Origin of the sequence: Marinifilum caeruleilacunae, assembly GCF_013141825.1 — a bacterium.
Taxonomy (GTDB): Bacteria; Bacteroidota; Bacteroidia; order Bacteroidales; family Marinifilaceae; genus Marinifilum; species Marinifilum caeruleilacunae.
The window spans coordinates 1-57,671 of sequence record NZ_RZNH01000019.1 but is presented as its reverse complement, the minus strand read 5'-3'; the positions used below and the strand labels follow the sequence as shown (position 1 = coordinate 57,671).

Below are 57,671 nucleotides of genomic sequence, written 5' to 3'. Positions count from 1 at the left end.
TTTGCTTCCTTTTAAGGTTGTATATCTTATAAATACCAAAATCCAAATCATTCTCGTTGAATTGGAACATTTCTTTCAGAAAAAATCTTAGTTTATTTATTGAATTGCTCATTTAATTCTCTATTTAAATCCTAATATATCCGAAGTTATTATCACCAGTGAGGTAAGCTTCCTCATAATTATATTACTTCTTTATTAAATCAATTCTTATATGTAAATAAGTCACCAACAAAAATAATTAAGGGATTCAAATATTATCACTTTTCACAGCATTAAATTTTAAGTATTACTCGAAGCTCATTGAGAAGTATCACACGGATAGGATTTTGAAAAACAATTCTATCTTATAACTCTCGTTACATTTATAGATATTCCGATACTATTTACGTCTAACTAACTTTAGTAATTCTTCAAAATTCTCCTCCCCCATATTCTTCGGACTAAAAGTTGGATTCCTAGGGTTTCTTAGCATCATTGCGTTTGGGTAACCTTTTAATTCAGGCACCAATTGTTCCCATTTGCTTTTGCTTCGCATAAATACAATGGGTGCATTTCTATCCATGAAACTTTTTACAATTTCTCTTGTATATTCCTGAGTTGGCAGCATTTGTTTTGCCTGTTTAAACTGTACCGAGTGGTAAGGCACGTATTGCAAACAGCAAATGCTTTGTGCCAAGATTTTATCATCCATTTCTTCTGAAAACCAGCGTAATTTGCCACGCCACCATTTCGAGCCTGGGCAATTTAAGTCTGGGCTTAGGTAATAAAAAGGATAATCGCATTTTACCTGTGCCAGGTTTTGTTTGTAAAGGAAACGAAATTGTTCATCGGCATGTGTTTGATAATCCTCAGCACTTAAGCCTGGGTTTAAGGCCAAGAGTAGAACCTTGGCTTTTAAACTGCCAATATATGGGTCGGGCAAAAGAGTATTGCAAAATTGGTATTCCTCTTTTGCTTGAGCATTAAATTCGTCAACCGCTTGCATGTCCAATGGGTGTATGCTGGTTACATCAGTATTTAGGTTTCTCCAAGGATTTCGCATGTGTTATTCAATTGTTTTGTTTCACTTAAACTTCTTGCAATTCACAAGAGTAAATCACTTCTGTTTCATCTCCATTTTTATAATAAATCTCAACATTCTCATGCTGTTGAGGATGAAAACGTCTTAAATTTTTTCTACTTTCATCAGTATAATAGAAAATATTCTTTCTTTCATCGTCGAACTTTTTTACTCCATAATGAGCCCTATTTCTATCATTCACAGTCGCTAAAGTAATGTGAGCATTTCGGGTTCCATTGTTCAACTCTAATCCTGAAACTTCCAATACATATGCCGAGAATTTGTTTTTAATGCTAGCTACAGGATAATCTTTATCATACTCAAGAGTATCAACAAAATCATTCAAAAGATCGATTACTGGCTTTCCATAGCTTTTCTTTTCCTGAATCTCTTTACGTTCCTCTACATAACTCTTAAAGTTAGTTTTAATAAAAGACAAAAAGGACTTAATCAGGTATGATGACTGGTTGTTTATTGGATCAACCAAACCATTTTCTTCATCCTTAAATATTTTTATCAGTTTATTAAAAATAGAATGCTCATGTTTATCCCAATACAAGTGACATTTCTTTGTGTATTCCAATTTATCAAACGAATAGCTTGAAATCTCAGATGGATAAGGGGTAAGGTAAACCACGTAGATTTCGGGATTCAAATCACTCTCCTGATAGTAATTTTGCAATCCACTTAACTCATCTTCTAACTGGGAATCTTTCTTGCTTATGGAAGCATCTGTAATCTTATTCTCAAGACAAATGGCATATAGTATCTCCTTAGTTCTATCCTCAATTATCTCGATCAGAATATCGATATCTCGACGCTTCTTTTTACCTTCTCCATTTAAATTTACCGTCATTTCCGGAACAATATTAACTGAGTATCCAGAGTACTTGGAAAGGTCCGTTATCCTATTGTCGAACTTTATTTTTTGCAGAAAATCATTATCTACAAATAAAAATTCGTTTAATAGCTCTTGCAACAATAATCCTGAAATACCATGATCCTCATTTGGATTTAAAAGATATGCCAAGAATGAACTTACATTGGGTTCGTTAATGGATCCATCGTTGGATGATAAAATTCTAAAAATATTCATGCTCTGATTTTTAAATTTTCATGTGGATTGATTCTATAATAAATTGCACTTCATTAAAGTAATATGTGGCGCAGACCTAACAACTACGCCACATAACATCTTCCCATTTAATTGGAAATAAAATCTTCTAGTTTATTAAAAATAGAGACAAATTGGTCTTCATGTAATTTCTCAATTATAAATTGGCTTAAGTTGGCAATTTGCTCTTCCTTGGGTTTGTATTCTTTTAATGCAAAATGTGCCCACCTTGCACTGGTGTTGGTAAAGAAATCAGCTTTTAATACATTGGCTTTCTTTTCATCTTCAGAAAAATCAATTGCATTAAATCTTTCCTTATTCTCTAATTCTTTGTGTTTTAATTCTATTATCAGGTAAAGCTTCTTCTCTTCTTCTTGCAACAACAACTTATCCAGAACAATTGTAAACATTAAATCGCTATTCTTTGAAGATTGAAAGTATCTTAAGCGATCGGTTCTTTTTCCTGATAAATTCAAATTAATATCCAGGCGCTCACAAGCAAGTTCAACTTCGCTAAGCACATGATTATGCACACTATTCTTTAATGTGGCTGCTTCGTTAATTTTCTTTTGGTGTTCGAAATAAAATTCGAGTGCGTTCTTATCCATATTGCTTGTGCTAAGGTTGATAATATTTTGGTATAAATCTTTTAAATAGACTAGATACTTCTCGTTGACTCCAAGTAAATAATCTCCTACTTTACTCATTACCTTTTTTAATAATTCGATATGAGTAATATTTATAAAGTGTGGATGTCCCGTTGGATTAATGGGGTGTAGAGAAAGTACAATACCTATTTTATTTTTTACAGGAACTTTTATTGTATTCCAATAGTTTTCTAAAATATTGTTCAAACAATGAAATACTTTATTTTCAATGATAATGGCATGCTCATCGTTCCTAATCAAAAGATCGATTCGTCCTCCATTTACACTAGGATACTCTGTTTTGATATCGGGCTCATCATATATCGTTAAGCTTTTTTCTTTTCCTATTTTAGTTTTCTGAATCAAATCCAGCAATGACGAAAGGAATAAATCGCCCATTTTATGTTCTTCGTCCACATCGAAATAAAATGCATACAAGTTCGACAATACATTTTCGTAATGCGGTTGTTTTGCAATTCCTAAAAAGGTTTTGGGTTTTGTTTTTACTTTCGGGATCTCTTTATTGGAAAGAAAAACTTCTAGTTCTTTATGGTTCATGGGTAAGTTTTATGCGGTTTTAGCTATAAATTGATTTTCGATTTTTTGTAAGCCTGTTATTAAGAAATAAATAGGCACCAATTGAAGAATGGTATAAAGTATACTCATAGAGCTTTCTTCTTCGAAAAATGCAATTAATAAAATAGAAACAGGAAAGAAGATCAACTGCAAGCTTGCAAACATTTTCAATTGATCGTGTCCAACACCATCGACTTTTGCCAGCTTAATTCTGAATCTAATAAACTGGTAAATATGAATGATTGCCGAAAACATTACAATTACAAACAGAAGAACTCCTAATTCATCGTTGAATCGATCTTCAAAACCTTTTCTGGTTGCTAAAACTTCAAATAAATAGATTGGTATAAGTGTAGCAATTAGCCAAGTTACAATTGCAGTCAGCTTATCATTGTGCAATATTTTTGAGAAATACGATCTTATACCTAAAAAAACCCTTACCAGCGATGTGCCGCTTAAGAAAATAGCCATTGCATAATATTTCGAATCTTCATTCCCTGTTAATTCTATAATACAAGCTATAATGGCAAGTACAGCAAAGGTATAGGCATATAAAACACTATTGGAAATTCTATTACCGGTAGCCTGATTTGCCTCCTTACTTCCGGGAATTGGAGGAGGGATCACTTCAAAAAAACTTTTAAACTCAGAAATTTCATCAGCTCTTTTCCAATCTTTCATCCCTTCGCACCAAAGCAAAGTATCTTTTTGAATTTTACCTTTTAACTCATTTGCCGGATAAGGACCTTTACGGTCACCATTTTCGACATAGTACCATTGTTTATTCATTCGATTATTCAATTTTCTAACAATTTTATAAATTGACAACGCCAAAATGTGGCGTAGCATTATTTATTCGAAATATATTTCTCTGAAACTAATCGCTTGGTTTCATTTTCGAAATGATAACCGATGAAATTACACCATATTAAACAAAATAAGAACTGCCAAATGTGTCAAGTTTATTGAAATGCACCTAACCCATTGAGTAATTATTGTATAGTGGATAAAAATAGCCGTTGTTATTTAAACCAAATTAACACACTTTGATGTTCATACAGATATAATCAGTATTATGTATTTACAGTTCAGTAATTATTTTTAGAAAGGTGCCAATAAAACTTACTTTGGAAAGAATGAAAATTTAGTTTGCCTTTATTGGCAATATCGATTAATATACATTACAGCAAGTATAAATTGATTGTTTTATTAAAAATCTTTTGAATATACTGCTCAAAATCAAGCTCAACAATCTGCTTAGAGTTATTTTGAAGTATTATAGTTTCTTATACATTTCCAGGTTATGCTCCAATGCATATTTTGTACTCTCATCAATCAACGAAAAATCAAATTCAGTTGAAAAGATTGCCACAGTATCCATTAAGAATTCTTTTGCCCACTTCATTATTTCCTTCTTATCTTCTTCGTAAAGAAGCCTGGCCATTTCTCGGCCAATTTTATGGTTGTATTGTTCCATGGTATCAGTTTCCTCTTCTTCGACCAGTTCGAGCAGTTGATTGTAGTATTTCTCATCACTAATCAAACGAAAACAAATAGCTGTTTTGTCCGAATCACTTAGATTATTCAGATAAGAAACTGTTAATTGAGTTAATTCTTGGAAATAGTGATTCTGTGATTGTCCTTCCTGGAAGTTTAACCTTTCAAATTCTTCCCTTACAGTATAATACTTTTCCCCTACATTATTTTCCTTTTCTTCAAGATTTATAGCTTGCCTAAGAAGATTAACAACAAGAATATTTCCATAGTCAACCAAGGCTCTATAAACATCCTTGGTAATTAGCATTTCGTTAGATAGTTCAATCATTATATTTTAAGGTCTTTATTTTTATCCTTACGAGCTGTACCGAGTAACAAATTTTCAAACAGATGTGCAGAAAATTTCAAGTGGTTGTGCAAGGATTTTCCGTAGCTAAAACATGGCTTGCTCTTAACCAAATGTCATAAGTAATTCTCTTCTCATGAAAATATATCAATCCAAATAGTTATCAGATTAAAACGGACATATTACATTCCAATATTACATTATCATATTATCAATCGAATCAAAGAAAATTCCATTTAGGGGAAAAAATGATTTTTAAATTGATACTACTTTCGTTCTAACAACACTTCTAAAAATTAAGAAACCTTAGTTAACTGTATCTACAAAATCGAAGGTTGATATAGCAAATCTACACACTTCGTTTTCTTTTTTTCTTCTTCTTTTTAGGTTTATCATCATCTAAAGGTTGCCCTTCCAAACGACCAGCAGAACCACCAAAAAGCATATTAAGCCCGTTAATAATCCCACTAGTATTGCCACCAGAAACACCTTCACTTTCATTGCCAGTAACTTCTGTTCCATTTTCGTTACTGTATAAGTCATTCGATGTAGCTGCTTGTCCCCCTGTTCCAGAATATCTGTCTGTTGATTTTGCAGTTGATTCAATATGACTGTCTCTTTCTTGACCTCGATTATCAACCCCTTCAGAGCCTTTAGAACTGGAATTAATTTGATCTTCAGTTCCTTGATATCCTGTAGGTTGATTTCTTGTATTTTTCTGACTTGCTCCTCGAGTATATGAGCCCTTTCGTCCACTTTCTTCTGAGCCAATTCTTTGATTTTGTTCATCGTATAATTGTTCCTTAATCTTGTTCCATGAATATCCTCTTCCTAATTGTGAAGCTTTGAACTTGACTCCTTCCATCTGGAAACTAACTCCATAAATTTTGTCGTTGCTATTCCTATGAAACTTTACTGTTGCTCCACCTCTAATTATTCTATTTTCGAATTCCTTAACCGATCTTGACTCTTTAATTGCCTTTTTAACTATAACCTGAAGTTGTACTTTAATTGGTATGGCACCTGTCTTTCTGAAATTCTCATATTGTCCTTTTGAATAAGCTTTCTCTTCCACTTTCTCTGAAGAAACTACTTCCTTTAATGCATACTCTTTCTCTAGTTCTCGAATAATCTTTTCTGATCTTTTGTAATTCCCACTATCACTAACCACCTTACCATCCAGATCAATTCGATTAGCAATTAAATGTATATGCGGATGCTCAGTATCAGTATGACGATAAATCAGAAATTGACTATTATCAAAACCCATTCGTTCAAGATATTTTTCACCCAGTTCTCGAAATTTTTCATTAGACAAATCCTCATCTGGAGAAATACTTATTGATGTGTGATAAACAGCTTTGGAAACATTAGGTTTTAACGCTCTAATCATTCCAAACTCCTTAGCCAAGGATCTGGAATCAACACCAAACATATTACCACCTATTTTTTCACCTTTGCCTTGTTGAAGTTTTTCTTCATTATAGTTTAGAACAGACCGAAAAGAAGTTCCTATAATCTGTTTTCCTATCATTCTTGAAATATCTCATTAATCTTTATCAATAAACTCTTTACATCTAACAATTGCTGATAGATTTTCGGATACTGGTTCTGATTAATTTTTCTAGCTAATTGATTTACATTGCTGCCAATCCCTACTAATTGACGGTAGTAAGTTCGGTGCATTGGTGACACTTTTACTTGTAGTGTTTTTTTTGAGAATGCCGCTGTTCGAAGCCAATTTGCGACAGATAAACCAGCCATTTCGGCTTGTTCATCCGCCTTCAATTTCTCAGTTTCAGTTAATCGGATATTGACTTGATAAATACGCAGATCTTCTTGTAATTTTCTTGGTCTGGCCATATTAAATTACTTAGATAATACATCATCAATTTCCTTGTCTATTTCATCATTCGTTTTGCGAAGGTATTTCTTCACAAACTCATCCAAATCTTCCGGAAAGAAGCGCCAGGATTTACCAATCTTTGCACCCTTTATCTCATTCCGAGCCAAATATTCTCGAAAAGTTGGTACAGGCATTTGAATATATTCTGCTGCTTCTTTCAGCACTAATATTCTCTTACTTACATCATGAGACGTTGGAATATTAGCAAGCATATCACTAGCAAAACTCTCTAGACTCTTCTCTAAATCCTTTCTGGAAATAACAATAAATGGTAGTTGTGGAAAATTTTCAGTTTGTAAATTAAACTTATTTCTTTCAATTGGTATTTTTTCATTACTCATATTATCATTTTTTTTATTACATAACAATGATAAGTAACAGCCATAACCAATCATAGGAAACTTGTGTTGGGAACCAGTTCAGAACCGGTTCTTTTTATTTAACCTGAATTGATCCAGGTCATCTAAAGCTCTTTTTTTACCTTCTTGCGATAGATATTCATACATTTCTTTAAATCGCTTTTCAAAATCCCTAAATGCATATCTTTCTGTTTGGCTCTTGGAATAAAGATCATATTTTGCTATTAATTTATTTGCTGCCTGATGTCCATACCGGTCCAAAATTTTATCTACATTAAATTTATCTATAGGATCTTCATTATAAAAATGCAACAAAGCAATACTTGACATATTTATTTTTTTACTATTCAATCCATCTTTCTTTTTCTGCTTATTTTTAGAGTAGTTATAATAAATCAACACATCTTCATCATCAATATTCTCATCCATTAAGAATATATTTATTTCTTCAACAGCGGACAAATAATTTAATTCACTTTCAAGTTCTCTGAATTTTTCTTCTATATCATATAAGTAATGCTTCCATAGTTCATAAATTCCTTCTTTTCCTTCTTCTAAGGAGTCAGTAAAGGCAATACTATTACATTTGTCTATATCAGCATAAATAGCATCTTTTAACAATCTTAATGAATCTGTTTTTTTCTCTTTTATTAACGTGTAGGAATTTTCTTTAATGAATCGAATTGCATAACTTATTTTTTGCCCGATCTTCTCTTTAGTGATGGTAAAATTTAACTCTAAATCTTTTATAAAATATCCAGGCCCTGCAATCTCTTCAATCCATTTCTCAACTCGAATATTATTATATATTTCTTCTTTTGGCCTTAATTCAGATAGCTCTTCAGACATCCAGTACATTTTATTAAAATTTTAAAAGTTTATTAGCATTCTTCACTTTCTCTTCATTGGAAATACTCGCGATATATTTATCAATCACTTTCATACTGGAGTGACCAACACTTTCAGCTATTGTATGGATATCAACACCTGAACGCACAAGTACAGTAACAAAAGAATGTCTCGCATAATAAGTCGTTACTGAAACATTTAAGTCCAATTTTTCAGAAATCCGTTTCATATATTTGTTCACCTGCTTAACAAACTGCTGCACTTTTTTCTTTATTTCCTCCTCATTTGGATTTCCCTCGAGAACTGGAAAAATAAAATCATCCTTCTTCTCTGCCTGATTACCCCAACGCTCTATTATTTCCTTGTTCTTATCAATTAGTGCAATGGAGATTGTTTTAGCCGAACGATTTGTATTCTTTACCTTTTCACGAGCATATACAATGGTATCGGCATATATGTCTTTAAATTTCAACAAACACACATCCTTCATGTTGATACCATTTCCTAAATAAGAAAACACCCACATATCTCTGTAGTAATTTTCTGGTGACCCAGGCTCCGGAGAATAGTTAATAATCTTCCCTATTTCTTCCAGAGTTAAAGCTTTCTTAGGGTTTTCAGGTTCCGGTGATTTGTAACGACCTCTTTTAACATCTCCAAATGGACTTTTCTTACTATCAAGAATACCATCTTCAATAGCATCGTTAATTATTTTTTTTAGAGGTCTACAATAAATTCCAACTGTAGTTCTACTGTGACCATTCGCTATCATCCAATTTTCATATTTTCTTAAAAAAGTTGGAGTAATTGTTTCAAATGCAATAGATTTCTTACCATGAAATTCTTTTAGTTTTTTCATGGAGTACTCGTAATTCTGAGCAGTTCCTAACCTATCTTCAGATTTCAATTGAGCTATGTATCTTTCGAAATACGTGTAGACACTTTTTGCATCAATACGTTTCTTTTTGAAATGTTCTTTAAACTCAGAAAAAGAGAATTCATCCATCATATTAATGATGGAATATGCTCTCATCAAATATGTATGAATAATAACCTTTTTCTCTTTTAGATCAGAACTTATTCTTCTTTCAAATAGCTTCAGGTAATCCTTCTCAGTTAAAGAAATTTTGGTTGAAAAATAAGCTGGATAACGTTGATGAATTATTTTTAACTTTACCGAAGACGTTCCGTCTTTTCGTTTTCGAACTGTATCTAGAAATGCCACTAATGAAACACCCTTTTCACTTCTTAAAGCTTCTTCATTAATTTCTGGATGAACAATTACAGGTAGTTTTTCCGACATTTTTATATTCAAATAGATTTTGCACTAACAAAATAACTAACAAAACGTATCTACAACTAGTTATTTTGAAATATCAACTATAACAAATCTAACTAAAAGCCCTATAAATTCCAACATCCATAGGCAACTATAAAAAACAATGTAACAAAGGGATTTGACTGGCAGTCAAAAGGTCATCGGTTCGATTCCGATACTCTCCACCCTCAAATCAAGGCGGTTATGGCATTTATGTCGTGGCCGCTTTTTGATTTTTGTCATTCGCAGCCTTTCCTTACTATTTACCTTTACTATATTAGATTTAGTCAGGATTGATATCTTAAGCTTTAAGCTTGGTTAAATTAAACACCATCATAAACCAGACTTACAACAAATTTAACTCAAGGATATCGACAATTTAATCCCAAACATATGTAAAGCAAAAATCACTAAAACATTAATTAACTTAGCATTTAACCTTCTTTAACACTTTTTCTTATGGGAGGCACCAAACAATACATACATTTGTAATGTCCTTTCCGAGAGGATTAGGTTTTCATAGATTAAAATGGGTTAGAGTAAAGTCCGGGGTGGTTCCCGGACTTTTTTATTTTAATCAATCGTCTTCATGCTGTTAGAATTGATAAACAGGATGTTTCCCAAAGCATCGTAGCCTTTAAACAAGCCCGATTTTTCATGTTTTAGGGTCTCTCCCCTAAATCCAAGAATGGTTAATCCTGCATCGGCCGATTTCTCGTTAATGATATCGCGCGAAGCCACATTTTCCTGTTCGTGTATAATTTCGATATTCGAATTGGTTATTGGCAGTCTGCCACTCACTACCAATTCATCGAGTTGTTTCCGGGTTTCGTTGGCCTGGTCTTCTTTACAAATGTTAAAGATTTTAATGTCGGCCTTGTTCCAGTCGGGATGACCACCGATAATAAAACTTAGCAGAATCATTAGGTTTGCATTATCGGTGTCCGAAGATTTAATCCAGACATGGATATTGTTATTGTAATTGAACTTTCGCCTTGAACTTCCCAGGATACAGAAATCAAAATTCCCGGCACGAGCCAGCGAGTAGTTTTCAATAATCAAATCGAGGCGATCGGGCGCTTCCTTGTCGAACTCGAAAATCACCATATTGTTTTCCATTCCAGCAATTCCGGGCAGCTGAATGGCCTGGGCAATTGCCGAAGTGTAGGATGGCGATATAATGGTATCGACATACACATGGTTTTCTATCTTATCGAAACTACGAATTAGCTTATCGAGCTCTTCCTGCGATTGCTGATAGGTGGCTTTGGAGTAATATCCCTCAATTCTGTGTAGGTAGGTTCCAAAACCATATTTGTAGGATATCCAGTTCAATAATTTAAAAGCGGTATCGCGTTCAAACGAATCCTTCGAAATACAAATGGCACTTGGTCGCCACTCCCTGGTTTTTCTTTTGCCGGCTTTTTGTAAAAATACCTGCATGTTTCGGTTTAGCTGGTACAAAGAGTTCAGGAATATCGATTCCAGGCCATTTCGGTGTTTGTGATACCTGTTGATAAACAAATAGATCAAACTCATTAAAACCACTGCACTAAAAGCATAGAGGGTGTTGATTTTAAACATCACCCATATGGAGATAAAAAATCCGATAAGCGAGAGCAACCATTTCGATTTGAAGGATGGTCGGTAGCTTGGCGATGAGCCAAAATGATTCAGAAATGAGATCAGGCACAAAGCACCATAGGTAAGCATAAAGAACATCGAAATAATTTCTGCAACTGCATTTACATCGCCCAATGCAACAAAAACCAATGCGATAATACAAGTAATCAGCGATGCATTAATGGGTTCACTATCGGAGCTTCTGCCTTTAGCCAACCAGCTATTTAAGCCTTTCGAAGGAAATGATTTATCGATTGATAAAGCTTGCAAAGTTCTTGGTGCAACCATTACCGACCCAATGGCCGATGAAATTGTAGAAGCCGCCAAACCCAGCGGAATTACAATGGCTCCTCCCAAAGCAATTTTCGACATAATTAGCTGATTGCCCACCAAATCTTCGCTACTTGCCGATCCTGCCAATTTGTAGACGATGAAAAAATAGATGATCATCCCAATTAAGGTAGCTGCCGTGGTTCCCAAAGGAATGGATTTGGAAGGATTCTTTAGGTCTCCCGAAAGTCCAACTCCTGCTGTCATTCCAGTAAAGGCAGGGAAAATAATGGCAAATACGATAAAAAAGTTATCGGTATTTTTAAAATCGGCGTTCCATAGATTAAAATCGCTGGTAGCAGCATATTCGGTTGATCCCATGAAAAAAAGCGCCAACGAAATAAACAGAATTGCAACTACAAAGTAAAGCGCTTTTACGCCAAGGTTGGCTCCTTTTTTTAAAATCAGGGCCGATAGTAGCAACATGGCCGGAATGCTCACAACCTGTCGTGGTAGTTGATATCCGTACGTATCCCTCACCCAGTTAAAAACTGGTTCGAAAGCTTCGGTAAAAGCAATAATATAAAAGGCAACACTAATGGCTTGCGACATAAACAGGGCGATTCCAATGGTTGCTCCAATATTCAATCCGAAAGATCGCGATATGATAAAGTATTCGCCTCCACCCTCAACTCTTTTATTGGTTGCAATTTCGGATATGGCAAATGCGGTTGGAATGGTAACGGCGTGCCCCAGCAAGATGATGAATACAACTCCCCAAAATCCAACGCTCCCAACTGCATAACCAAATCGTAAAAACAATATCGCACCTAAAATGGTAGAAATTGCTGTAAAAAATACGGGTGCAGTCCCAAACTTTTGAGTTGATTGCTCTTTAGACATATTGTGTGTATGAAGTTAGATTATTAAAAATAGAAAAAAGGACCGAATATTTAACTTGTATCGGATTTATTAGTCCACAATTCTTCTTATGATTATCGAACTTGCGCCTATTTATACATTTTTAACAAATACTTCATCAGTTCATTATGAATAAAGCTTTTAATTTGCGTAAATTTATTTCCCCATTGAAATTAGCATGACAGAAGCACAACAAAATTCATCGAAGAAATTGCTTGATGGTGTACGACCAAGCAGGATCATCTATCCGATTTTAATCGGATTGGCTGTTGTCGTGTACATGCTGGTGAAAGAGGTCGATGTAGATACCTTTTCTCTTATCGAGTTTACCTGGTACTCGGTATTTTGGCTGAGCATTGCTCTTGTAATGATGGTGATTCGAGATCTTGGCTATATGGCACGTCTGAGAATTCTTACCGACCAAAAATTTTCATGGGGAAAGGCCTTCCGCATTATCATGTTGTGGGAATTTACTTCAGCCATAACGCCTTCGGCCATTGGAGGTACGTCGGTTGCCATATTGTATCTCAACAAAGAAGGACTTAAAGTGGGACGAAGTTCAGCGGTAGTCATGTCTACCTCTTTTCTCGACGAGCTCTATTTTATCATCATGTTTCCATTACTGATTTTACTACTGAACGTAAAACAGCTGTTCATGATTGCATCGCCGGAACATTCCATTTGGCTCGATTCACTCCTTTACTTTGCACTTGGTGGCTATATGGTAAAATTGGTTTACCTTATTGTACTTACTTACGGTCTGTTTTGGAACCCACGTGGATTAAAATGGTTGCTCTTATGGATCTTTAAATTGCCTGTTTTACGCAAATGGAAACATGGTGCAAACAAAGCTGGAAGCGATATCATCGAAAGTTCGAAGGAACTCAGAAGAAAGCCATTCCTGTTTTGGTTCAAAGCTTTTATGGCAACTTTTTGGTCGTGGACTGCCCGTTATTGGGTAGTAAATGCCATGTTACTGGCCTTTATGCTCGAAGGTTATTCCTTTGCCGATCATATCATGATTTTTGCAAGACAATTGGTCATGTGGATCATGATGCTGGTGAGTCCGACTCCTGGAGGTAGCGGATTTTCTGAATGGGTTTTTACCCAATATTTAGGCGACTTTTTACCTACAGCAGGTCTTGCTGCGAGCATGGCTCTAATTTGGCGATTAATATCATATTATCCTTACTTGTTTATCGGCGTTTATCTGCTTCCAAGATGGATAAAAAAGCACTTCAAAAACAACAAATCTTAAGTTGGTGTCAAACAGGTTATTGTGTTTTTTGACAAAAGAAAATTAAACTTTTATCAAAACTTTATCTCATTTTACCATAATCAATATGTGAGTTCCAATTAAAGAACGTAACTTGCTTATTATTAAACTGAGTCACACATTAAAACCTATATAATTATGAAAAAGAATTTACTCTTTTTTATCTTCCTGTTCGCCATCGTTTCATCATGTTCTGATGATAACTTTAAAGAGCCGGAAAAACCACAGGAAAACGATCATGCCATACAGTCGGTAAGCATCACAAATAATCCTTCTGATTTAAGTTCGCGTGTTACTTACAGCAACGAATTGGTTGTTGTGAAAGATATTGATACAGGAAACACCAAGTCTGTGAAATCGGATTTTGATGTTGATCCTACCAAGAACTACGCTTTTAAATTAAGAGCACAAGTTGATGCACCAAGGGTACAGGGTGAATATGTACAGGCAACTCACGTTAAAATTGTTGATGACATGGCTTTTGTGACCTACAATACAAAAGGACCGGAATACAATGGTGGAGTTGAATTGTTTAATATTGCCGACAAAAACACGCCTATTCTCCAGGCTCAGGCAATGTTTCATGATGTTGATGTAAGTGCGGTAGATTATTACAATGGTAAATTGTATTTGGCAGGTGCACATGATATGGATGCTCCTGGTTTCCTTTATGAAAGCCCGGCAATCTTAATCGAGCTGGAGATAAGCCCTTCTGGACAGATATTGCTTGTTTCAAACACGTACGACATTGCTTCCTATGTGGCAACAGATGTTAAAGTTGACGAAGATTATATTTACGTTACAAGCGGATCGGACGGAAAACTAACCGTTCTAAACCACAACTTCACTTTGGCAGGATATAAAGATATTAACGAAGCAAGATCGGTAGCCATTAACAGCGAGCATGTGTATGTGCTGGAAGGATCGGCTGCAAGTCCACAACTGCAAAAGTTCGGGATTACCGATTTATCGGGACCAGAATTCATTGGCCTAAACGGACCGGTAACTGCCGAATCGAAAACAGAAATTGATGTGACCGATAATCTTTTATTGGCGGCTTTAAACGAGGGCGGACTGGATATCAGGGAACTGAATGGTGATTTGAAAGAACACATTGAACGCCCGGCTACGCCTGAAGGTGAGTTAGACGAAGATTTTGTAACCAATTCGGTTGCGCTAAACGATGAATTACTATTGATAGGAAATGGTGGAGCAGGATTATATGTAGGAGCCATTATTCCTGAAATTGATGATGAAGTGTTACTGATGGGAAGCATGGACTTCGATGCATCGGTAAACTTCGTAGAATCGAAAGAAAACTGCATTTTTGTGGCTGCCGGAACTGGTGGACTTAAAATTTTAAGCATCGAAATCGACGAAGGAATTCCAGATGACATTATCCCAACCAAACCATGTCCAACATTGGTTGATAATATTATTGCGATGTTCCCAGCAGGGAAAGACAATCGTGATGCCAATTCTGATTTATTTGCCGATGGCAATAACCTGATTCTAAAACTGCAAAAAGAATCGCCTGTTTACCTTACTTTTATTGATGAAGGAGCAGGATGGAGAAATTCTTTGGCTTATTACACTTACGATGCTGATAATCCACCAACAGGTGAAGATGAAATTGAACTTCACATGCTTTTCCCTAACGTATCGAAAGAAGGTGAAGGTGGCGGATTAACTCCTGGCGACAGGGTTCAGTTGGGCGATGAGGCCTTCCCGGAAAATACGGTAATTGGATTCTGCCTAATTGCCAAAGGATGGAAAAATGGTGCTACCACTGATGGCATTTACAGACATTATACGAATGTAGAATTTAATGAAGATGACAATCAGCAGCATGTTTTATTCATAGAACAAAACTGTAAAGACATTGTACTTTGCTTTGAAGATATTCAATTACCTAATGGCGATAAGGATTACAATGATATTATATTCGCGATTACCGATAATGAAGAAGATAATTTAGTGGCAACTGCTTTTGACACTGAGAACATTATTGAAAAATAATCACAACCACTTTGTTATGGAGATGCCGACTCATAAGAGTTGGCATTTCTTTTATCCTACAAAGTGAATTAAGATGCTTGCTCCTACAAATATTGCAAACAGTACTTCCCCAATCCAGGAATATCTGCTTAGAACAAAATAATGGCTAATAATAAAGGTTACCGGAATCAATAGAAGAAAATAAAGCTCGGTACCAGTACCCGAAAAAACAAAGAAGCTGCCAATGGTGGTTATAAAAAAGACAAACAGGATCATGAAATACTTTCGTGAACTGATTTTTTTCTCCTCTACAACATTGGCCATAAAAGCTGATGCCAATAGCACAAAAGCTGCTAAAATCCCCCAATACACCTTCTGGAAAAGTGAGTATTCTGCTTTAAACTCAAAATCGATTAGGGCATTTATACTTTGTAAAAATACTCCCAAATCATCATTCAGGTAAAACCAGCTTGCAGTAATAAATATTGGCAATAAAAACCCTACCAATCCTGCCAGAATTTCACGAGCACGGAAATAACCAAGAAAGGCCAGGCCAATCCAAAACCATAGGATAAACACTGCTGAAAAAAGGTAAGAAATGCTGGCCAAACCAATAAATAATCCTACTTCGAAAGATTTGGCTAAAGTTCTTGATCCATGATAAATGGCAAATATACTATCGATGGCAAAAAATAGCAGAAAACTTGCCAGGAGTGCCGGATGCATGCCATACAAGCTAACTGTACCAGTAGCAATTAAGGCAAAAATAAAAGCTGGTAAATCGGTTCGTTGCCTGATAAAAATGTACTTCTCGTTTAAACGCACTACCAGTAACGAAAGTAGAATGAGAAGAATACCTCCAACAATATTGAGGGCAATAATACTGCCTTGAGTAAGACTCTGGAGCATGCTGTAAAGTGGCATTTGGTTTTGCTCACCAGTAAGTGAAACAGGCGAAATAAAGGCCTCTATCCATAACAATAGAAGAAAAACAGGGACCAAAAACAATAGCAAATAATGCCTTCCTTTAAGTGTTTTAAGCAGCATGTAAAAGTAGTTAATTACAGTTCCCGGAATTGAACCGGGAACCGCATAAAATTTTCTGATTATAAATCGAAACCAATATCTCGACGGTAATATTTTCCATCGAAATCGATTAATTCTGCATTTTTAAATGAAGAGGTCAAAGCTTCTTCCATATTGTTGCCATAAGAACTTACCGAGATCACTCTACCACCATTTGTTACCACCTCATCATTGGCATGAGTTGTTCCAGCATGGAAAATGATACTTCCTTCTACCTGATCCAAATTCTTAATGGTTTTTCCTTTCGCATAAGCTTCAGGGTAACCACCAGAGACCAACATTACCGTCGAAACAGTTCTCTCGTCCATTTCGAAATCAGCCTGATCCAACTCTTGTTTCGAAACCGCTTCCATTAGGTCTAAAAGATCCGACTTTACACGTGGCATAATTACCTCCGTTTCCGGATCACCCATTCGAACGTTGTACTCAATTACGTATGGATCCCCAGCAACATTCATCAAACCAATAAATACAAATCCTTTGTAAGGGATATTGTCTTTTTGCAAACCTTCAATGGTAGGAACAATCACACGTTCTTCCACTTTTTGCATAAAATCGCCTTTGGCAAATGGAACAGGAGAAATTGCACCCATACCACCTGTATTTAAACCGGTATCACCTTCACCAATTCTTTTGTAATCTTTTGCTTCGGCAAGAGTACGGTACGATTTCCCATCGGTTAAAACAAAAACAGACAATTCGATACCTGACAAGAATTCTTCGATAACAACACGGTTTCCGGCGTCACCAAACATTCCGCCCAACATCTCTTTCAAGGAATTTTTTGCCTCTTCAAGATCTTCAATAATCAAAACACCTTTACCTGCAGCCAAACCATCAGCTTTTAGCACATAAGGCGCTTTCATACTTTCAAGAAAAGTCAGGCCTTCCTCCAGGTTTTCGTTGGTTACACTTTTGTATCCTGCTGTTGGAATGTTATGACGGAACATGAACTCCTTTGCAAAATCTTTACTTCCTTCAAGCTGGGCACCCAATTTTTCAGGACCAATCACTGGAATCTCTTTAATCGCCTCATCCTGCAAAAAGAAATCGTGAATTCCATTTACCAATGGATCTTCAGGACCAACAACCACCATATTGATGCTATTCTCCAAAACAAATTTCTTAATGCCATCGAAATCATTTGGATTTAGATTCACATTTTCTGCAATTTCTGCTGTTCCTGCATTTCCAGGAGCAACAAAAAGTTTTTCCAGTTTATTACTTTGTTTGAATTTCCATGCGAATGCATGCTCACGGCCACCAGACCCCAAAAGAAGTACTTTCATCTGTCAATTAAATTGAAAATCATCATCTAACAAATTATGTAAGGATGATTTTGTTATAAAATGGTATTATAAGTTTGATCGACAGCAAATTTAAGGATTCAATTGCAGTTATCCTGACTGATAGGCAATGAATTTGAATTTTTCTAATGACAAATTCCAAAATCGTAACCTTGCTGCTTCAATTCATCGATTAAACGAGGAACCGTATAGCGCATGTTCTTTTCCGATTTTAGATGGTTATGGAACAAGAGTATTGAACCCGGACGAACCTTTTTCATCACATCACGATAACACCTTTCAGGCGTAATATCCTGCCTGTAATCGCCGCTTAACACATCCCACATAATCACTTTATAGTCGGTTGAGAGATATTTTGCCTGCGAGGTTTTGATTAATCCGTAAGGAGGGCGAAAAAGCTTAGAATCGATATATTCCGAAGCCAGTATTACATTTTCTACATACTTTTGGGTATTGTTATACCAGCCTTTTAAATGATTGTGGGTATGATTACCAACGGCATGGCCTTCTTCTACAATTCTACGGTACAAATCGGGGAATTTTCGCACATTATCGCCCACACAAAAGAAAGTTGCCTTTACCCCTTTCTCTTTGAGCAAATCCAATGTCCACATTGTCGATTCCGGAATAGGTCCATCATCAAAAGTCAGATAAACCTTTTTCTCATCTGAATTGTACCTCCACACAAAGTCCGGAAATAACCTCTTGATTAATCCCGGCGCTCTCAACCACCTTAATCTCATTATCCTTTCCTATAATTCCCCAACAACCTCTTAAACTCCAATTCTATTTTCTTATTCAGATCGTTTTGCTCATATCGAGCAGTAATCTGATATAACTCTTGCATTAAATATAGATTCCTGTTTTGCCAACGTGGAAACTCCGATGTCGACACAGGTTTCAAACTTGCATAATAATCCAACTCTTGCACCAGGCGTTCCGAAACCACCTCGATCAGCTGGTTTGCTTTTTCATACTCTGCAGCACGGTAATACGCTTTCGCGATAAGTACTCCCCAATAATCCAATGGTACCCTATCGTTCGGAACAACTTCCATACACTTATCCAAAGCCATTACTGCCGAATCTCTCTTGCCCTCATCCATTAATGATTCAGCCAATCGCAAGTAATTGTTACGCATGCTCAATGTCATTCTCGAACATGTTTCATCCAGGTAAACATTTGGGTCTTCAATATTTCCCCATTTGAATTTTTCAAGCATGTTTGTGTACATTTTCAATCCGTTCACTCTTCCTACCTGGCCATCATCATTTTTTGTTTCGATTGGCACCAAACGATAGGCAAATCCTTCCAGCTGGAAATATTTTTCCAATCCAAAATACCCATCAGATGGTACGGTAATGGCGAAATACATCGGACGTTCCCAATTGTTTTCAACCAACATGTTATAAAGGGTAAATCCACTTTTTTCGATATAGTTGCCAGTAACTTCCCATTCCAACTGATCAACAATAAGGTCCGACTCTTCTTTGCGTACCGTTCCTGTTTTCAGAATTTGTTCTTTATCGACAGTCATTCTGAATTTGCTGGCAGGGAAATGATCTATTCTTTCATCATATCCATAAATGGTCTTAGTACTCTCCTTGTCACTTAAAACGTAATCTAATGCCTCTTTAATATCCAAGCCATTGTATTTTTCTACATAAGCTTTCAATCGTGGATCATCTACCAGGTAAACAACATCGCGCCTGCCTTCAAGGTATTTTTCTTTTTTCATTGATATTGGCAATGGTGCAGAATCGTAATTCTGTTGTTTCATTTGGTCGATATACCAATCGGTTGACAAGTAACTAAGGTTACAAACGCGAACATCGGTTCGTACACCCTCTACTTCTTGCAAGTACCAAAGTGGAAATGTGTCGTTATCGCCCATGGTAAACAGAATGGCATTCGGCTCACAGGAATTCAGGTAATTGTAGGCCATATCGCGTGCAAGGTATCTGTCCGAACGGTCATGATCATCCCAGTTTTGCTGGGCCATTAAACCCGGCACAGCCACAAAACACAGAACAAATACCGCCGGAACAGCAATTTGATCCGATTTAAGCACCTTTTTACAAGCTTCAAGCACTGCCAAAAAGCCTAAACCAATCCAAATGGCAAATGCGTAGAACGATCCTGCATAAGCATAATCTCTTTCGCGAGGCTGTAAAGGTGGCTGGTTCAGGTACAATACAATGGCCAATCCGGTAAAGACAAACAGCAACATGATGACCCAAAAGTCTTTCTGTCCTGTTATGCTTTTCCTGTATTGATAAATCAGTCCGGCTAATCCCAGTAGTAAAGGAAGAAAGTAATATTTATTGTTTCCCTTATTGTTTTTCATGTGGTCCGGACGCAAGGATTGATCTCCCAAACGCATATTATCAATCAATGGAATGCCTGAAATCCAATTGCCTTCTACCACTCCTCCATAAGATTGACGATCGGATTGGCGACCTGCAAAATTCCACATGAAATATCGTACATACATATAATTCACCTGGTAAGAGAAGAAGAATTTTATATTTTGTGCAAAATTTGGTTTTTCTTTCTGATCGGCTTTAATTCCGGCCCATTTCGCATACTCAATATGATTCTTTCCACTAATGCCTTTGGTGTGCATTCTTGGGAAAACAGACTTGTGCGAATCCTTAAAGTTGGCTTTCTTTTTCTCGTAAGAAACCACATACTTGCCATCCTTTTTGATGTATACATTCTTATCCTTCACATATCTTTCATTCTCATCCAAAGGTGCATTAAAATACTGCCCGTAAAGCAAGGGCGTATCTCCATATTGTTCCCTGTTTAAATAGGAAAGTAAGGTTTGTAGGTCTTCCGGATTATTTTGATCCAAACTCGGGTTTGCATTGGATCGAATCATGATCACTGCATAAGAAGAATATCCGATTAAAACCACGGTAAATGCCATTAAAACTGTATTGGCAAGCACCTTTTGTTTTTGTATGGTATAACGAATTCCCCAAACAATACCGCCAATTATAGCCAAAATAAAAATGACAAGTCCCGAATTAAATGGCAAGCCAATGACATTTACAAAGAACAAATCGAATAAAAAGGCCATTTTTACAACCCCGGGAATAATCACATACATTGCACCTCCGAGAAGCAATACGGCCAAACCAAGAGCCTTAATTATCCCATTTCGGGTAGGTGTGTAGTTTTTAAAATAGTAGACCATTACAATGGCCGGAATTGCCAATAAGTTTAGAAGGTGAACTCCTATGGATAAACCCATTAAATAGGCAATTAAAATAATCCAACGGTTTGCATGAGCTTTACCAGCATCATTTTCCCACTTTAAAATACACCAGAATACAATAGCGGTAAATAAGGATGATGTTGCGTAAACTTCACCTTCGACTGCCGAGAACCAAAAGGTATCTGAAAAAGTGTATGCCATTGCTCCAATAAAGCCGACAGCAATAATTTTCCATACCTGAATTCCAACTGGCTCTTCCTGATTTGAGATCAGTTTTTTTGCCAAATGGGTAATGGTCCAAAATAAAAACAGAATGGTGAATGCACTTACAATGCCAGAAAGCGCATTAATCATGAGTGCTACATTTTCTGTTCCACCTGCAAATACTGCAAAAAACCTTGCTAAAATCATGAAAAAGGGAGCTCCGGGAGGATGACCAATTTGCAATTTGTACGAAGCGGTGATAAACTCACCACAATCCCAAAAACTAACTGTTGGTTCAAGAGTTAAGAGATATACAATGGCTGCTATTGCGAAAGACAACCATCCAACCAGCACATTGATTTTTTGATATTTGCTCATATCGGTGTAAATAAGGTTTTTTTTAATAGGCGATTAGAAATCGAAGATACTACTTTCCCAAGGAAGTATTGATTTTTATTATGTGAAAAAACCTTAAATAAAAGACAAAAAAATGACCGCCACAAGATTGACGGTCATTCGATATAAGTATGTTTCTATTTATTCGGTATACGATTTAAATAGCAATTCAAATTTTTGCTGGGTCTTGTCTCCCAAGTCAGGCTGTTCGCTCATTTCGGCAAGGCTTAACAACATTTGAACCACCCTGATTTCTCTTTCCTGTTCGTTTCTGAAGCTCTTAGCCAAAGCAGGTTGTAAAGAGAAATAGTAATCGAGTTTATCGTAAGATTGTTGTGCCATTTGCTCGAATAAAGCATTTCCTTTTTCCTTGGCACCAGCTCTGTAATATTCCTGAATAAATCCGATTAAGCTGTTATCGTAAGGTATTTTGCTGGTTGGTAATTCTTCCATACACCTGTCAAGTACCTTAATTGCTTTTTCTTTTTTGCCCTCATCGTTTAACTGACTTGCCAAACGGCTGTAGTTCGAACGGAAACTCATGATATTAAGCGTTAGAATATGGAATTGATCCACATACACATCTGCTTCCTTGATGCGACCAAATTCAAACTTATTCATGAAATTATCATAGAGGATATCCGTGTCGATTCTTCCCAGTTCAAGGCTATTGCTCTTGGTTTCGATTGGTACCAAACGATAAGCGGCACCTTCCAGTTGGAAGTATTTCTCTAAACCAAGGAAACTGCTTACGCCCATACCTACCGAGAAATAAATTGGTCGTTCCCAGTTGTTATTGGCAATAATATCATACACCATGATATCATTCTTATACAGGTAACTTCTCTTGATTTTCCAGTCCAGCTTCTTCTTGATTAGATGAGCATCTTCAGGTCGAACCGTACCATTATTAACAACCTTTGCAGAATCAACAGGTAAGTATACATTTCTTCCTGGGAAGTAATCCAATTTTCTTCCGGTTTGCATTTCCACCTTCGAGGCCTTATTATCGCTGGCAACAAAATCGAGCATTTGCTGCAAAGATTCTTCACCTTGAAGGCGCTCAATTATTGGCACCTGGTCGCGTTTGCCCGGCTCTACTTTTTCAGCAGAGAAACTCATCGGAATCGGATCGGAATCATAAGCCTTGTTTCGCATTTGGTTAATGTACCAATCGCCAGCCAAGAGACTCAGGTTCACAATTCTGATATCGCGACGGATTCCTTCTACCTCCTGGGCATACCATAGTGGGAAGGTATCATTATCGCCATAAGTAAACAGAATGGCATTTGGCGCACAAGAGTTCAGATAGTTCTTCGCATAAGCTAAAGTTGCATAACGTCCCGATCGATCGTGATCATCCCAGTTTTGCTGAGCCATTAATCCGGGAACGGCAAGTAAACACAAACCTGTAACCAAACCTGCACTCAACACCTCAGGCATCTTTTTCTTTAAAGTCTGATACAAGCCCATTACTCCAAATCCTATCCATATCGCGAAAGCGTAGAACGAACCCGCATATGCATAATCTCGCTCACGTGGCTGTTGCGGATATTGATTCAAATATACTACAATGGCTAAACCTGTAAAGAAGAAAAGCAACATTACAATGGTAAAATCCTGTTTTCCTTTTTTGCCTGATCTGAACTGATAAATCAAACCAATCAGCCCAAGTATAAATGGCAAGAAATAGTAGGTATTGCGCGATTTTTTATTCTTTAATTCTGGATATAATTTTTCTTCGTTTCCAACTTTTACCCGATCGATAAAAGGGATTCCGGAAACCCAGTTCCCATGAAGAATTCCACCATGACCTTGAATATCGTTCTGACGACCTACAAAGTTCCACATGAAATACCTCCAATACATATGCCCCACCTGGTACTTTAAAAAGAATTGAAGGTTGGAACCAAAACTTGGCTTGTACACAACATCTCCATTACCAAGAGCAATCGGGTTGTCTTTCTTCACATTCCCCCAAAACTCATATTCTCGAACATGATTATCGCGAGAACTGTACATACGTGGGAATATCGTTTCGAAACGAGAGTCGAATTCATATTTTTGCTTGCGCGATGCAATTACATATTTATTGTTTTTCTGAATGTAATTTGGCTTGGTTTCAACCAAATCAACAGCCGGTGCATTGTAATACTCGCCATACATTAATGGTCTGTCGCCATATTGCTCACGATTCAAATAGGAAAGCAAAGCAAATACGTTATCCGGATTATTCTCATCCATTGGCGGGTTTGCCGATGAACGAATTACAATCATTGCAAAAGAAGAATATCCAATTACAATTACCATAAATACGGTAACAATGGTATTCAAAACAACATAGTTCTTTTTAATGGTGTAATTAATGGCCCAAATTACGAATGAAATAAGAATGATTGCATAAACCATTACACCGGTATTGTATGGTAATCCGAAGCCATTTACAAATACCAGCTCGAACCACGATGCCACTTTTACAACACCAGGAATAACACCATACATCACCACACCTAATATTGCAACCGCAATTGCACCTGCAGCAATGATTCCATTTCGTGTTGGTTCATATTTTTTGAAATAATAGACAAAAACAATGGCAGGAATAGCAAGCAGGTTCAACAGGTGAACCCCAATCGATAATCCCATTAGGTAGGCAATTAGAATAATCCATCGGTTTGCATATTTTTCGTGTGCTACATCTTCCCATTTCAGGATGGCCCAGAAAACCACTGCTGTAAACAATGATGAGGATGCATATACCTCTCCTTCAACAGCCGAAAACCAAAAGGTATCTGAAAAAGTATAAGCCAAAGCACCAACTAGTCCGGTTCCCATGATTGCAAACAAATTGCCTTTCGACAATTCTTCACCATTGTCAACCAGTTTTTTGGCAAGGTGAGTAATGGTCCAGAAAAGAAACATGATTGTAAATGCAGAAGCCATAGCCGACATCACATTCACCATTAAGGCAGCCTCGGAAGGACTAGGAGCAAATAAGGCAAAAAAGCGGGCCATGATCATGAAAAGAGGTGCTCCCGGAGGATGCCCAACCTCTAAACCATAAGCCGTGGTAATAAATTCTCCACAATCCCATAAACTGGTAGTTGGTTCAACAGTTAATAAGTAAGTAATTGCTGCAATAACAAACGCTACCCAGCCTAACACATTATTAACCAAATTGTAATTCGACTTCATTTTGTGTGTATTTTCGTTTTTGTACTGATTCGTAGTTAAATAATCTGAACGAAAATAGTCAAATTTCAGTGTTTACATTGAATTCCGAGAGAATATTTTTAGGATTTTGTTTGCACACAAAAAAAAATTATTACATTTGCAGAGTCTTTACGAAAAGACGCATTATGATTGACCCATGGTGTAATGGTAACACATCTGGTTTTGGTCCAGACGTTTAAGGTTCGAGTCCTTATGGGTCAACTGAAAAAAGCTTCGAAATTGATTTTCGAAGCTTTTTTTGTACCTGTATTTATGTTGGATATATTCCCTAGTCAGGAGTTTATGAGCAATCATTTTCCCAATTCTTATCCCAGGATTTATTATCTGTTTTTAAGAATCAACCACCTTGGTAAACCTAAAACTACCTGCAACACCCTGGTCGTCCAGACTCTCCCCTTCTATAATGGTTTCGTTAATCATCATCCCCTCCCAGGAATCCAATTCATACCTGATATCGTAATCGGCATGAATAATGTCGTATTCGGTAGCTTTAATTTTAATTCGATTCTGATTGATCTCTCCTTCTATTTTTTCCTGAATCATAAAAGTCTCATTTGAATCGGCATTCTCAGAAAAAATAATTTTGCCAGATAATTTCTTCCCATTCTGCACCAAAATTAATTCTCCCTGGGCCGTTCCATAGCCATAATCTTCCTCGTAAATCCACTTTCCCGTTAAAGATTCAATTTTTTTTTCTTCCATTTTAAAATCCCTTTCAAATTGACAATGAGAAGCATTCGAGCTCTCAAGATTCCTAACGCAGAAAACTGCGCAATATTTTTGTAATTTTTCGTTTTGACCTAAGAAATTTTCCACTATATTTGCAGCGTCTTAGTCAGAAAATGACTGTATGGTATTGACCCATGGTGTAATGGTAACACATCTGGTTTTGGTCCAGACGTTTAAGGTTCGAGTCCTTATGGGTCAACTTAAAGCTTTCGATTTTATCGGAAGCTTTTTTTATTTTACCTGATTTCGAAACCAGAATAATTCTTCCTTCCTGCATCACAAATCGTAATGCGATCTACCCTTGCCCAGTCGGGACCTTTTTTACACCATTCACAAAACAATTCTACAGCTAGTTCCTCTCCTTCAGCTTCAGCATAAACTGTACCATTTATTTGGTTCTTTACAAAACCATTCACTCCAAAGCGTTGCGCGGCTTTTCGGGTATGATATCGAAAACCAACACCTTGTACTTTTCCAAAAACGGTAATATTTACTGATTTTTCTGCCACAATCTATCCACTTCGATTTCTTTCTTAAGGAATTACGAAAATAAGCATTTTAAGTTGTAATTGCAGATTTGTACACCAGGTCCTCTGTTTAAAAAACCTCCTTATTCCTTTATAGCCAGCGATTGGAACTTGAAACTTCTTTTTCTACTTTTGCAGCATGATCCAATACGACGAACCATTATTTCGCCCTCCAAGTGAGGCTTATTCTTTCATATTACAAGTAACACTAGGTTGTGCATGGAACAAATGTGCCTTTTGCGAAATGTACAGCAGTAAGCAGTTTCGTGCCCGCAAAGAGGAAGATATTTTTGCTGATATAGAATCAATGCAAGCATATGCCAATCATTATCGAAAGGTATTTTTGGCCGATGGAAATGCCATGGTACTGTCTTTCGACAAGCTTTCGCGGATATTGGACAAACTAAACGAAAAGTTTCCACGTTTAACACGTGTTTCGGCCTATGCCTTACCCAAAGACATAGACGCCAAAAGCGATGAAGAACTGCGCGAACTGGCAGCCAAGGGACTAAAACTTTTGTACGTTGGAATCGAATCGGGCGATGATGAATTACTGGGCAGAATCAACAAATCGGAAAACTTCGAGAGTACTGCTCATGCATTAAAAAGAGCTCGTGCAGCGGGCATTAAGCTGTCGGTAATGATTCTGAATGGTTTAGGCGGCAGAAAATACTCACACCAACATGCCATCAACTCGGCCAGGGTGGTAAACGAAATTCAACCTGAATTTTTATCAACTTTAGTTTTAAGTTATCCCTACGGTGAAGAGCATTTTGCCAAAAAATTTGATGGCGAATTCGTTCCACTTAAGACGGTTGAACTGATTGCCGAAATGAGAGTATTTATCGACAAACTCGAGCTTGAATCAACAGTATTCCGTAGCGATCACGCTTCCAATTACCTGGTTCTTCGTGGCAATTTCCCACGCGATAAAGAAGAAATGCTAGGTCGAATCGATGGCGTTTTGGATGATCCGGCCAACGCAAAACTGCGCGAAGAGTGGATGCGGGGATTGTAGCAATCAAGTTTTATTTTTACATATTATAAATTGAGGTTAGATATTTTATCACATTGATAATTTATTGATATTTAGAGACTCTAAATATAACCCATTATGATAAAACCCCTAACTACCATCCTATTTTTATTCCTGTGCCTCACACTTTCAGCCCAGGAATACCGAGGAAAACTTATTCATCAGGATGGAACTAGCAAAGAAGTTTCTTTCCTGGATCCGTACAGCAAAAGCAACTACAAAGAAATTCTTTACCTGCATTATGGTATAGCTCATGAGCTGTATGCCGAAAATTTTAAACGGGCCGAATTTTCAGACGATATTGTTTATGAATCCATCGAAATTAGCACAGGCGAAAAGGCATGGGCCCGGGTGCATTTTGAAAGTGATATTATTGCATTGTACCAAAGATACAGTTCAGTTTATATTAAAGTAGATACTAAAATCATTGACATAAGCAAAAGACAGACACCAAGTTCATTTAATATCCCTAACGATTTACAAAAACAGTGGCAATCGTTCCTCAACAAAAGCAACGGGCTTAGTTTTAAAAAAATCAAAAAGTTATTGATTGATTACCACAAGCAAAAAGATCTCAAATACCGCAGGTTATTTCCAAATTCAGTATCCAAGTTTAATATTGAAGTTGGAGTCGGTTTAGCAATCACAAGTTATAACTTTATAAAATCAACTGATGAGCAGATTGACAATCAATATTTCTTGCCCAGTATAAATGTAGGTTGCAGATACATCTTACCTCGATTTTTAAAAAACTCATTTCTCAATTTTAGCCTATCTCTTCAACACTTAGACATCCAAAAAGATACGTACGAGAATACCACTTTAAAACAAGTTCATTATGAGTATGAAATTAAGTCCATCCAGCTTGCCGCTCAAATATCTTTAAATAAGCAAGTTATTTCGTTTGAGGATTTTAAAATATATGCAAAAGCTGGATTCCTTTTATATAACAATATGGGAAGTGATGGAACTTTAAACACAGAATATGTTGACGGATATATCATCCGAACCCAGGAAAATTCATTACAACTGGCTAAAAAAAGTGGATTTATCCCCTTATTAGCTCTTGTTGTTGATAAAAAAATTGCAAAACATCAATTTAGTCTTTCTTTTCAATATGAACATTTCAATGAAAGTGGAAAACCTTCAGATGAAGTGTCTATAATAGAATTTAGCAAACCAATGGTGAAACTTGGTTTAGCAATGAAATTTTAAATGCAATCAAAATGAAAAAATACATATTATGCACTCTATCCTTTCTGATCGTTATAATTTCTTGCAATAAGGAAGACGAGACAGATCGGTCATATGCTCGTATCAACACATTGGGAGTTAAGAATATTTCTACAACAGGTGTAACTCTTAATGCAGAAATTTACAATGCCGAAAACATTACCATCGAAGATCACGGATTCGTATATAACCTTAAATCAATTCAAATTCCGGATACGATTAGTGAAAATCAGCATTATGAAAATCGTTACGAAAAGGAGTCTTTAGGATCAAAAGCTGGCAACGGTTTGTTTGAAACAACATTAACAAGAAACCTTATTAGTGGAGAAGTATACACTTCAAAGGCTTATGTAATAAGTGATGGCAAAACAGTATATGGCGAACCGGTAGAATTTAAAAGTCTTGGTGGTATGGGTCCGGTAATCTATAAAATAGTCCCAGACACTGCTTATTTTGGGGACACAATAAATATCATAGGACAAAACTTCAGCATGCAGAAAAATTTCAACGAAGTTGCATTTCATACAACAGAATCAGAAATTCTTTACTCTTCGGATACATTGATCAAAACCATCCTACCCGAACACATTTGGATGCCGGAAATTCCAATCTCTGTTACTGTTGCAAAAAACACCATTTCTAGCCCTTTTAATCTAATCATAACACCGCCAAAGATCGATTCAGTTTCAAATACCACAATTCTATCAGGCATGAATATCAAGCTGTACGGTAGTCATCTTAACGATATTTATAATCTAAGAATCGACAACCAAAGCCCAGGTTATTATGGCTACGATCATATTTCTGATTCATTAATTACATTAAAAGTTCCAGGTAGAATTTCCGAGGGGAATGTCCCGTTCAGCTATTCCTATTTAGGTAAAGCTGTTAACATTCCTGATTACTTCTATAGTACTATTCCAGCCATTCATTCAGTAGCACCACTAAATGTTTGGATTGACACGCTCATAAAAGTAAAAGGTCCCAATATTAGATATCTTAATTCTTTATTGAGTGATTTTGGCACTCCTGAAATTGTTTCAGATAGTATGGTACAGGTTAAGATAGAAAAGATTCCAATATCCAATAAGATCTATGGATTTTATAATTACAATAAGATATACGCTGAAGACTCTATAGATTGGATGCCCCCTGTTATCGATAAAATTACCCCAACTGTTGCTTACAATAACGAAAAAATCACAATACATGGAGAACGATTTTTTCCTGAGATGAAAGTAAAAATCGCAAATTACAATTTATACACCAATTTTATTGATGAAAATACCGTTGAGTTCAATGTTCCGAAAATAAATTCCGGCACATATCAAATGGAACTTCATTACGGGATTTGGAAATTTGGCATACAAGAAAATATTTCATTTGAAATCCCTCCTATAAACATTACGGGCGTAAATCCTTCCTCTGCTAAACGTGGAGATATTATCGAAATATCATTAGATAATATGAATTCTAACGAAAGCTATTCCGTTCATGTTGATCAAAATGAAACGAAGCTTATTGAGGTTGGCGACTCATACATAAAAGTGCAGATCGGCCATGACAGTCTTCTTTCAGACTATCCTTCTGTAAAGGTTTATAATGGTGGCAGAACCGACCAGAACAATTCATCATTCCAGGCAATTGAACCTTGGCAGTTTGTATTGGAAGAATCGAAATTTAGACCAAATTATGCAGCAATAGCTTATCCTAATAATACTCCGGTAATTCTTACAAGAGAATATGATAACTATGACCATGTTTTGCTTCAGTTTGATGATTTCACAAACAAATGGGACAAAATTGCAACTCATAATATGTCAGGTAATTTCCCGAAGGTTCTTTCTAAAAATGACATGATGTATTTTATCAGTTATCATGGAAATAACGAATCAGGTAATTCAATCCAGATCGAATCTTACTCAATGGATCGAAACGAATGGAATCAGGAAGGCCAGGTTCAATACAATGGTGAAATGTATCAGTTTTTTGCTTTTATGAAGGAGGATAAAATATATGTAGGGGATAAATTTTTCATGACATTTTTTGATTTAAATGATAAAACCTGGACTGACATTACCACAATGCCTACAGATGAAATTGCCACAGAAGGTGTGTCCTCATTCGTTATTAATGATCGCTGCTATGTTCAGATTCATAACAATAACAAATCAAACGATGATTCAACCTCAGAATTTTGGGAGTATCACACAAATAGCGATATCTGGACGTATATTCCAGGTTGTCCATTTATAAATTATGGTGGCACAACTTATTGCACGGATGAGCAAAATGCATACTATTTTGTTCGCGTTGATAATAATTTAAGAGAAATGTGGACATACAATTCTATGAACAATACGTGGACTAAGCAACATCCTCCTGCAGGTCATACAAGTTATGGATTATCTTTTTATTCCAATGGAAATCTATATTTTGGTCGTAGCAAACAATATGGTGTTGGCTTGTATTTAAGTAAAATCCACTTAAACGATATTATTCAATTGGATGATACCAACTAATTATTAAAAAAATATTGATTTAAGCAAAAGCGAAGTTGAACAATTAGAACTTCGCTTTTTTTTAACATCATTTCACAAAATATATTTCACATTGCATTGAATCATGTCGTATATTTAATAGAATCATTTTAAATAAGATTCTATTATGAAGATAATCAATGCCCTTTTACTGACTCTTATTACAATTTCAAGTGCATTTGCACAGAAGGTTCCTGCAGTATATAGCAATGTAGGCTCCGACGAAAATGGCGTTTTTCTGCTTCTTGAAGACAGGAAAATATATGCTGTAAAGCCAAATGATCAGTTCAAGTTCGAAGATTTATCTTCGGCAGCCATCGGAACAAAAGAAGGAATTACTTTCAATTTTAAATTTCCGGAATTGAATGGCACGCTATACTTTGGCTTTATCAATTACAAGGATGGAAAATATCCGCAACCCGTATTTTTTAGAGAAAGTTCGCCTATTAAAATTGGCATAAGCAATGTTCCAATAAAGAGACTTTTATCGGGCAAATACGATATGATTAACTGGGAAAAAACCGGCCAAGGCATTTTAGGCTACCGCATTGTTAGCAACAAGGGAAACATGTTGTACGATGGTCGTGTTGCCTTTTCGTACAAAGATGGCATGTTTAAAGCTGAACCCACAATAGTTGAAGGTCCATTCATTAACCAGTTATCAGAAAAAGGAGCCGTGATTTCTTTTACCACCTCGGAAGCAATTGAAGCAAGTATTCGTATTAACGGCAAGAGCTACTTGGACAAAAAAGCCGGCAAAACACACGAAATAAAAATTGATGATTTACAGGCTGCAACAGAATACAATTACACCCTATCTGTTGCCGATTTTTCTTTCGATTTTAGTTTTGAAACTGCACCCAAGCCAGGCAGCAGAACAGCTTTTACATTTGCGTACGGTAGCGATTCACGTGCTGGCAAAGGTGGTGGAGAAAGAAATATTTATGGTACTAATGCCTACATCATGAAGAAAATTGCAGCTTTAGGAAGTGCCGAAAACATAAAATTCATGCAATTTACCGGAGACCTGATTGATGGGTACAATGCCAGCAGGGAACGCATGAACTTACAATATGCCAACTGGAAAAGAGCTGTCGAGGCTTGGTGGCACTACATTCCCTTTGTTCCTGGTTTTGGAAATCATGAGGCCTACAACTATGTGTTTAACGATGTTGATGCTGGAACATTTCACGCCATAGATCATTTTCCTTTTAAAGATGATTCCAGCGAATCTCTTTTCCAGGATAATTTCGTATTGCCAGAAAATGGACCTCTTAGCGAAGACAATACGAAATACGATCCCAATCCAAATGAAATTGACTTTCCATCTTACAAAGAAAGTGTATACTGGTACTCCTACGATAATGTAGCAATCGTTGCCTTAAATTCGGATTATTTCTATTCGCCCGGTGGACTTACGCAAACCAGTGGCAATCTTCATGCTTTTATCATGGACAAGCAAATGTGGTGGCTACAAAAAACCTTAAAACAACTAGAGAAAAACAAAGATATTGATCATGTCTTTATTACCATTCACACTCCATTTTTCCCAAATGGTGGTCATGTTAAAGATGACATGTGGTACAATGGTAACAACCAATACAGAGCTTTTGTCAAGGGGCTGCCCTACGAGAAAGGAATTATTCAACGCAGAGATGAACTGCTAAACCTCATCGTAAATAAAAGTAAAAAAACTGTGGCAATATTGAGTGGCGACGAACACAATTATAACCTACTCACCATTACCAATGAGATGGAACGCTATCCTGAAAACTACGAATTTGAAAAACTTGAACTGTCTCGTAAATTTTACCAAATAAACAATGGTGCAGCCGGAGCTCCTTATTATGCACAGGAAGAAACTCCCTGGTCGTCGAATGTCAGAAATTTTTCCACTCAAAATGCACTCGTACTAATCGATGTTAATGGAAGCACGATAAAGGTAAGGGTAAAAAATCCCGACACCTTGGAACTAATCGATCAATATACCCTTAGAGAATAATTTTTTTGATACCAGGAGCTTATGCGTTACTTACTCATTCTATTAATTTTTACATGTACTGTAATTAGTGGAAAGTCCCAGGAGTATCAGTCCACTCCTGCTGACTTAAGCCAGCTATTCAATAGTGAAGCAGTCTTGCATATCAATTTAAAAGGAGATATCAGAACACTTTTTAATGACCGGAAAGAGCCCGAATACCATCCCATTGTATTTTCATACCAGGAAAACGACGAATGGCATAAAGTAAACATCAGGGTAAAAACCCGTGGTCATTTTAGAAGAATGAAGGAAAATTGCCTTACTCCTCCTCTACTCCTAAATTTTGATAGCTTACCGGATATTTCAAGCTCACTTTTCGAAGGACAGAATAAATTGAAACTGGTTACTACTTGTGTGGATGAAAGATTTGTGATCAGGGAATATTTGGCCTATAAAATCTACCAATTAATTACCCCCTACAGCTTTAGGGTAAGGTTGGTAAAAGTAAGCTTCGATGATACGGAAAGAAATCGAACTACACCAGCCAAATATGGAATTCTATTGGAGGACCACAACAAAATGGCTTCTAGAAATAATGCAATTATTCGAAAACAGCTAAAGCTAAGTCCTGAAACAACGGATCGGGAATTCTTTCTCAAAATGGCAGTTTTTCAATACCTGATTGGAAATACCGATTGGTCGATTCAATACCTTCACAACATTAAAATCCTGGTTAGAAATGGCACATCTCTCGTAGCTGTTCCGTACGACTTTGATATGTCGGGGATTGTAAACACACCCTACGCTGCTCCTGCCGAAGCCTTACAGCTAAGTTCTGTCAGATCCAGAAGATATAGAGGATATTGTATCGAAGATATGAGTGAATTTCAATCTACTTTCGATTTATTTAATGAGCTGAAAAATGATATTTATGCCATTTATGAAAACAACCCGCTAATCGATCAAAACTACAGGAAAAATACCATTAAATACCTGGATCGATTTTATGATATCATAAACGATAAGAAACGGAGCAAAAAAGAATTTCAATATCCTTGCAAATCAGGAGGAACAGGCAATGTTGTTATTCAAGGCTTGAAAGACCATAGTATTGAAAACAAAAAAAATTCCGACTAAATGTCGAAATCATTTTCTTTGGAGGCCGCCAATCCCCAGATCAAAACAACCTGCCAAAATCGTCTCGATCAAAACAGCATTTATGTTACAAGAAACTACTTAATCACCATGTAGTTTTTCTTGTCTTTTAATCGATTCCAATCTCTGGAATTCATCGATTGAATCATTTTCGTAGTAAGATCCACAACCACGAAATCGTCTTCTACCGTGTAGAATAAATCTTTAATTTTCTGTAATAATTTCATATCCCCTAAAATTTACTGTTTTACTACCTTAAATTTAATAGGATTACGAATATTATTCAAGCTTGTTTTGTAGTATTTAACGATTACGTAATATGAATTTGCAAATGCGTTATTTCAATCATTCAATACGTATTGCTTTATAAAAAATCGATGGAATTAAAGTACAGATTTTTCTTATCAAGAAGGATTCTTTTCATTCGAGATGGTCCACCAATAGCGATTTGATAAATGTATTTGCCACGAAAGAAAAATCGTTTAAAATAGGTGTATTCATGTTTTCCTACCATTTGGGTATACTCAATCTCTTTTCCCAACATTTTTTGGTAGGCAACCGATCTTTCACCAATTAAGATGCTTCCTCCCGAAACAAGGCTCCCCTGTTTCATTTCCTCGTAATACTCCGATGGATCGGAGTAGGTAAAATCCAATCCAAGCTTGGAAAAATCAGAAGCAACAACACCAAAAACCGTTACTGCATCTTTAAAGCTAAAAACCTCGATGGAAATGTTGTTGAGCTCTTTATTCTGAATAATGGGTTGATCGGGAATCGAGAAACTTATTTTTGATTTTTCCGATTCAATCTTTTTCCAATCTTCCTGTGCCAAAACATTCGAAAATGTGGCAATACCAAGAAGGCATATCAATAAAAATTTTCTCATTGCTTATTTAATTTCGGGTAACTCAATTCCTTTAATTTTTCGGTACAGATCAAGAGCAAAAACATCGGTCATTCCCGATACAAAATCCAATACCGACATTACTTTTTCGTAATCACTATCACCCGAAATGTCATATTGTTCGGGAATTAAAGACAATAAATTTTTGGAGTAAAAATTCTTTGGGTCCATTACGGCTGAAACAAATTCTTCCAATAAGGTCCCTAAAATTTTATAACCTGCCAACTCAATTTCGATCACCGATCGGTGTCGATAAATTCTCTGCACAGCAACATCTGTGCAAGTTCTATACGCTTGTTTACAGGTCGGCTCTACCTCATCAATTAATGACCCTTTGAAGGTTCCACTTAAAATAGCTTCATAATTGTTCAGAAAAACCTTTACACATTCTCCAACCAATTTGCCTATAACACTGGCTCTTATAAATGCAATCTGTTCATTGGTATCGGTTACTTCCAGGCAAGTTTCTTCAATTCTATCCAAAGCCTTTTTATCCTTATCGGCATCGTAAAAATTCAGAAGCAATTCCTTGGTTTCCGCAGTACTTAAAATATTTAGCTTGTGAGCATCCTCAATGTCCATAATCTGGTAACAGATATCATCGGCAGCTTCAACCAGGTATACCAAAGGAAAACGGGCGTAAATACCATTTTTAATTTCAGGAATCTCCAATTCTTTGGCAATTTTAAGATAATCGGCTTTTTCGAACTGGAAATAACCGTATTTTTTCTTCCCAATTTCCTCTATTTTATTCGATTCCCACGGATATTTAACAATGGAAGCAATGGTAGAATAGGTTAAGGCAAATCCGCCTTTTCTTCTTCCTTTAAAAGCATGTGTAAGCAATCTTAAGGCATTGGCATTTCCTTCGAAATTGGTAAGGTCGAACCACTCTTCCTTGCTAAATCGATCTTGTAAATTTGCCCCTTCACCTTTCTCAAAGTAATGCGACAAGGCTTTTTCTCCCGAGTGTCCGAATGGCGGATTTCCCAGGTCATGAGCCAAACAGGCAGCTGCAACGATACTTCCGATTTCTCTTATTCCTGAATCAGGATCAACCTGATTGGCATCTATTAACTTTTCAGCCAGTAAATTTCCAAGAGATCGTCCAACACTCGACACTTCGAGACTGTGAGTTAACCTATTGTGTACAAATATGCTGCCCGGCAATGGAAACACCTGTGTTTTATTTTGCAAACGACGAAAAGGCGATGAAAATATCAGCCTGTCGTAATCTCTCTGAAATTGTGTTCTCACATCAGCGCTGGCAGGTGAGTATTTATCTTCTTGTCCGAACCTCTTTGTCGATAGTAATTTTATCCAATCCATATTCTAGAATTAAAGCATCTAAATTACATTAAAATTTCACGCAGCCCGATTTGTTTAGCAATTATTAACAATTAACAGAAAATTTGAATTCTGTTTTCGGATACATTTGTACGTTTTCGTACAACCTTTGTAATAACATCGTACACATACTGCCTTAAAAATCAGAATCAAAAAATTTCATCACACTGATTTACTGGTAGTTTCATTAAGTGGCACGAGTATTGAATTTAACAGCTCAATTGGGGTGAAGATTTTCTATTTTATAATTATGGTTATTTATTTCGACATTATCGGTTGATAATACGGATTTGTCGTTAATTGTGTGCGTTGGTCTAATTAAATTCCAGATCCGGCGACAATAAATTATTATTGTATACAGATTTTATTAATACATCAATACTATGATCCGATTACAAAACATTCACAAATCGTACATCACCGGAACAAACAAGCTGCATGTACTTAAAGGTATCGATTTGCACATAAAAGAAGGTGAATTGCTTTCAATCATGGGATCTTCCGGTTCAGGAAAATCGACATTATTGAATATCCTCGGCCTGTTGGACAACCACGACGATGGAGTTTATGTCCTGAACAACGAGGAAATAAAATCGATGAGCGAAACAAAAGCTGCCAAGCTTAGAAACAATTTGTTGGGTTTTGTATTTCAATCGTTTAACCTGATATCCTTTAAAAATGCCATGGAAAATGTGGCATTGCCATTATACTATCAGAAAGTATCGAGAAAGAAAAGAAACAAACTTGCCTTAGAGTACCTCGATAAAATGGGTCTTAAAGAATGGGCTCACCATATGCCTAACGAGCTGTCGGGTGGACAAAAGCAGAGAGTTGCCATTGCTCGTGCAATGATTACCCAACCGAAAATTATTTTGGCCGATGAGCCTACCGGGGCACTCGACTCTACTACTTCGATTGAGGTAATGGATCTTCTTAAAGAAATTAATCAGTCAGGAATTACTGTAATTATTGTTACTCACGAGAATGATATTGCCCACATGACAGATCGAATCATCAATCTTAAAGATGGCATTATTGAATCAATCATTGATAACAATCAAATTAACAACACTGAATCGGTTAAAATTCCAATACAGGAATAAACCCAACCCTAATATCGAGCTATGTTTGACAGAGATAAATGGCAAGAAATATTTAGTACCATCAGGAAAAATAAAACTCGTACCATTCTAACGGGTTTTTCGGTTGCAACCGGAATTTTTATGCTGATTTTCCTATTGGGTGCTGGTAGAGGTTTGCGTAACGGTATGACCTCAGTTTTTGCCCAAGATGCAACTAACAGTATGCAAATTTATGGTGGTAGAACCACTAAGGCATACAAAGGAACTCCCGAAGGTAAGTTCATTCAAATGGTTAACGATGATTTCCTGAACCTGAAGAAATCGATCGAAAAAATAGATGCAATTTCGGCAATGTCGTACATTCCGGGAGCAGAAACCATATCCTATAAGAATAACTTTGGAAACTTTAATGTTTCACCTGTACACGATACTTATAAGGAGATTAAAAATTTCGAAATCCTGAAAGGCCGATTCTTAAACCAAAACGACTTGGATGAACACAGAAAGGTTGTTGCCATTCAGGATGAAGTAAAAAAAGTACTATTCCCGAATGAAACTGCACTAAACAAGTTTATCAACATTAACGATATCAAGTTTAAAGTAATTGGTGTTTTCCACCAACAGAGTTTCGACGATAATTCAAGGGAAATATACATTCCAATTACGGTAGCACAAAAAATATTTAACAACAACGACCATATCCGTAGAATTTCTTTTACGCTCGACAATGTTTCGGTTGAGGAAAGTAAAAATATCGAACAGCAGATTACTTATAAAATGGCTGCCCGACATAATTTCAGCAAAGAAGATAAGAATGCACTATGGATTCAGAACAATATTGAAAATTCACAAACATTCGCTGGTTTATTTAGCGCTATCGAAATGTTTGTATGGATCATAGGGATTTTCACCATTGTTTTAGGTGTTATTGGTGTTTTCAACATCATGATGATTGTTGTAAGGGAAAGAACCAAAGAAATTGGAATCAGAAAAGCCATTGGTGCTTCGCCAAGCTCTGTAGTAGGTTTAATCTTAATGGAGGCCATTTTTATAACGGCCGCTTCGGGATATGTTGGACTAATTGCAGGTGTTGGATTATTGGAGGCCATCAATCAGTTTGACATGATTGAGAAAATATATGCTCCGGCTGCTATCTACTTCATCGATCCACAGGTTGACCTTGGTATTGCAGTAGGTGCAACAGTTGTGCTGGTAATTACCGGTGCTTTGGCAGGATTTTTCCCTGCCCGAAAAGCAGCAGCAATTAGACCAATAGAAGCTTTAAGAGACGAATAGTAAGAATTTATAAACGACATTAGAATGTTCGACCTGGATAAATGGCATGAAATTACTGCCGCCCTAAAAAAGAATAAACTACGTACCATCCTTACCGGATTGGGTGTGATGTTTGGTATCCTGATTTTGGTTACCCTACTGGGAATTGGTAGAGGTTTTCAAAATAACATAGAATCTTCGTTGGGTAACTTTGCAACCAATTCTACCGTTTTTTGGGTAGAAAGAACCACTAAGGCATACAAAGGCTTACCTCGAAACAGGCAAATCAGATTTACCAACGACGATTTAATTGCTTTGAAGCAAAATATTCCAGAATTGGAACACATTGCTCCCGACATTAATGGTTGGAGCGGTAACGCTACCCACAATACATTTCGCAAAGAGAAAAAAGGAAACTTTAGAATTAAAGGAACTTCTCCCGAAATGAATATGGTAAATCCTGTTGAGGTAGTAAAAGGAAGATTTATCAATGAAAATGATTTAAAAGAATTCCGCAAGGTTATTACGATTGGACCGCGTGTAAAAGAGCTGATGTTCGAAAAAGATGAAGATCCGATTGGACAATACCTGAAAGTAAATGGAATTTTCTTCAAGATTATTGGAGAAATTAAGCCTTTAAGTAACAATATGGGGAATCGCGACGATATTATACAGCTGCCATATACTACCCTGCAGCAATTGTATAATTACGGCGATAAATTCTATGTTTTCCTGGCAACAGCCAAGGTAGGCGAATCGGTTGCCGAGTTGGAAGATAAAATATTTGAAATTTTGGCTCGACGCCACTCCATTCATCCTGAAGACAAACAGGCAATTGGTAATTTTAACATTGCCAAACTGTTTAACAAGATTTTTGGCTTGTTTAATAGTATTGGATTCCTGTTTTGGGTAATTGGTTTTGGAGTTCTGATTACCGGTGTTATTGGAGTAAGTAACATTATGCACGTGGTGGTGAAAGAGAGAACCAAAGAGCTGGGGATTAAACGTGCCATTGGAGCCAAACCTGCTTTGGTGGTCGGTCAAATTATTAACGAATCGGTATTCCTGACCACTTTTGCCGGATTCTGGGGATTGGTTTTGGGTGTAGTCATTGTTGAGGCAATTGGCAAAGCAACCGAAGGAAGTCCAAATCCTCAAATATTAAACCCTTACGTAGATATTAATGTTGCATTTATCGCACTCGGAGTACTTGTTTTCTTTGGTGTTCTTGCCGGGCTGTTACCAGCACAAAGAGCCATTAGAATTAAACCCGTTGATGCGTTGAGATACGAATAATAAGTCATAAATCTGAAAATAATACAAGTCATGAAAAAAGTTTTTAGAATTGTTCTCGTGGTATTCTTCATTGCACTTTTTGTAGGAACCATATTTTTCCTTTATAAAAAATCGCAGGACAAACCTGTTGTTTACAACACAAAATCGCCTGAGATTACAGACATCGTGAAAAAAACAATTGCCACAGGTTCTGTTGTACCTAGAAAAGAAATTGAAATTAAGCCTCAAGGGGTTTCGGGTATTATCGAAACATTATATGTTGAAGCTGGTGAAATGTTGAAAAAAGGTGATCCGATCGCTAAAATCAAGATCATTCCAGACATGATTAACCTAAACAGTGCTGAATCGCGAGTTAATGTTGCAAAAATTAACTTCGAAGATTCGGAAATCAACTACAACCGCGATAAGGCTTTGTATGATAAAAAAGTAATTTCTGAATCGGATTTTCAGAAAACACAATTGGCTTTCCGCAATTCACGCGAAGAGTTGCAAGCTGCAAAAGATAACCTACAGTTGATTAAAGAAGGGGTTACAAAGAGCTCTGCAAATGCTACCAATACCATTATCCGCTCAACCATAGAAGGAATGATTTTGGATATCCCAATTAAGGAAGGGAACTCGGTAATTCAATCGAACACTTTTAACGATGGTACTACTGTTGCTATTGTGGCCGATATGGGCGAAATGATTTTCCAGGGTAAGGTTGATGAAACCGAAGTTGGAAAAATTAACCAGGGCATGAACCTACAGCTTACCATTGGTGCAATTGAAGATGTGAAGTTCGATGCAAATCTTGAATACATTTCTCCAAAAGGAGTAGAAGAAAATGGAGCAATTCAGTTTGAAATTAAAGCATCTGTTCAACTAAACGACAATTATTTTATTCGTTCGGGATATAGTGCTAACGCAGAAATCGTTCTTGACAAAAGAGAAAAAGTACTGGCTGTAAACGAAAGTTTACTAGAGTTTGAAAACGACTCTACCTTCGTTGAGGTTGAAACATCGCCACAGGAATTCGAAAGAAGATTCATTAAAACCGGTTTGTCCGATGGTATCAATATTGAAGTATTGGAAGGAATCACCAAAGACGACAAGTTAAAAGGTGAAAAGAAGAAAAAATCGGAGATGGTTAAGGAAGGAAACAAAAGTGAATAGTAAAGCTCACTAAACTTTGAAATGAGTCTTTAAATGCTCACTTTTATCATATCAATCGTTTTTATAATTGCCTAAACCGTAGTACGGATTATAAAACAAAAAGCAAATGAAAAAATTATTATTACCGCTAATTGCTATAGCATTTACCTTTTCGGCAGCCAATGCACAAGAAAAATGGAGCCTCGAGAAATGCATCAACTATGCGAAAGAACACAATATTGACTTGCAACTTCGAAAATTAGATGCTGAAGTTCAGGCTAACAATACCACTCAATCTAAATTTGATCTTCTGCCAAGTCTGAATGGAAGTACAAGCTATAACTTCAGTTATGGTCGTACTCTTAGAGCCGATAATACTTATGGTGATATTAACACCCAAAGTGGTTCATTAGGTCTATCCGCAGGAGTAACTCTTTTCAATGGCTTCCAGAAGTACAATTCTATCAAACAAAATGAATTAGACCTTAAGGCCAGCCTTCAGGATGTTGAAAAAGCAAAAGAAGATTTGGCACTAAACATTACCTCTTCTTACCTGAATATTCTTTTCAACAAAGAATTGTTGCAAGTGGCCGAGGAGAAATTGAAGGTAACCAAACTTCAGATAAAAAGAACCGAAGCATTGGTTGAAGCCGGAACACTTCCAAAAGGAACTTTAATGGAACAGAATGCACAGGCAGCCAGAGAAGAACTTGAGGTAGTAAACTCATTGAACAATCTCGATTTGGCTTTATTGGATCTTGCACAATTATTAGATCTTGAAAATCCTTCAGATTTCGACATTAGCATTCCTGAACTTCCGGTTTTAAATGCAACACGTTCAATGGTTGATCCAGAATCTGTTTTCATCAATGCTTTGGAATTCAGACCAGAGATGAAAGCAGCAAGATACAGACTGGAGAGTTCGGAAAAAGGACTTTATATCGCTAAAGGACAAAGAGCTCCTTCACTTAGCATGTCTGGATATTGGGGATCGAGTTACTCGAAAGACTTCCCTGAATATGGCCTGGATGCTAATGGTGCTCCTGTAATTGTTCGTGAAGAAATGAAACTGAGCGATCAGTTATCGAATCGTGAAAACAAAGCTTTTGGTTTCAACTTAAACATTCCAATTTTCAACGGCGGACAGGTAAACAGAAACATTGCCAATGCAAAAATTAACATCGACCGCAACAAGTTGTATATGGAAAACTCGAAAAATGCATTGAGAAAAGAGATTCAGCAAGCTCACGCCAACGCAAGAGCAGCCATGAACAAGTATTTCTCGAGCGAAACAGCCGTTTCTTCAACCGAAGAGGCTTTCCGTTATACAGAAGAAAAATTCAATCTTGGATTGGTAAACTCTGTAGACTACAACCAGGAAAAAAACAATTTGTTCCAGGCAAAATCGAACCTGCTACAGGCAAAATACGAATACATTTTCAGAACAAAGATTCTTGACTTTTACAATGGCATCGAAATAAAATTATAATCAAGTTTATAACCTCAGGGTACATAACAACTCGAAACTCCCGGCTAATTATTAGTCGGGAGTTTTACTTTTAAAACGGTACTATATAAAGTTGATTTGAATTCTTGCAATTACAATATCAGCCTATCCCAATATCAGTAAGTTTGTTAGCAGGAACAATTCGGTAATTTTATTGGTACAATTGCCATTAATTTCCCTTTTTATCATTTATTTTGCATTGATTTAAAAAATTAGAACATGGCATTACTTTTAAATATTGAAACATCAACAGCAATTTGTTCTGTTGCATTAGGGAAAGACGGGAAATTATTGGCACTGAAAGAAAACAAAGAAGGCATGAAACATGCAAGTCATCTTACAGTTTTCATCGAAAATATTTTAAAAGAGAACAATTTAACTACTGCTGATTTAGACGGCGTAGCCATTAGTATGGGACCAGGTTCCTATACCGGATTGCGAATTGGTGTTTCTACTGCCAAAGGAATTTGCTATGGTGCAGGCATCCCGTTAATTGCAGTTAGCACTCTTCAATCAATGACAAAAGCATTGCAGGATACTGCTGAATTATCGGACCAGATTAAAAAGCTGGAAGAAGCACTTTATTGCCCAATGATTGATGCAAGAAGAATGGAAGTATACACAGCATTCTACAATTCAAATGCTGATTTGGTGAGAGAAATTTCTGCTGATATTATTGATGAAAATTCATTTGCAGACGAACTTTCGAATCGTGAAATTGTTTTCTTTGGTGACGGGTCAGGCAAATGTAAAGATGTAATTACAAACGAAAATGGCATCTTTCTTGATGATGTTAATGCAACTGCATTGGGTATGATTCAACTGGCAGAAGAAAAATTCAACAAAAACGAATTGGAAGATGTTGCCTACTTCGAACCTTTTTATTTGAAAGATTTTGTAGCAACAACTCCGAAAAAGAATATCTTTAAGTAAGAACTAAAACAACGCGTATGCTAAGGTTTACTCTATTTTTATTTTCCTTTTTGGTACTGTCGACAAGTACTGATGCAAATTCACCTGCTAAATCGTCTGAAAAAGGGGAACATCTGAAATATGTAATTCACTATGGCATCGTGCGTGGAGGAAAGGCTAGCTTAAAGTTAAAGTCGGATAAAATTGATGGAAAAGAAGTGTTCCATGCCACTTTAACAGGACGAACAGTTGGCCTTTTTAATACGCTCTACAAAGTTAAAGATACTTACGAAAGTTACTTCGATAAAGAAACACTGCTGCCTGTAAAAGCAATTCGAAATATCCGTGAAGGAAGTTACAAAAGGTATAACGAGGTGACTTTCGATCGCGAAAAGAATCAAATTAACAGTCAGCGTTCGGGCATTAAAGATGTACCCGAAGGAATTCATGATATTTTATCGGCATTTTATTTTGCCAGAGCCTACCACTTTAATTCTGAACTTGAAGTAGGCCAGGTGGTAAAAATGCAAACCTACTTTTCCGATGAAGAATTTCTATTGCAGTTCCGCTTTATGGGTTACGAAATGGTGAATTCCAAAATTGGAACAATAAAATGCTATAAATTCATTCCAATTGTTCAAACCGGACGAGCATTCAAAGATGAAGATGATATGAAAATCTGGATATCGGCCGATGCCAATAAGGTTCCGGTTCGAGTTCAATTCGATTTATTTTTGGGATCCTTGCGCTGCGATTTAACCAACTTCTCCGATTTTTCTACCAGTTCCCTGATCAAAAAATAGGCATCATTTCGATCTTATCGCAGTATTAATCAAACAAAAGCACTTAATATTTCAGATTATTAATTGTTTCGATTACTTTTGCAGAAAATAATGGGTCTTGGCTCGTTATGAATTGAAATCGTTTAAAAATTTAATTCTATTATATCATGGCAAGTACTGCAGATTTTAAGAATGGAATGTGTATCCATTACAAGGATGATTTATATACCATTGTTCAATTTCAACATGTAAAACCAGGTAAAGGTCCGGCTTTCGTTAGAACAAAGCTTAAAAACGTTAAAACTGGTAAAATTATTGACAACACTTTTAACTCGGGAGTTAAAGTTGATGTTGCAAGAATTGAAAGACGCCCACATACTTTTCTTTACAAAGATGATATGGGTTATAACCTAATGCATACCGAAACTTATGAGCAAATTGCATTGCAAGAAGCATTAATTAATGCACCAGATTTGTTAAAAGACGGAGATCCTGTTGAAGTGGTTGTACACGCCGATACTGAAACTCCTTTGTATGCAGAACTTCCTGCTCACGTAACCATGCAGGTAACTTATACCGAGCCAGGTTTAAGAGGTGATACTTCTTCTACCAACTCATTAAAACCAGCTACGATTGAAACTGGTGCTACCATTATGGTACCACTTTTCATCAACACTGATGATTTGATTAAAGTTGACACTCGTGATCACAGCTATGTTGAACGCGTAAAAGCATAATAAGTGTGATCTAATCATATAAAAAGGATTCTTCATGGAATCCTTTTTTTATTCCTCTCATTCTGATAGCCTAAAAACCAATATTTTATTAATTTAGTGAAAACCTGAATCTCTAAAAAACACTGTAGTGATTAAGCAACAAGCCGTAAACAGTAAGTTTAAGCTCGATCTGATACTAAAAATAACACAAGCAATAAATGAAAACTTGTCGGTTGATGATCTTTTAAAGCAATATGAAAACATACTTTTTAACGATCTTAAGATTGGGAAAATTGCTGTATTCAAGTTCAATTCTTCCTGGGAAACACTTCTAATCTCAGGTATTGCCAATGGACTTATCGATCAAATCAAGATTGAAAGCGATTTGGCCAATTACGACGAAATAACCTACATTTCGTCCGATTTTCCGGAACATTTAAGAAGTTTTGATTTTTTAATCCCGGTTTTTCACAAAAATTCGGTTCTTGCTTACATTTTAATTGGCGATTTAGATGAAGAGATGGAAGGAATGAGTCCAGCCATCAGGCATCTGACTTTTATACAGACCATTTCGAACATTATTATTGTGGCCATGGAGAACAAGCGCATGCATAAACAATTGCTTGCCCAGGAGGCCATTAAAAAGGAAATGGAACTGGCTTCGAAGATCCAGAATTTACTGATTCCAAACCAAAGCTCCCTGCCGCAAAATAAGTACATTTCATCTCAGGGCTATTATCAACCGCATTTCGAAATTGGTGGCGATTATTACGACTTCATCAATTTTAACGATCAGGAACTTGGATTTTGCATTGGAGATGTGTCGGGAAAAGGGATTCCTGCTGCACTGATCATGTCGAACTTTCAGGCCACCTTGCGCGCACTTTTTAATCCGGATACTCCACTGGATGAGTTGATGAATAAATTGAACCAGAAAGTTTGCGAAAGTTCCAGCGATGAGAAATTCCTAACCCTCTTTATTGGGGTATACAATTATACAACCAGGAAACTTCGTTACGTAAATGCAAGTCATCATCCTCCAATATTGTACAACTTTAAAACAAAAGAAACCACTCATTTAAAAAAGGGTTGTATTGGTTTGGGCATGCTCGACGAAATTCCGATTATTTCTGTTGGCGAAATCTGTATACAGGACCACTCTAAGCTGCTTTGTTTTACCGATGGTTTAATTGAATTGGAAAAGGGCGATAAAATGGAAATAGGAATGCAATTAATCAGCAATCTGTTCTCTAACAATAAAAAACTGAACGACACCTTCCTGGATCTGACAAGGCATATTGAGCTTGGCAAAAAGAATAAGGCTGTTGTTGATGATATCTCCTTATTTGGAATAGAATTTAAAGCATAAAAAAAAGGATCGTTTAAACGATCCTTTTTTCTTGTATCTGATTGTGATTTACTTGATTTCAAAAGTTACATCAGCTTTCTTACTGTTGCTTGAAGAGTCTTTCACATCAATTTCTAACTTATAATTTCCTGGTTTTGCATTATCTGCAGTTTCCATTTGGAAGTTAATTGTTGAGCTGGTTCCCGAAATAGTAGGCAATGCATTACCACTGGCATCGTTATCAGAACTACTGTTGAAAGAAAATTCTTCAACTGTTTTAACTGATTTTGCTCCAGAATAAGTTACAGTTAACACGTAAGAAGAAAGTGCAACATTATCCGAGACAGAAATATTCACACTTAAATTTTCGCCTGCATTCACTGCTGTACTTGCAGTTGGCGCTGAAATTGTTACAGTAGGTGCAGTATTGTCTACATCAGGCTCATCGCCTCCACCTCCGCCACCACAACTCATCATTCCGGCAGTGAACAATACCATTAGGGCATACTTTAATAGTTTCATAAATAATAAATTTTTGGTTATGATTTGGTTCTTGATTTCACTTTATCCTCTAAAAATAAAGCAATAGCATTAAATTAACAAGCTACAACTAGGAAATAATTCTTTTTCCCCTTCTGAACAAGAAAATACTTATCGGCAATTAGGTGTTCAGTTGTTACTGTTAACTCAGAATTCTGCACTTTTTCTTTGTTAATACTAATTGCATTTCCTTTAAATAATCTTCTCAATTCACCTTTCGATGGGAATACTTCGGCTTTTACAGCCAAAAGTTCCAGAATATCTACTCCTGTTTCGAACTCCGATTTACTCACATTGAATTGTGGCACACCTTCAAAAACTGATAGGAAAGTATCTTCATCCAACTTCTTAAGTACATCAGCCGTTGCTTTTCCAAACAAAATTTGAGAGGCTTCAACTGCTGTATTGTAATCTTCTTCCGAATGGATCATGATGGTAACTTCCTTCGCCAATCGTTGCTGAAGTTTTCTTTGGTGCGGAGCTTCTTTGTGCTCTTCTACCAATGCGGCAATCTCTTCTCTTGGAATTAAGGTAAAGATCTTAATGTATTTCTCTGCATCCTCATCGGAAGTATTCAACCAAAACTGGTAAAATTTATATGGAGAAGTACGTTTCGGATCTAACCAAATATTTCCCGACTCGGTTTTACCAAACTTACCACCATCAGCTTTTGTAATTAACGGACAGGTAATGGCCCAAGCAGTACCACCTTCTTTTCTTCTAATTAATTCGGTACCGGTAGTGATATTACCCCACTGATCCGATCCACCCATCTGCAATTTACAGTTTTTAGAACGGTACAACTCCAAAAAGTCGGTTCCTTGCACCAGCTGGTATGTAAACTCGGTAAACGACATTCCTGATTTCGAATCAGCACTTAATCTCTTTTTTACCGAATCTTTACTCATCATGTAATTTACAGTAATGTGCTTTCCAATATCACGAATAAAGTCAAGGAACGAAAAATCCTTCATCCAATCGTAATTGTTTACCACTTCGGCAGCATTATCAGCATCCGAATCGAAATCCATAAATTTCGAAAGCTGAGCTCTTAAACACTCCTGGTTGTGACGCAAAGTTTCCTCATCCAAAAGATTCCTTTCTTGCGATTTTCCCGATGGATCACCAATCATACCCGTTGCACCACCTACCAAAACAATTGGCTTGTGACCAGCAACCTGGAAGTGTTTCAACATCATTACACCAACAAGGTGACCAATATGCAAAGAATCCGCAGTAGGGTCAATTCCCACGTATGCCGATGTCAATTCCTTCTGTAGTTGTTCTTCGATTCCGGGCATCATATCGTGAATCATGCCACGCCATTGCAGTTCTTCTATAAAATTCATTCCTTCTATTTTTTCCTTACGGATCTTATTATCAAATTTATATTCGACCAACAAAGATAAACATTTTAGCTTTTCAAAAGATCAGGTAATTTTTAATTAATCAATTAATGATATCAGACTATATAAAACACCTGTAAATAACAGGATATTGTAGAAGAATGATAAGACAAAAAATTTGATTGTGGTCTTTAACCAGCCCTGCTTGTAATAGAATTTAAGCGTTAAAAACAGCTGAACAGGGATAAGCAAATACAGGTAAAGCGTAAGTGGTTGCAGAAATTCCAAATGGGTTAAAATCAGCAACTCGCTTAAAATCACCATTACGAAAATAAAGGAGTGAAAATTAAGCGATATCAGCAAATGTTCAATTAAATAGCGCTTTTGTCGCACATAAAACAAGGCCAGCAACAAGGCAAATATTGGCAAAATAAACAGCAAGGTCTGCGATAATTTTTTAAACACATTGTCCAGCATCAAGGCCGGATTGAGTTTCCACATCTCTATCAGTTTCCTGATATCATTATCGTTGATCATACTGGTTTGGTCCTCTTCGGATTTTTTGTCCGGTATGCTATCATTTACAGATATGGAATCAATTTCAGCAGCTTTTTTGTCAACATCCAGTTTAAAAATTCCTTTTTTCAGTTTGATTTTACCCACCGAATCTGCCATAATGGAATCTACCTTGCTAAGCTGCTCATCAATCTCATCCTCATCTTGTTCATCCGCACCATCGCTAATCCCTTCCAAAAATGAGATGATATTCAACTGTTCGCCATCTTCGGTTTCCATTAGAACAGCATTATCGATATCACCTTCAGGTTTATGATTGTAGGAAAGCAGCAAGAATGCAAAAAATGTTAAGAAAAGGTAAAACCGGAAAGGTGGTGTATACCTGGCTCTTCTTCCTTGCATAAATTCTTTGGTCAGAAAACCAGGCTTCACAATCATTGGCAAGAGGGTGTGAAAGAATTTATTATCAAGAGAAAGTGCATCGCCTAACGAGTCGGACAATATCGTAAAGAAAGGTCGTTGTAATTCTTTGACTGACTGTCCGCAGTTCGAACAATATTTACCACTTACCGGATGACTGCAATTGGCGCAGAATCCTTCAAAATGAGTAATTTTTCTTTTGGGCAATCGATTCAGGTATTTTTGAATCGAGTATTTCATTTTGTGCATCATACTTCAACAGGAAGTTGTTTTTCTACCTTTTCTTTTATTTTATCAGTGGTATCTCCCAGGTCGGCATTAAAAATATCAAACAAGGTCTCTGATATGATGACCATAGGTTCATACAATAAACTCTCCTCTTTCTTTTCCTGCGAAATAAAATCGAGCTTTTTATCCAAAAAATTCACAAAATAAATCAGGATACTTAAAATGATAACCCCTTTTATTAAGCCAAACACAGCGCCGAATAAACGATTGATCATGCCCAAAGCAACCGCCTCAACCAATGAGTTTAGCATTTTACCCAATACATTCAGCACAATTACAATTAGAATAAATGTGATGATAAAAGCCATGATTCCCATATAGTTGGAATCGTACTCGAATCTATTTCTTATAAATTCGGCAGTAAAATCGGAAAAGTGAATTGCACCGTAAATTCCTAATATTAATGCCAGTAAGGTAGTTACTTCGATAATAAGGCCTTTTGTAAATCCTTTATAAATGGCCCACACCAAAGGTATGCCAATCAGGATGTCGAGAATGTTCATAATGGGTTAGTTATAATTATCAATAGACGTTCAAAGATAAGAAAATCCAACATAATGACCTTAATTTAGAATGAACTAAGGCAAATTAGATGTTAAAAAATATCTATATTTAAGACAGCAAAAACGATTAGAAATGGCATTTATCAACTCTCTTGTCAGCTGGTTAAATACCAAAAGACTTTCGCAAATAGATTTTTTTAAGGATCATCCTATTGAGATCCAGAAAGAAACACTCACCCAATTGTTGAATCAGGCATCTGATACAGAATGGGGTCGAAAGTTCGACTTTAAGTCGATGCAAACCCTTCGAGACTTTAAGGATAGACTTCCTGTACAAACTTACGAAGACATCGAAACGTATATTGAACGCTTAAGAAAGGGCGAACAAAATATTTTCTGGCCTTCCGAAATCAAATGGTTTGCCAAATCGTCGGGCACAACCAATTCGAAAAGTAAGTTTATACCGGTTAGTAAAGAGGCTTTGGAAGATTGTCATTTCAGGGGTGGAAAGGATATTCTTGCCATCTATACATCGCTTTATCCCGATACAGGAATTCTTTATGGCAAAGGTCTTACTTTAGGTGGTAGTCACCAGATTAACAACATGCATAACGATTCCTATTATGGCGATTTATCGGCCATAATTATTCAGAACTTGCCCTTTTGGGCCGATTTTATCCGTACACCTGATACTTCTATCGTTCTGCTTGACGAATGGGAAGAGAAACTGCATAAAATGACCGAAGCTACCATGAACGAAAATGTAACCAGTCTTTCGGGCGTTCCATCATGGTTTTTAGTGTTGCTAAAGCATATTCTTAAGGTTTCAGGCAAAAACCATATACACGAAATATGGCCAAATCTTGAATTGTTCGTTCATGGTGGTGTGAGTTTTACGCCTTATCGCGAACAGTTTAAAGAGATATTGCCATTGCCTCAAATGAACTACCTGGAGACCTACAATGCGTCGGAAGGTTTCTTTGGAATTCAGGACAATCCTGATGATGAATCGATGCTATTGATGCTGGACTATGGCATTTACTATGAGTTTATTCCTTTGGAAAATGTGAACGATGAGCACCCGCAAGCCATTAGCCTGGAAGATGTAGAGCTGTATAAAAACTATGCAATGCTAATCACCACCAATGGTGGATTGTGGAGATACCAAATTGGCGATACCATTCATTTTACATCTAAAAGTCCGTTTAAATTCAAGATATCGGGAAGAACAAAGTTATACATCAACGCATTTGGCGAAGAGCTTATTATTGACAATGCCGAAAAAGCCATGAAAATTGCTTGCAACAAAACCAATTCAGTAATCAAGGAATATACTGCAGCACCGGTGTTCATGGATAAAGATCAGAAAGGTACACACCAATGGTTAATCGAATTTGAACAGCCTCCGAAAAACATTGAAGAGTTTAATTTTGTACTCGATAATGCTTTGATGAGCTTAAATTCGGATTATGAAGCCAAGCGATACAAAAACATTACATTGGAGAAACCGATTGTAAGTGTTGCCCGCAAAGGCCTATTTTACGATTGGCTTAAATCCAAAGGCAAACTTGGCGGTCAGAACAAAGTTCCTCGATTATCGAATAATCGTAAGCTGATCGATGAATTGCTACAGGAAAATCATTAGCACATGAAGTTTTTACTTGTTTGCTTACTGTCATTTTTTTCCATTTCCGAATCGAAAGACATTGTTATCAATAACGATTTTTTCGAGCTGGATCATATGGGAAACCTCTATGTGGTAGATCAATCTGAATTGATAAAATACAACTCGGATGGAAAATTATTGTATCGTTTTTCTGATGTTTCCCTGGGCGATATTAGCTCTATTGATGTATCTGATCCTTTGCGAATTCTATTGTTTTACAAAGATTTTAACCAGCTTATTTACCTAAACAATAAATTATCAAAGATAGGTAGTGCGATTGATTTGTATGATTTCTCGGACAATGAGACAGAACAGGTTTGCAGTTCGCAAAAAGGAGGTTTTTGGATTCTGAATGGAATCGACAAGCAGGCTTTTTACATCTCAAACAATGGCAAGTTATTGGGTGAATCGATTTTATTGGGATCATTTTTCGAAGAATCGGAGATTGTGAAAATTACCGAAAGCAACGGCGACTTGTTTTTACTTTACGATAATAAGGGCATTCTACAGCTCGATCAGAATGGACAATTTGTTAGGAAGCTTACAATTAAAGACATTCAGGATTTTCAAATTGTAGGCAATTCCATTTACTACCAAACGCAAAATGGTTTTTACGAATATGCTTCAGCAAATCAGGAAGATCCACTCATTTACTCCAGGAAGAGTTCCGATAAAAAAACAATCAGACTGTTGGATAAGCAGATTTACATCTCTAATGAAAAATCAATCTCGATTAAAAAGCTAAGTTTCTGATTCAAAACAAAGTGCATTTATTCTCGCTAATAAGAAGTTAATATCCAAAAAATATTACTAATTTTATTTGCATTTTTTCAATAAAAATTAAACATAAACATGCATATTGCTGTAGCGGGGAACATAGGTGCCGGTAAGACCACACTGGCCGGATTATTGGCAAAGCATTACGGCTGGGAAGCTCATTTCGAAGATGTGGATGACAATCCGTATCTGAATGATTTTTACGACGATATGAAGCGTTGGTCGTTCGCCTTGCAAATCCATTTTTTAAACAGTCGATTCAACCAGGTTTTAGCACTTCGCGAATCTGGAAAAGATATTATTCAGGACAGAACCATTTACGAGGATGCATATATTTTTGCACCCAACCTGGAGTCGATGAACCTGATGCCAAAAAGAGATTTTGACAACTACTTGTCTCTTTTCGATATCATGAGTTCACTGATCCAACCACCCGACTTGTTGATTTACCTGAGAGCTTCTATTTCTACTTTGGTAGAACATATTCAAGACAGAGGCCGCGATTACGAAGAAACCATTCGTTTGGATTATTTGAAGAGATTGAACGAACGATATGAGGCCTGGATTAATGGCTACACCAACGGAAAGCTTTTAATTATAGATGTTGATGACATTGATTTTTTAAAAAATCCTAAAGATTTGAGTTCGGTAATCAATAAAATTGATGCCCAACTACATGGCCTTTTTTAATTGAAAATGATGGATCATATATGTTTTAATTTAAGCTCCATTTTTAATTCGTAACTGATAATTCTAACACAATGCATATAGCTGTAGCCGGTAATATCGGATCAGGAAAAACTACCTTAACAGAACTTTTAGCAAAACATTACGGATGGGAAGCTCACTACGAAGATGTAGATGAAAATCCTTACCTAAACGATTTTTACGACGACATGCAACGTTGGTCGTTCAACTTGCAGATCTATTTCCTAAAAAGTCGCTTTACGCAGATTATGGAAATTCGCAACTCGGGGAAAAATGTGGTTCAGGATCGTACCATTTTCGAGGATGCAAAAATTTTTGCTCCCAATTTGTACGATATGGGCTTAATGTCGGAACGCGATTTTACGAACTATTGCAATCTTTTTCAGTTGATGAGTTCTATGGTTCAGGCTCCAGACCTACTAATTTACCTTCGTTCTTCGGTACCTACATTGGTAAATCAGATTCAGAAACGTGGTCGCGATTACGAAGAAACCATTCGTTTGGATTACCTGAAAAACCTAAACGACAGGTACGAAAACTGGATATCGAATTACAAAAATGGCAACCTGTTAATTGTTGATGCTGACAATATCGATTTCCTGGAAAACCCTGCCGATTTGAACAGCATTGTGGATAAAGTTGAAGCAAAAATTCACGGTTTATTTTAGAACCGGTAATAGAATCCAACTGATAATTCGGGGAGAGAGATTTTATCGAATCCCAGGTAATATTGATAATCCTCCCCGTTCTCATCCTGGGCTGTCACAGAATCAGGAAAATTTGGAATAAAGGTATAAAGCAAGTTCATATCAAAACTCCAGGCATCCGAAATGTGATATAAAAAGCCAACATTTGGTGCCAATCCTACCTTATTCTCGCTAATGGTTCTTTTGTCGTCGCTCGACCCAAAAGATGCCGCTGTAAAATCAATTTCATTTCGATAATAGATGTAACCAAAGGCCAGCGAAGCATATGGCCTGAAATCCCTGTCCCAGGCATCGAAATAATAGGAAGCCCGCAGAAAGGCCGACCCAATATTGTAATTCACATCATAGCTTCCCAAATGGCTTCCATCCCAGAATTTATCCTGCCCTAGCATGCTAAATGACAATTCGGCACCAACACTTAACTTTTTGTTGAGCATTTTCCTTGCCGTTATTCGAAAGTTTGGTCCGCCATTCGCTTGATCACCAAAATCGCCAAGAGGCATTTGATAACCTATAGATCCACCTATAAAATACGTTTGATCTTTGTAGTATTGTGAATAAGATTCAAGAGAAAAAACAAGGACCAATGCCAGGAAAAAATATCGCTTCATCATCATAATTTGGTTCGTTTAGAGAAGCTAAATTATAAAAAAACCGGAAACTCATATGAGCTACCGGCTTTAAAACTTATCGTAAGATTTATTCGATCACTTTTAATTCTTTACCAATTTTGATAAATGCTTCCAGTGCTTTATCTAAATGTGCTTTTTCGTGAGCAGCAGAAAGCTGGATACGGATACGAGCCTGACCTTTTGGTACAACCGGATAGTAGAATCCGATTACATAAATTCCTTCATCTAACAATTTAGCTGCAAATTGCTGTGACAAGACTGCATCGTATAACATTAATGCATTAATGGCCGAATCAGATGGTTTAACATCGAAACCTGCTTTTAATAATCCTTCACGGAAATATTGAGCATTCCAAATTACTTTATCTCTCAATTCGGTTGATTCGCTCAACATATCGAATACTGCGATAGAAGCACCAACAATAACAGGCGACAATGAATTTGAGAACAAGTATGGACGAGAGCGCTGACGCAACATATCAATAATCTCAGCTTTACCGGTAGTGAATCCACCAAGTGCTCCACCTAATGCTTTACCTAGGGTAGAAGTAATGATATCTACACGATCCATGCACTTGTGATATTCGTGAGTACCGCGACCTGTATCACCAATGAAACCTGAAGCGTGGCTATCGTCAACCATTACCAATGCATTGTACTTCTCAGCCAAATCGCAAATCTCATTTAATTTAGCGATATCGCCATCCATAGAGAATACACCATCGGTAACAATGATACGGTAACGTTGTGCCTGAGAAACTTTTAATTGCTCTTCCAAATCGGCCATATCAGCGTGCTTGTAACGGTAACGAGCAGCTTTACACAAACGAACACCATCGATAATTGAAGCGTGGTTCAACTCATCCGAGATAATTGCATCATCTTTTGTGAATAGTGGTTCAAAAACACCACCATTGGCATCGAAAGCCGCAGCATACAAAATGGTATCTTCCATTCCGAAGAACTTGGCGATTTTCTCTTCCAGTTCTTTGTGAATATCAGTAGTACCACAAATAAAACGAACCGATGACATTCCATAACCATGAGAATCCAGAGCTTTCTTCGCTCCTTCCATCACACGTGGGTGCGATGACAAACCAAGGTAATTGTTTGCACAGAAGTTCAATACTGATTCGCCAGTATTTACTTTAATTTCTGCTCCCTGTGGAGTGGTAATAATTCTTTCGTTTTTGTACAAACCAGCATCTTTAATGCCTTGTATCTCTTCTGCAAGATAGTCTTTGAATTTTCCGTACATGTGTATGTTGTTTTAGATATTTGTTTCTCTTAAAAAAATACTATCCAAAATTACAATAAAATTTGTCTCGAAAAGAAGGGAAAATCTGTTTTTTATATGCCTTTTACAACATAGAGAAGTAAACTTTACTGTAAATCTTACTTTTTCGCTGCAATCTTACTATTCGTCCCTTTTTCTTCTATCAATATTGATAAACAATCAGATAGATCAAAAATTGGAATACAGCTAAGTCACTATCAAGAAAAAAAATGATTTTTTTTTGAAAAAATATTGAAACAGCTGTTGCATTATTGGGTAAATCCTGTTAGTTTTGCATCGCAATTTTCCTCAAGAACGCAGTTCAAATGTGAAGTGCAGAGGGAAATTAGGAGTTTACACTCCTCCTTAGCTCAGCTGGTTAGAGCACCTGACTGTTAATCAGGGGGTCCTAGGTTCAAGTCCTAGAGGGGGAGCAAAAAACCTTTCTTAATAGGTTGTAAAATATTATTAGGAGTTTACACTCCTCCTTAGCTCAGCTGGTTAGAGCACCTGACTGTTAATCAGGGGGTCCTAGGTTCAAGTCCTAGAGGGGGAGCAAAAACCTTTCTTAATAGGTTGTAAAATATTATTAGGAGTTTATACTCCTCCTTAGCTCAGCTGGTTAGAGCACCTGACTGTTAATCAGGGGGTCCTAGGTTCAAGTCCTAGAGGGGGAGCAAAAAAAGAAGCCATCCAATTTGGGTGGCTTTTTCGTATCTATACATTATCCAAAAAAATATTCCGACTGTTAATCAGTCCCGAAGATTCGGGATAGGTTCAAGTCCTAGAGGGGGAGCAAAAAAAGAAGCCATCCAATTTGGGTGGCTTTTTTCGTATCTATACATTATCCAAAAAAATATTCCGACTGTTAATCAGTCCCGAAGATTCGGGTTCAAGTTCTAGAGGGGGAGCAATAGAGAAGTCATCCAATTGGGGCGGCTTTTTTTCGTATCTTGATTTTTGAATTGTTACTAATTTAAAATCATGTTTTATATCTACATATTGTATTCGCCATCATCGGATAAGTATTATATAGGTTACACAGAAGATCTTACTAAAAGATTATTCATGCATAATAATCCTATTAATAATAAATACACGTCCAAACATCTACCTTGGTTAATGAAAAAATCATTTGAAGTAGGCAATGACAAAACCCTAGCATTAAAATTGGAGCGAAAAATAAAGAGCATGAAAAGTCGAAACTTCATTGAAAAGCTATTAAATCCAGATCAAGGAAATAAACTATTTCAAGATCTGATAAAAAAGATAATCTCTGCCTGTTAATCAGTCCCGAAGATTCGGGATAGATTCAAGTYCTAGAGGRGGAGCAAAAAAAGAAGYCATCCAATTTGGGTGGCTTTTTCGTATCTATACATTATCMAAAAAAATATTCCGACTGTTAATCAGTCCCGAAGATTCGGGATAGRTTCAAGTTCTAGAGGGGGAGCAATAGAGAAGTCATCCAATTGGGGCGGCTTTTTTTCGTATCTTGATTTTTGAATTGTTACTAATTTAAAATCATGTTTTATATCTACATATTGTATTCGCCATCATCGGATAAGTATTATATAGGTT

49 protein-coding genes and 6 tRNA genes (1 of these 55 running past the window's edge) are annotated in these 57,671 nt (G+C 36.6%); 27 read left to right on the top strand and 28 right to left on the bottom strand.

Features of this window, described 5'->3' with window-relative positions; all coding sequences use genetic code 11:
- From ELS83_RS12265 to ELS83_RS12215, 11 genes are all read right to left on the bottom strand, one after another.
- Positions 1-112, bottom strand: the start of a protein-coding gene (locus tag ELS83_RS12265) for a DNA methyltransferase (protein ID WP_171595850.1). 3,098 nt of this gene lie to the left of the window's left edge; the window shows 112 of its 3,210 coding nt (coding positions 1-112); its start codon is at positions 110-112; its stop codon lies off the left edge, out of view.
- 267 nt (positions 113-379) lie between these two features.
- Positions 380-1,042, bottom strand: coding sequence for a hypothetical protein (locus ELS83_RS12260; RefSeq protein ID WP_171595849.1), 663 nt, complete (start codon positions 1,040-1,042; stop codon positions 380-382).
- 25 nt (positions 1,043-1,067) lie between these two features.
- Positions 1,068-2,156: a PD-(D/E)XK nuclease family protein gene (locus tag ELS83_RS12255; RefSeq protein ID WP_171595848.1), complete on the bottom strand. Its 1,089-nt coding sequence runs from the start codon at positions 2,154-2,156 to the stop codon at positions 1,068-1,070.
- Between the two features lie 107 nt (positions 2,157-2,263).
- On the bottom strand, positions 2,264-3,379 hold the full coding sequence (locus ELS83_RS12250) for a PD-(D/E)XK nuclease family protein (RefSeq protein WP_171595847.1): 1,116 nt from the start codon (positions 3,377-3,379) through the stop codon (positions 2,264-2,266).
- Positions 3,380-3,388: 9 nt separating this feature from the next.
- Positions 3,389-4,186, bottom strand: a complete 798-nt coding sequence (locus tag ELS83_RS12245; protein WP_171595846.1) for a DUF4339 domain-containing protein — start codon at positions 4,184-4,186, stop codon at positions 3,389-3,391.
- A 487-nt stretch (positions 4,187-4,673) separates the two neighbouring features.
- The gene (locus tag ELS83_RS12240; protein WP_171595845.1) at positions 4,674-5,222 is read right to left on the bottom strand and encodes a hypothetical protein; all 549 of its coding nucleotides are present in this window, start codon (positions 5,220-5,222) and stop codon (positions 4,674-4,676) included.
- 367 nt (positions 5,223-5,589) lie between these two features.
- Positions 5,590-6,774, bottom strand: a complete 1,185-nt coding sequence (locus tag ELS83_RS12235; protein ID WP_171595844.1) for a relaxase/mobilization nuclease domain-containing protein — start codon at positions 6,772-6,774, stop codon at positions 5,590-5,592.
- On the bottom strand, positions 6,771-7,103 hold the full coding sequence (locus ELS83_RS12230; protein ID WP_171595843.1) for a plasmid mobilization protein: 333 nt from the start codon (positions 7,101-7,103) through the stop codon (positions 6,771-6,773). The genes ELS83_RS12235 and ELS83_RS12230 overlap by 4 nt, the downstream gene beginning before the upstream one ends.
- A gap of 6 nt (positions 7,104-7,109) precedes the next feature.
- Positions 7,110-7,487, bottom strand: coding sequence for a helix-turn-helix domain-containing protein (locus ELS83_RS12225; protein ID WP_171595842.1), 378 nt, complete (start codon positions 7,485-7,487; stop codon positions 7,110-7,112).
- 78 nt (positions 7,488-7,565) lie between these two features.
- Positions 7,566-8,354, bottom strand: coding sequence for a hypothetical protein (locus ELS83_RS12220; RefSeq protein ID WP_171595841.1), 789 nt, complete (start codon positions 8,352-8,354; stop codon positions 7,566-7,568).
- 13 nt (positions 8,355-8,367) lie between these two features.
- On the bottom strand, positions 8,368-9,669 hold the full coding sequence (locus tag ELS83_RS12215) for a tyrosine-type recombinase/integrase (protein WP_171595840.1): 1,302 nt from the start codon (positions 9,667-9,669) through the stop codon (positions 8,368-8,370).
- Positions 9,670-9,772: 103 nt separating this feature from the next.
- Here ELS83_RS12215 and ELS83_RS12210 point away from each other — a divergent pair.
- Positions 9,773-9,857: transfer RNA gene (locus ELS83_RS12210), tRNA-Ala, on the top strand.
- Positions 9,858-10,245: 388 nt separating this feature from the next.
- Here ELS83_RS12210 and ELS83_RS12205 read toward each other — a convergent pair.
- On the bottom strand, positions 10,246-12,468 hold the full coding sequence (locus ELS83_RS12205; protein ID WP_171595839.1) for an amino acid permease: 2,223 nt from the start codon (positions 12,466-12,468) through the stop codon (positions 10,246-10,248).
- A gap of 196 nt (positions 12,469-12,664) precedes the next feature.
- On the opposite strand from ELS83_RS12205, the gene ELS83_RS12200 reads away from it, so the two are divergent.
- Positions 12,665-13,744 carry a lysylphosphatidylglycerol synthase transmembrane domain-containing protein gene (locus ELS83_RS12200; protein ID WP_171595838.1) on the top strand — a complete coding sequence of 360 codons (1,080 nt, stop codon included), beginning with the start codon at positions 12,665-12,667 and terminating at the stop codon, positions 13,742-13,744.
- A 156-nt stretch (positions 13,745-13,900) separates the two neighbouring features.
- Positions 13,901-15,781 carry a DUF4114 domain-containing protein gene (locus ELS83_RS12195; RefSeq protein WP_171595837.1) on the top strand — a complete coding sequence of 627 codons (1,881 nt, stop codon included), beginning with the start codon at positions 13,901-13,903 and terminating at the stop codon, positions 15,779-15,781.
- A gap of 51 nt (positions 15,782-15,832) precedes the next feature.
- On the opposite strand, the gene ELS83_RS12190 is transcribed toward ELS83_RS12195, so the two are convergent.
- The 5 genes from ELS83_RS12190 to ELS83_RS12170 all read right to left on the bottom strand — a co-directional run bounded on the left by ELS83_RS12190 (position 15,833) and on the right by ELS83_RS12170 (position 25,171).
- A complete protein-coding gene (locus ELS83_RS12190; protein ID WP_171595836.1) occupies positions 15,833-16,807 on the bottom strand; it encodes a DUF6427 family protein in 975 nt (324 codons plus the stop codon).
- Positions 16,808-16,866: 59 nt separating this feature from the next.
- The gene (purD, locus tag ELS83_RS12185) at positions 16,867-18,135 is read right to left on the bottom strand and encodes a phosphoribosylamine--glycine ligase (RefSeq protein ID WP_171595835.1); all 1,269 of its coding nucleotides are present in this window, start codon (positions 18,133-18,135) and stop codon (positions 16,867-16,869) included.
- Between the two features lie 143 nt (positions 18,136-18,278).
- Positions 18,279-18,896: a polysaccharide deacetylase family protein gene (locus ELS83_RS12180; protein ID WP_171595834.1), complete on the bottom strand. Its 618-nt coding sequence runs from the start codon at positions 18,894-18,896 to the stop codon at positions 18,279-18,281.
- Positions 18,896-21,958 (bottom strand): glycosyltransferase family 117 protein, encoded by a 3,063-nt coding sequence (locus ELS83_RS12175; protein ID WP_171595833.1) that lies wholly within the window; start codon positions 21,956-21,958, stop codon positions 18,896-18,898. The genes ELS83_RS12180 and ELS83_RS12175 overlap by 1 nt, the downstream gene beginning before the upstream one ends.
- 159 nt (positions 21,959-22,117) lie before the next feature.
- The gene (locus ELS83_RS12170; RefSeq protein ID WP_171595832.1) at positions 22,118-25,171 is read right to left on the bottom strand and encodes a glycosyltransferase family 117 protein; all 3,054 of its coding nucleotides are present in this window, start codon (positions 25,169-25,171) and stop codon (positions 22,118-22,120) included.
- A 169-nt stretch (positions 25,172-25,340) separates the two neighbouring features.
- On the opposite strand from ELS83_RS12170, the gene ELS83_RS12165 reads away from it, so the two are divergent.
- Positions 25,341-25,411: transfer RNA gene (locus ELS83_RS12165), tRNA-Gln, on the top strand.
- A 129-nt stretch (positions 25,412-25,540) separates the two neighbouring features.
- Here the strand turns inward: ELS83_RS12165 and ELS83_RS12160 are convergent.
- On the bottom strand, positions 25,541-25,912 hold the full coding sequence (locus ELS83_RS12160; RefSeq protein ID WP_171595831.1) for a hypothetical protein: 372 nt from the start codon (positions 25,910-25,912) through the stop codon (positions 25,541-25,543).
- Positions 25,913-26,067: 155 nt separating this feature from the next.
- On the opposite strand from ELS83_RS12160, the gene ELS83_RS12155 reads away from it, so the two are divergent.
- Positions 26,068-26,138 (top strand) — tRNA-Gln (locus ELS83_RS12155).
- 37 nt (positions 26,139-26,175) lie between these two features.
- On the opposite strand, the gene ELS83_RS12150 is transcribed toward ELS83_RS12155, so the two are convergent.
- Positions 26,176-26,448 (bottom strand): acylphosphatase, encoded by a 273-nt coding sequence (locus ELS83_RS12150; protein ID WP_171595830.1) that lies wholly within the window; start codon positions 26,446-26,448, stop codon positions 26,176-26,178.
- 157 nt (positions 26,449-26,605) lie between these two features.
- On the opposite strand from ELS83_RS12150, the gene ELS83_RS12145 reads away from it, so the two are divergent.
- The 5 genes from ELS83_RS12145 to ELS83_RS12125 all read left to right on the top strand — a co-directional run bounded on the left by ELS83_RS12145 (position 26,606) and on the right by ELS83_RS12125 (position 34,393).
- The gene (locus tag ELS83_RS12145; RefSeq protein WP_171595829.1) at positions 26,606-27,484 is read left to right on the top strand and encodes a radical SAM protein; all 879 of its coding nucleotides are present in this window, start codon (positions 26,606-26,608) and stop codon (positions 27,482-27,484) included.
- Positions 27,485-27,580: 96 nt separating this feature from the next.
- On the top strand, positions 27,581-28,717 hold the full coding sequence (locus ELS83_RS12140) for a hypothetical protein (protein ID WP_171595828.1): 1,137 nt from the start codon (positions 27,581-27,583) through the stop codon (positions 28,715-28,717).
- A gap of 11 nt (positions 28,718-28,728) precedes the next feature.
- The gene (locus tag ELS83_RS12135; RefSeq protein WP_171595827.1) at positions 28,729-31,257 is read left to right on the top strand and encodes an IPT/TIG domain-containing protein; all 2,529 of its coding nucleotides are present in this window, start codon (positions 28,729-28,731) and stop codon (positions 31,255-31,257) included.
- A gap of 145 nt (positions 31,258-31,402) precedes the next feature.
- Positions 31,403-33,277 carry a metallophosphoesterase gene (locus ELS83_RS12130; RefSeq protein WP_171595826.1) on the top strand — a complete coding sequence of 625 codons (1,875 nt, stop codon included), beginning with the start codon at positions 31,403-31,405 and terminating at the stop codon, positions 33,275-33,277.
- Positions 33,278-33,298: 21 nt separating this feature from the next.
- Positions 33,299-34,393, top strand: coding sequence for a CotH family protein (locus ELS83_RS12125; RefSeq protein ID WP_171595825.1), 1,095 nt, complete (start codon positions 33,299-33,301; stop codon positions 34,391-34,393).
- A gap of 95 nt (positions 34,394-34,488) precedes the next feature.
- On the opposite strand, the gene ELS83_RS12120 is transcribed toward ELS83_RS12125, so the two are convergent.
- The 3 genes from ELS83_RS12120 to ELS83_RS12110 all read right to left on the bottom strand — a co-directional run bounded on the left by ELS83_RS12120 (position 34,489) and on the right by ELS83_RS12110 (position 36,644).
- Positions 34,489-34,638: a hypothetical protein gene (locus ELS83_RS12120; RefSeq protein ID WP_171595824.1), complete on the bottom strand. Its 150-nt coding sequence runs from the start codon at positions 34,636-34,638 to the stop codon at positions 34,489-34,491.
- Between the two features lie 137 nt (positions 34,639-34,775).
- On the bottom strand, positions 34,776-35,297 hold the full coding sequence (locus tag ELS83_RS12115) for a hypothetical protein (RefSeq protein WP_171595823.1): 522 nt from the start codon (positions 35,295-35,297) through the stop codon (positions 34,776-34,778).
- Between the two features lie 3 nt (positions 35,298-35,300).
- Positions 35,301-36,644, bottom strand: coding sequence for a deoxyguanosinetriphosphate triphosphohydrolase (locus tag ELS83_RS12110; protein ID WP_171595822.1), 1,344 nt, complete (start codon positions 36,642-36,644; stop codon positions 35,301-35,303).
- A 401-nt stretch (positions 36,645-37,045) separates the two neighbouring features.
- Here ELS83_RS12110 and ELS83_RS12105 point away from each other — a divergent pair, with 401 nt between their 5' ends.
- The 9 genes from ELS83_RS12105 (at position 37,046) to ELS83_RS22570 (ending at position 46,735) form a co-directional block, all read left to right on the top strand.
- A complete protein-coding gene (locus ELS83_RS12105) occupies positions 37,046-37,765 on the top strand; it encodes an ABC transporter ATP-binding protein (RefSeq protein WP_171595821.1) in 720 nt (239 codons plus the stop codon).
- Positions 37,766-37,786: 21 nt separating this feature from the next.
- A complete protein-coding gene (locus tag ELS83_RS12100; RefSeq protein WP_171595820.1) occupies positions 37,787-39,040 on the top strand; it encodes an ABC transporter permease in 1,254 nt (417 codons plus the stop codon).
- A 24-nt stretch (positions 39,041-39,064) separates the two neighbouring features.
- On the top strand, positions 39,065-40,315 hold the full coding sequence (locus tag ELS83_RS12095; RefSeq protein WP_171595819.1) for an ABC transporter permease: 1,251 nt from the start codon (positions 39,065-39,067) through the stop codon (positions 40,313-40,315).
- A 30-nt stretch (positions 40,316-40,345) separates the two neighbouring features.
- The gene (locus tag ELS83_RS12090) at positions 40,346-41,470 is read left to right on the top strand and encodes an efflux RND transporter periplasmic adaptor subunit (protein WP_171595818.1); all 1,125 of its coding nucleotides are present in this window, start codon (positions 40,346-40,348) and stop codon (positions 41,468-41,470) included.
- A 106-nt stretch (positions 41,471-41,576) separates the two neighbouring features.
- Positions 41,577-42,938: a TolC family protein gene (locus tag ELS83_RS12085; RefSeq protein ID WP_171595817.1), complete on the top strand. Its 1,362-nt coding sequence runs from the start codon at positions 41,577-41,579 to the stop codon at positions 42,936-42,938.
- Between the two features lie 237 nt (positions 42,939-43,175).
- Positions 43,176-43,889, top strand: coding sequence for a tRNA (adenosine(37)-N6)-threonylcarbamoyltransferase complex dimerization subunit type 1 TsaB (gene tsaB / locus ELS83_RS12080; RefSeq protein WP_171595816.1), 714 nt, complete (start codon positions 43,176-43,178; stop codon positions 43,887-43,889).
- 17 nt (positions 43,890-43,906) lie between these two features.
- Positions 43,907-44,671: a DUF3108 domain-containing protein gene (locus ELS83_RS12075; protein WP_171595815.1), complete on the top strand. Its 765-nt coding sequence runs from the start codon at positions 43,907-43,909 to the stop codon at positions 44,669-44,671.
- A gap of 146 nt (positions 44,672-44,817) precedes the next feature.
- Positions 44,818-45,387 carry an elongation factor P gene (gene efp / locus ELS83_RS12070; protein WP_171595814.1) on the top strand — a complete coding sequence of 190 codons (570 nt, stop codon included), beginning with the start codon at positions 44,818-44,820 and terminating at the stop codon, positions 45,385-45,387.
- A gap of 127 nt (positions 45,388-45,514) precedes the next feature.
- Complete coding sequence (locus tag ELS83_RS22570; protein ID WP_171595813.1) at positions 45,515-46,735, top strand: SpoIIE family protein phosphatase; 1,221 nt, start codon at positions 45,515-45,517, stop codon at positions 46,733-46,735.
- Positions 46,736-46,783: 48 nt separating this feature from the next.
- Here ELS83_RS22570 and ELS83_RS12060 read toward each other — a convergent pair whose 3' ends face one another.
- The 4 genes from ELS83_RS12060 to ELS83_RS12045 form a co-directional block, all read right to left on the bottom strand.
- Positions 46,784-47,236: a DUF4625 domain-containing protein gene (locus ELS83_RS12060; protein ID WP_171595812.1), complete on the bottom strand. Its 453-nt coding sequence runs from the start codon at positions 47,234-47,236 to the stop codon at positions 46,784-46,786.
- A gap of 74 nt (positions 47,237-47,310) precedes the next feature.
- On the bottom strand, positions 47,311-48,603 hold the full coding sequence (gene tyrS / locus ELS83_RS12055) for a tyrosine--tRNA ligase (RefSeq protein ID WP_171595811.1): 1,293 nt from the start codon (positions 48,601-48,603) through the stop codon (positions 47,311-47,313).
- A 96-nt stretch (positions 48,604-48,699) separates the two neighbouring features.
- The gene (locus ELS83_RS12050; protein ID WP_171595810.1) at positions 48,700-49,776 is read right to left on the bottom strand and encodes a DUF3667 domain-containing protein; all 1,077 of its coding nucleotides are present in this window, start codon (positions 49,774-49,776) and stop codon (positions 48,700-48,702) included.
- An 8-nt stretch (positions 49,777-49,784) separates the two neighbouring features.
- Positions 49,785-50,327 (bottom strand): CvpA family protein, encoded by a 543-nt coding sequence (locus tag ELS83_RS12045; protein ID WP_171595809.1) that lies wholly within the window; start codon positions 50,325-50,327, stop codon positions 49,785-49,787.
- Between the two features lie 133 nt (positions 50,328-50,460).
- Between ELS83_RS12045 and ELS83_RS12040 the strand changes: the two genes are divergently transcribed.
- The 4 genes from ELS83_RS12040 (at position 50,461) to ELS83_RS12025 (ending at position 54,146) form a co-directional block, all read left to right on the top strand.
- Positions 50,461-51,972 (top strand): GH3 auxin-responsive promoter family protein, encoded by a 1,512-nt coding sequence (locus ELS83_RS12040; protein ID WP_171595808.1) that lies wholly within the window; start codon positions 50,461-50,463, stop codon positions 51,970-51,972.
- Between the two features lie 3 nt (positions 51,973-51,975).
- The gene (locus ELS83_RS12035) at positions 51,976-52,746 is read left to right on the top strand and encodes a hypothetical protein (RefSeq protein WP_171595807.1); all 771 of its coding nucleotides are present in this window, start codon (positions 51,976-51,978) and stop codon (positions 52,744-52,746) included.
- 99 nt (positions 52,747-52,845) lie between these two features.
- A complete protein-coding gene (locus ELS83_RS12030) occupies positions 52,846-53,460 on the top strand; it encodes a deoxynucleoside kinase (protein WP_171595806.1) in 615 nt (204 codons plus the stop codon).
- Between the two features lie 71 nt (positions 53,461-53,531).
- Positions 53,532-54,146: a deoxynucleoside kinase gene (locus ELS83_RS12025; protein WP_171595805.1), complete on the top strand. Its 615-nt coding sequence runs from the start codon at positions 53,532-53,534 to the stop codon at positions 54,144-54,146.
- On the opposite strand, the gene ELS83_RS12020 is transcribed toward ELS83_RS12025, so the two are convergent.
- Both ELS83_RS12020 and kbl read right to left on the bottom strand, forming a co-directional pair.
- Entirely contained in the window at positions 54,143-54,802 is a 660-nt protein-coding gene (locus ELS83_RS12020) for an outer membrane beta-barrel protein (protein WP_171595804.1), read from the bottom strand. The two genes, ELS83_RS12025 and ELS83_RS12020, sit on opposite strands and share 4 nt — an antisense overlap.
- Before the next feature lie 82 nt (positions 54,803-54,884).
- Positions 54,885-56,075 (bottom strand): glycine C-acetyltransferase, encoded by a 1,191-nt coding sequence (kbl, locus tag ELS83_RS12015; RefSeq protein ID WP_171595803.1) that lies wholly within the window; start codon positions 56,073-56,075, stop codon positions 54,885-54,887.
- A 378-nt stretch (positions 56,076-56,453) separates the two neighbouring features.
- Between kbl and ELS83_RS12010 the strand changes: the two genes are divergently transcribed.
- The 4 genes from ELS83_RS12010 to ELS83_RS22685 all read left to right on the top strand — a co-directional run bounded on the left by ELS83_RS12010 (position 56,454) and on the right by ELS83_RS22685 (position 57,380).
- Positions 56,454-56,527: transfer RNA gene (locus ELS83_RS12010), tRNA-Asn, on the top strand.
- 48 nt (positions 56,528-56,575) lie between these two features.
- Positions 56,576-56,649 (top strand) — tRNA-Asn (locus ELS83_RS12005).
- A 47-nt stretch (positions 56,650-56,696) separates the two neighbouring features.
- A tRNA-Asn gene (locus ELS83_RS12000) sits at positions 56,697-56,770 on the top strand.
- A gap of 307 nt (positions 56,771-57,077) precedes the next feature.
- Positions 57,078-57,380, top strand: a complete 303-nt coding sequence (locus ELS83_RS22685) for a GIY-YIG nuclease family protein (RefSeq protein WP_171595802.1) — start codon at positions 57,078-57,080, stop codon at positions 57,378-57,380.
- The last annotated feature ends 291 nt before the right edge of the window (positions 57,381-57,671 follow it).

Coding starts and splice junctions, on each gene's coding strand:
- ELS83_RS12180 (WP_171595834.1), bottom strand. CDS start 18,896: ATGAGATTAAGGTGGTTGAGAGCGCCGGGATTAATCAAGAGGTTATTT.
- ELS83_RS12110 (WP_171595822.1), bottom strand. CDS start 36,644: ATGGATTGGATAAAATTACTATCGACAAAGAGGTTCGGACAAGAAGAT.
- ELS83_RS12220 (WP_171595841.1), bottom strand. CDS start 8,354: ATGTCTGAAGAGCTATCTGAATTAAGGCCAAAAGAAGAAATATATAAT.
- ELS83_RS12195 (WP_171595837.1), top strand. CDS start 13,901: ATGAAAAAGAATTTACTCTTTTTTATCTTCCTGTTCGCCATCGTTTCA.
- ELS83_RS12120 (WP_171595824.1), bottom strand. CDS start 34,638: ATGAAATTATTACAGAAAATTAAAGATTTATTCTACACGGTAGAAGAC.
- ELS83_RS12230 (WP_171595843.1), bottom strand. CDS start 7,103: ATGGCCAGACCAAGAAAATTACAAGAAGATCTGCGTATTTATCAAGTC.
- efp (WP_171595814.1), top strand. CDS start 44,818: ATGGCAAGTACTGCAGATTTTAAGAATGGAATGTGTATCCATTACAAG.
- ELS83_RS12090 (WP_171595818.1), top strand. CDS start 40,346: ATGAAAAAAGTTTTTAGAATTGTTCTCGTGGTATTCTTCATTGCACTT.
- ELS83_RS12035 (WP_171595807.1), top strand. CDS start 51,976: ATGAAGTTTTTACTTGTTTGCTTACTGTCATTTTTTTCCATTTCCGAA.
- ELS83_RS12200 (WP_171595838.1), top strand. CDS start 12,665: ATGACAGAAGCACAACAAAATTCATCGAAGAAATTGCTTGATGGTGTA.
- ELS83_RS12115 (WP_171595823.1), bottom strand. CDS start 35,297: ATGAGAAAATTTTTATTGATATGCCTTCTTGGTATTGCCACATTTTCG.
- ELS83_RS12125 (WP_171595825.1), top strand. CDS start 33,299: ATGCGTTACTTACTCATTCTATTAATTTTTACATGTACTGTAATTAGT.
- ELS83_RS12170 (WP_171595832.1), bottom strand. CDS start 25,171: ATGAAGTCGAATTACAATTTGGTTAATAATGTGTTAGGCTGGGTAGCG.
- ELS83_RS12085 (WP_171595817.1), top strand. CDS start 41,577: ATGAAAAAATTATTATTACCGCTAATTGCTATAGCATTTACCTTTTCG.
- ELS83_RS12045 (WP_171595809.1), bottom strand. CDS start 50,327: ATGAACATTCTCGACATCCTGATTGGCATACCTTTGGTGTGGGCCATT.
- ELS83_RS12160 (WP_171595831.1), bottom strand. CDS start 25,912: ATGGAAGAAAAAAAAATTGAATCTTTAACGGGAAAGTGGATTTACGAG.
- tyrS (WP_171595811.1), bottom strand. CDS start 48,603: ATGAATTTTATAGAAGAACTGCAATGGCGTGGCATGATTCACGATATG.
- ELS83_RS12105 (WP_171595821.1), top strand. CDS start 37,046: ATGATCCGATTACAAAACATTCACAAATCGTACATCACCGGAACAAAC.
- ELS83_RS12060 (WP_171595812.1), bottom strand. CDS start 47,236: ATGAAACTATTAAAGTATGCCCTAATGGTATTGTTCACTGCCGGAATG.
- ELS83_RS12255 (WP_171595848.1), bottom strand. CDS start 2,156: ATGAATATTTTTAGAATTTTATCATCCAACGATGGATCCATTAACGAA.
- ELS83_RS12040 (WP_171595808.1), top strand. CDS start 50,461: ATGGCATTTATCAACTCTCTTGTCAGCTGGTTAAATACCAAAAGACTT.
- ELS83_RS12175 (WP_171595833.1), bottom strand. CDS start 21,958: ATGAGCAAATATCAAAAAATCAATGTGCTGGTTGGATGGTTGTCTTTC.
- tsaB (WP_171595816.1), top strand. CDS start 43,176: ATGGCATTACTTTTAAATATTGAAACATCAACAGCAATTTGTTCTGTT.
- ELS83_RS12020 (WP_171595804.1), bottom strand. CDS start 54,802: ATGATGATGAAGCGATATTTTTTCCTGGCATTGGTCCTTGTTTTTTCT.
- ELS83_RS12205 (WP_171595839.1), bottom strand. CDS start 12,468: ATGTCTAAAGAGCAATCAACTCAAAAGTTTGGGACTGCACCCGTATTT.
- ELS83_RS12135 (WP_171595827.1), top strand. CDS start 28,729: ATGAAAAAATACATATTATGCACTCTATCCTTTCTGATCGTTATAATT.
- ELS83_RS12190 (WP_171595836.1), bottom strand. CDS start 16,807: ATGCTGCTTAAAACACTTAAAGGAAGGCATTATTTGCTATTGTTTTTG.
- ELS83_RS12225 (WP_171595842.1), bottom strand. CDS start 7,487: ATGAGTAATGAAAAAATACCAATTGAAAGAAATAAGTTTAATTTACAA.
- ELS83_RS12030 (WP_171595806.1), top strand. CDS start 52,846: ATGCATATTGCTGTAGCGGGGAACATAGGTGCCGGTAAGACCACACTG.
- ELS83_RS12250 (WP_171595847.1), bottom strand. CDS start 3,379: ATGAACCATAAAGAACTAGAAGTTTTTCTTTCCAATAAAGAGATCCCG.
- ELS83_RS12245 (WP_171595846.1), bottom strand. CDS start 4,186: ATGAATAAACAATGGTACTATGTCGAAAATGGTGACCGTAAAGGTCCT.
- ELS83_RS12240 (WP_171595845.1), bottom strand. CDS start 5,222: ATGATTGAACTATCTAACGAAATGCTAATTACCAAGGATGTTTATAGA.
- ELS83_RS12235 (WP_171595844.1), bottom strand. CDS start 6,774: ATGATAGGAAAACAGATTATAGGAACTTCTTTTCGGTCTGTTCTAAAC.
- ELS83_RS12130 (WP_171595826.1), top strand. CDS start 31,403: ATGAAGATAATCAATGCCCTTTTACTGACTCTTATTACAATTTCAAGT.
- ELS83_RS12025 (WP_171595805.1), top strand. CDS start 53,532: ATGCATATAGCTGTAGCCGGTAATATCGGATCAGGAAAAACTACCTTA.
- ELS83_RS12075 (WP_171595815.1), top strand. CDS start 43,907: ATGCTAAGGTTTACTCTATTTTTATTTTCCTTTTTGGTACTGTCGACA.
- purD (WP_171595835.1), bottom strand. CDS start 18,135: ATGAAAGTACTTCTTTTGGGGTCTGGTGGCCGTGAGCATGCATTCGCA.
- ELS83_RS22685 (WP_171595802.1), top strand. CDS start 57,078: ATGTTTTATATCTACATATTGTATTCGCCATCATCGGATAAGTATTAT.
- ELS83_RS12095 (WP_171595819.1), top strand. CDS start 39,065: ATGTTCGACCTGGATAAATGGCATGAAATTACTGCCGCCCTAAAAAAG.
- ELS83_RS12260 (WP_171595849.1), bottom strand. CDS start 1,042: ATGCGAAATCCTTGGAGAAACCTAAATACTGATGTAACCAGCATACAC.
- ELS83_RS12050 (WP_171595810.1), bottom strand. CDS start 49,776: ATGAAATACTCGATTCAAAAATACCTGAATCGATTGCCCAAAAGAAAA.
- ELS83_RS12145 (WP_171595829.1), top strand. CDS start 26,606: ATGATCCAATACGACGAACCATTATTTCGCCCTCCAAGTGAGGCTTAT.
- kbl (WP_171595803.1), bottom strand. CDS start 56,075: ATGTACGGAAAATTCAAAGACTATCTTGCAGAAGAGATACAAGGCATT.
- ELS83_RS12100 (WP_171595820.1), top strand. CDS start 37,787: ATGTTTGACAGAGATAAATGGCAAGAAATATTTAGTACCATCAGGAAA.
- ELS83_RS12140 (WP_171595828.1), top strand. CDS start 27,581: ATGATAAAACCCCTAACTACCATCCTATTTTTATTCCTGTGCCTCACA.